General features: G+C 40.9%; 63 protein-coding genes, 1 pseudogene and 1 CRISPR repeat array (2 of these 65 cut by a window edge). Of the genes and pseudogenes, 36 read left to right on the forward strand and 28 right to left on the reverse strand.

All coding sequences use genetic code 11. The annotated features are described in order from the left end of the window. The 13 genes from ACZQK9_RS02015 to ACZQK9_RS02075 all read left to right on the forward strand — a co-directional run. On the forward strand, window positions 1–81 hold the 3' portion of the coding sequence (locus ACZQK9_RS02015) for a TIGR03960 family B12-binding radical SAM protein (RefSeq protein WP_216506698.1). The gene continues 1791 nt to the left of window position 1, outside the view; only the last 81 of its 1872 coding nucleotides appear in the window; its start codon lies off the left edge, out of view; its stop codon occupies window positions 79–81. Next, window positions 56–760, forward strand: a complete 705-nt coding sequence (locus tag ACZQK9_RS02020; protein ID WP_483269521.1) for a TIGR03936 family radical SAM-associated protein — start codon at window positions 56–58, stop codon at window positions 758–760. The genes ACZQK9_RS02015 and ACZQK9_RS02020 overlap by 26 nt, the downstream gene beginning before the upstream one ends. A gap of 40 nt (window positions 761–800) precedes the next feature. Beyond that, on the forward strand, window positions 801–1979 hold the full coding sequence (locus ACZQK9_RS02025; protein WP_483269441.1) for a ribonuclease E/G: 1179 nt from the start codon (window positions 801–803) through the stop codon (window positions 1977–1979). Window positions 1980–2128: 149 nt separating this feature from the next. Continuing rightward, complete coding sequence (gene rplU / locus ACZQK9_RS02030) at window positions 2129–2434, forward strand: 50S ribosomal protein L21 (RefSeq protein ID WP_021985561.1); 306 nt, start codon at window positions 2129–2131, stop codon at window positions 2432–2434. Window positions 2435–2442: 8 nt separating this feature from the next. Further along, window positions 2443–2769 (forward strand): ribosomal-processing cysteine protease Prp, encoded by a 327-nt coding sequence (locus tag ACZQK9_RS02035; protein WP_483269442.1) that lies wholly within the window; start codon window positions 2443–2445, stop codon window positions 2767–2769. Between the two features lie 5 nt (window positions 2770–2774). Next, the gene (gene rpmA, locus ACZQK9_RS02040; RefSeq protein WP_117780163.1) at window positions 2775–3065 is read left to right on the forward strand and encodes a 50S ribosomal protein L27; all 291 of its coding nucleotides are present in this window, start codon (window positions 2775–2777) and stop codon (window positions 3063–3065) included. A gap of 90 nt (window positions 3066–3155) precedes the next feature. Next, on the forward strand, window positions 3156–4448 hold the full coding sequence (gene obgE / locus ACZQK9_RS02045; RefSeq protein ID WP_483269443.1) for a GTPase ObgE: 1293 nt from the start codon (window positions 3156–3158) through the stop codon (window positions 4446–4448). An 18-nt stretch (window positions 4449–4466) separates the two neighbouring features. Continuing rightward, window positions 4467–4757 (forward strand): YhbY family RNA-binding protein, encoded by a 291-nt coding sequence (locus ACZQK9_RS02050; RefSeq protein WP_021985557.1) that lies wholly within the window; start codon window positions 4467–4469, stop codon window positions 4755–4757. A 10-nt stretch (window positions 4758–4767) separates the two neighbouring features. Continuing rightward, window positions 4768–5406: a nicotinate (nicotinamide) nucleotide adenylyltransferase gene (gene nadD, locus ACZQK9_RS02055; RefSeq protein ID WP_483269444.1), complete on the forward strand. Its 639-nt coding sequence runs from the start codon at window positions 4768–4770 to the stop codon at window positions 5404–5406. A 2-nt stretch (window positions 5407–5408) separates the two neighbouring features. Then, the gene (yqeK, locus tag ACZQK9_RS02060) at window positions 5409–5987 is read left to right on the forward strand and encodes a bis(5'-nucleosyl)-tetraphosphatase (symmetrical) YqeK (RefSeq protein ID WP_483269445.1); all 579 of its coding nucleotides are present in this window, start codon (window positions 5409–5411) and stop codon (window positions 5985–5987) included. Between the two features lie 11 nt (window positions 5988–5998). Continuing rightward, on the forward strand, window positions 5999–6346 hold the full coding sequence (rsfS, locus tag ACZQK9_RS02065; protein WP_178016751.1) for a ribosome silencing factor: 348 nt from the start codon (window positions 5999–6001) through the stop codon (window positions 6344–6346). A gap of 1 nt (window position 6347) precedes the next feature. Next, complete coding sequence (locus ACZQK9_RS02070) at window positions 6348–7538, forward strand: HD-GYP domain-containing protein (protein ID WP_253292146.1); 1191 nt, start codon at window positions 6348–6350, stop codon at window positions 7536–7538. Window positions 7539–7558: 20 nt separating this feature from the next. Next, window positions 7559–7888, forward strand: a complete 330-nt coding sequence (locus tag ACZQK9_RS02075) for a hypothetical protein (RefSeq protein ID WP_178016753.1) — start codon at window positions 7559–7561, stop codon at window positions 7886–7888. A gap of 88 nt (window positions 7889–7976) precedes the next feature. Here the strand turns inward: ACZQK9_RS02075 and lexA are convergent, their stop codons facing one another. Further along, window positions 7977–8603, reverse strand: a complete 627-nt coding sequence (lexA, locus tag ACZQK9_RS02080; RefSeq protein WP_178016754.1) for a transcriptional repressor LexA — start codon at window positions 8601–8603, stop codon at window positions 7977–7979. Window positions 8604–8807: 204 nt separating this feature from the next. Between lexA and hisZ the strand changes: the two genes are divergently transcribed. The 22 genes and pseudogenes from hisZ (at window position 8808) to ACZQK9_RS02190 (ending at window position 27803) form a co-directional block, all read left to right on the forward strand. Further along, complete coding sequence (gene hisZ / locus ACZQK9_RS02085; protein WP_216506684.1) at window positions 8808–10016, forward strand: ATP phosphoribosyltransferase regulatory subunit; 1209 nt, start codon at window positions 8808–8810, stop codon at window positions 10014–10016. A 9-nt stretch (window positions 10017–10025) separates the two neighbouring features. Further along, window positions 10026–10664, forward strand: a complete 639-nt coding sequence (gene hisG / locus ACZQK9_RS02090) for an ATP phosphoribosyltransferase (RefSeq protein WP_178016756.1) — start codon at window positions 10026–10028, stop codon at window positions 10662–10664. Between the two features lie 32 nt (window positions 10665–10696). Next, complete coding sequence (hisD, locus tag ACZQK9_RS02095) at window positions 10697–11989, forward strand: histidinol dehydrogenase (protein ID WP_483269446.1); 1293 nt, start codon at window positions 10697–10699, stop codon at window positions 11987–11989. A 15-nt stretch (window positions 11990–12004) separates the two neighbouring features. After that, entirely contained in the window at window positions 12005–12598 is a 594-nt protein-coding gene (hisB, locus tag ACZQK9_RS02100) for an imidazoleglycerol-phosphate dehydratase HisB (protein ID WP_216506680.1), read from the forward strand. Window positions 12599–12624: 26 nt separating this feature from the next. Continuing rightward, a complete protein-coding gene (hisI, locus tag ACZQK9_RS02105; protein ID WP_483269447.1) occupies window positions 12625–12993 on the forward strand; it encodes a phosphoribosyl-AMP cyclohydrolase in 369 nt (122 codons plus the stop codon). 14 nt (window positions 12994–13007) lie between these two features. Beyond that, window positions 13008–13142 carry a hypothetical protein gene (locus tag ACZQK9_RS02110; RefSeq protein WP_256445816.1) on the forward strand — a complete coding sequence of 45 codons (135 nt, stop codon included), beginning with the start codon at window positions 13008–13010 and terminating at the stop codon, window positions 13140–13142. A 1-nt stretch (window position 13143) separates the two neighbouring features. After that, on the forward strand, window positions 13144–15783 hold the full coding sequence (alaS, locus tag ACZQK9_RS02115) for an alanine--tRNA ligase (protein ID WP_483269448.1): 2640 nt from the start codon (window positions 13144–13146) through the stop codon (window positions 15781–15783). 31 nt (window positions 15784–15814) lie between these two features. Further along, a pseudogene (gene clpP / locus ACZQK9_RS02120) lies at window positions 15815–16417 on the forward strand (ATP-dependent Clp endopeptidase proteolytic subunit ClpP); the annotation flags it as partial. Window positions 16418–16577: 160 nt separating this feature from the next. After that, window positions 16578–16754: a 30S ribosomal protein S21 gene (gene rpsU / locus ACZQK9_RS02125; RefSeq protein WP_021985542.1), complete on the forward strand. Its 177-nt coding sequence runs from the start codon at window positions 16578–16580 to the stop codon at window positions 16752–16754. A gap of 136 nt (window positions 16755–16890) precedes the next feature. Then, on the forward strand, window positions 16891–17115 hold the full coding sequence (locus ACZQK9_RS02130) for a YabP/YqfC family sporulation protein (RefSeq protein WP_178016761.1): 225 nt from the start codon (window positions 16891–16893) through the stop codon (window positions 17113–17115). Next, window positions 17108–18322, forward strand: a complete 1215-nt coding sequence (locus ACZQK9_RS02135; RefSeq protein ID WP_483269449.1) for a sporulation protein YqfD — start codon at window positions 17108–17110, stop codon at window positions 18320–18322. The genes ACZQK9_RS02130 and ACZQK9_RS02135 overlap by 8 nt, the downstream gene beginning before the upstream one ends. A 16-nt stretch (window positions 18323–18338) precedes the next feature. Next, a complete protein-coding gene (locus tag ACZQK9_RS02140) occupies window positions 18339–19358 on the forward strand; it encodes a PhoH family protein (protein ID WP_483269450.1) in 1020 nt (339 codons plus the stop codon). A gap of 51 nt (window positions 19359–19409) precedes the next feature. Then, window positions 19410–19922, forward strand: coding sequence for an rRNA maturation RNase YbeY (gene ybeY, locus ACZQK9_RS02145; protein ID WP_483269451.1), 513 nt, complete (start codon window positions 19410–19412; stop codon window positions 19920–19922). Then, window positions 19909–20994: a DUF3048 domain-containing protein gene (locus ACZQK9_RS02150; RefSeq protein ID WP_483269452.1), complete on the forward strand. Its 1086-nt coding sequence runs from the start codon at window positions 19909–19911 to the stop codon at window positions 20992–20994. Before ybeY ends, ACZQK9_RS02150 begins: the two co-directional genes overlap by 14 nt. A 43-nt stretch (window positions 20995–21037) precedes the next feature. After that, window positions 21038–21394, forward strand: a complete 357-nt coding sequence (locus tag ACZQK9_RS02155; protein WP_178016766.1) for a hypothetical protein — start codon at window positions 21038–21040, stop codon at window positions 21392–21394. Window positions 21395–21438: 44 nt separating this feature from the next. Then, complete coding sequence (locus ACZQK9_RS02160; RefSeq protein WP_483269453.1) at window positions 21439–22656, forward strand: BaiN/RdsA family NAD(P)/FAD-dependent oxidoreductase; 1218 nt, start codon at window positions 21439–21441, stop codon at window positions 22654–22656. After that, on the forward strand, window positions 22643–24295 hold the full coding sequence (locus tag ACZQK9_RS02165) for an NAD(P)/FAD-dependent oxidoreductase (protein ID WP_483269454.1): 1653 nt from the start codon (window positions 22643–22645) through the stop codon (window positions 24293–24295). Before ACZQK9_RS02160 ends, ACZQK9_RS02165 begins: the two co-directional genes overlap by 14 nt. A 97-nt stretch (window positions 24296–24392) precedes the next feature. Beyond that, the gene (proB, locus tag ACZQK9_RS02170) at window positions 24393–25253 is read left to right on the forward strand and encodes a glutamate 5-kinase (protein ID WP_325273652.1); all 861 of its coding nucleotides are present in this window, start codon (window positions 24393–24395) and stop codon (window positions 25251–25253) included. A 22-nt stretch (window positions 25254–25275) separates the two neighbouring features. Next, window positions 25276–25521, forward strand: coding sequence for a DUF896 domain-containing protein (locus ACZQK9_RS02175; protein WP_483269455.1), 246 nt, complete (start codon window positions 25276–25278; stop codon window positions 25519–25521). 17 nt (window positions 25522–25538) lie between these two features. Then, complete coding sequence (locus tag ACZQK9_RS02180; RefSeq protein ID WP_483269456.1) at window positions 25539–26102, forward strand: 5-formyltetrahydrofolate cyclo-ligase; 564 nt, start codon at window positions 25539–25541, stop codon at window positions 26100–26102. Window positions 26103–26179: 77 nt separating this feature from the next. Next, a complete protein-coding gene (locus tag ACZQK9_RS02185; RefSeq protein ID WP_483269457.1) occupies window positions 26180–27103 on the forward strand; it encodes a patatin-like phospholipase family protein in 924 nt (307 codons plus the stop codon). Window positions 27104–27188: 85 nt separating this feature from the next. Beyond that, complete coding sequence (locus ACZQK9_RS02190) at window positions 27189–27803, forward strand: cytidylate kinase-like family protein (protein ID WP_483269458.1); 615 nt, start codon at window positions 27189–27191, stop codon at window positions 27801–27803. Window positions 27804–27885: 82 nt separating this feature from the next. On the opposite strand, the gene ACZQK9_RS02195 is transcribed toward ACZQK9_RS02190, so the two are convergent. Next, on the reverse strand, window positions 27886–28959 hold the full coding sequence (locus ACZQK9_RS02195; RefSeq protein WP_483269459.1) for a tyrosine-type recombinase/integrase: 1074 nt from the start codon (window positions 28957–28959) through the stop codon (window positions 27886–27888). A 339-nt stretch (window positions 28960–29298) separates the two neighbouring features. Between ACZQK9_RS02195 and ACZQK9_RS02200 the strand changes: the two genes are divergently transcribed. Beyond that, window positions 29299–30204 (forward strand): glycoside hydrolase family 17 protein, encoded by a 906-nt coding sequence (locus tag ACZQK9_RS02200; protein ID WP_483269460.1) that lies wholly within the window; start codon window positions 29299–29301, stop codon window positions 30202–30204. Between the two features lie 83 nt (window positions 30205–30287). Here the strand turns inward: ACZQK9_RS02200 and ACZQK9_RS02205 are convergent, their stop codons facing one another. The 26 genes from ACZQK9_RS02205 to ACZQK9_RS02330 all read right to left on the reverse strand — a co-directional run. Then, entirely contained in the window at window positions 30288–30830 is a 543-nt protein-coding gene (locus tag ACZQK9_RS02205; RefSeq protein ID WP_483269461.1) for an HD domain-containing protein, read from the reverse strand. Between the two features lie 29 nt (window positions 30831–30859). Then, entirely contained in the window at window positions 30860–31075 is a 216-nt protein-coding gene (locus ACZQK9_RS02210; RefSeq protein ID WP_483269462.1) for an aspartate dehydrogenase, read from the reverse strand. Window positions 31076–31658: 583 nt separating this feature from the next. Next, window positions 31659–34183: a CRISPR direct-repeat array (repeat unit 30 nt; unit sequence CTTTACATTCCATTCTGGTTAAATCTATAC). Window positions 34184–34363: 180 nt separating this feature from the next. After that, entirely contained in the window at window positions 34364–34642 is a 279-nt protein-coding gene (gene cas2 / locus ACZQK9_RS02215; RefSeq protein ID WP_483269463.1) for a CRISPR-associated endonuclease Cas2, read from the reverse strand. Between the two features lie 17 nt (window positions 34643–34659). Then, the gene (gene cas1b, locus ACZQK9_RS02220) at window positions 34660–35652 is read right to left on the reverse strand and encodes a type I-B CRISPR-associated endonuclease Cas1b (protein WP_483269464.1); all 993 of its coding nucleotides are present in this window, start codon (window positions 35650–35652) and stop codon (window positions 34660–34662) included. A gap of 15 nt (window positions 35653–35667) precedes the next feature. Then, a complete protein-coding gene (locus ACZQK9_RS02225) occupies window positions 35668–36165 on the reverse strand; it encodes a CRISPR-associated protein Cas4 (RefSeq protein WP_483269465.1) in 498 nt (165 codons plus the stop codon). Between the two features lie 16 nt (window positions 36166–36181). Beyond that, the gene (cas3, locus tag ACZQK9_RS02230; protein WP_483269466.1) at window positions 36182–38461 is read right to left on the reverse strand and encodes a CRISPR-associated helicase Cas3'; all 2280 of its coding nucleotides are present in this window, start codon (window positions 38459–38461) and stop codon (window positions 36182–36184) included. Between the two features lie 60 nt (window positions 38462–38521). Then, entirely contained in the window at window positions 38522–39607 is a 1086-nt protein-coding gene (gene cas5 / locus ACZQK9_RS02235) for a CRISPR-associated protein Cas5 (RefSeq protein ID WP_483269467.1), read from the reverse strand. 15 nt (window positions 39608–39622) lie between these two features. Beyond that, a complete protein-coding gene (gene cas7i / locus ACZQK9_RS02240) occupies window positions 39623–40510 on the reverse strand; it encodes a type I-B CRISPR-associated protein Cas7/Cst2/DevR (protein WP_483269468.1) in 888 nt (295 codons plus the stop codon). Window position 40511: 1 nt separating this feature from the next. Then, window positions 40512–41975, reverse strand: coding sequence for a type I CRISPR-associated protein Cas8a1/Csx8 (cas8a1, locus tag ACZQK9_RS02245; protein WP_483269469.1), 1464 nt, complete (start codon window positions 41973–41975; stop codon window positions 40512–40514). A gap of 7 nt (window positions 41976–41982) precedes the next feature. Continuing rightward, a complete protein-coding gene (cas6, locus tag ACZQK9_RS02250) occupies window positions 41983–42717 on the reverse strand; it encodes a CRISPR-associated endoribonuclease Cas6 (protein ID WP_483269470.1) in 735 nt (244 codons plus the stop codon). Window positions 42718–43230: 513 nt separating this feature from the next. Then, entirely contained in the window at window positions 43231–43506 is a 276-nt protein-coding gene (locus ACZQK9_RS02255; RefSeq protein WP_483269471.1) for an acylphosphatase, read from the reverse strand. A 307-nt stretch (window positions 43507–43813) separates the two neighbouring features. Then, entirely contained in the window at window positions 43814–45568 is a 1755-nt protein-coding gene (locus ACZQK9_RS02260) for a 1-deoxy-D-xylulose-5-phosphate synthase (RefSeq protein ID WP_483269472.1), read from the reverse strand. A gap of 202 nt (window positions 45569–45770) precedes the next feature. Beyond that, window positions 45771–46688, reverse strand: a complete 918-nt coding sequence (locus tag ACZQK9_RS02265) for an RluA family pseudouridine synthase (RefSeq protein WP_483269473.1) — start codon at window positions 46686–46688, stop codon at window positions 45771–45773. A gap of 11 nt (window positions 46689–46699) precedes the next feature. Further along, window positions 46700–47302 carry a signal peptidase II gene (gene lspA, locus ACZQK9_RS02270; protein ID WP_483269474.1) on the reverse strand — a complete coding sequence of 201 codons (603 nt, stop codon included), beginning with the start codon at window positions 47300–47302 and terminating at the stop codon, window positions 46700–46702. Continuing rightward, window positions 47292–48395 carry a 3-dehydroquinate synthase gene (gene aroB / locus ACZQK9_RS02275; RefSeq protein WP_178017261.1) on the reverse strand — a complete coding sequence of 368 codons (1104 nt, stop codon included), beginning with the start codon at window positions 48393–48395 and terminating at the stop codon, window positions 47292–47294. Before aroB ends, lspA begins: the two co-directional genes overlap by 11 nt. A gap of 36 nt (window positions 48396–48431) precedes the next feature. Next, window positions 48432–49649, reverse strand: coding sequence for a DivIVA domain-containing protein (locus tag ACZQK9_RS02280; RefSeq protein WP_178017262.1), 1218 nt, complete (start codon window positions 49647–49649; stop codon window positions 48432–48434). Window positions 49650–49670: 21 nt separating this feature from the next. Beyond that, window positions 49671–50300: a cell division protein SepF gene (locus tag ACZQK9_RS02285; protein ID WP_178017263.1), complete on the reverse strand. Its 630-nt coding sequence runs from the start codon at window positions 50298–50300 to the stop codon at window positions 49671–49673. A 17-nt stretch (window positions 50301–50317) separates the two neighbouring features. Continuing rightward, window positions 50318–51010 carry a YggS family pyridoxal phosphate-dependent enzyme gene (locus ACZQK9_RS02290; protein ID WP_216507104.1) on the reverse strand — a complete coding sequence of 231 codons (693 nt, stop codon included), beginning with the start codon at window positions 51008–51010 and terminating at the stop codon, window positions 50318–50320. A 28-nt stretch (window positions 51011–51038) separates the two neighbouring features. Next, window positions 51039–52418, reverse strand: a complete 1380-nt coding sequence (locus ACZQK9_RS02295) for a biotin/lipoyl attachment domain-containing protein (protein ID WP_216507105.1) — start codon at window positions 52416–52418, stop codon at window positions 51039–51041. Window positions 52419–52441: 23 nt separating this feature from the next. Continuing rightward, window positions 52442–52861 (reverse strand): twitching motility protein PilT, encoded by a 420-nt coding sequence (locus ACZQK9_RS02300; RefSeq protein WP_216507106.1) that lies wholly within the window; start codon window positions 52859–52861, stop codon window positions 52442–52444. Window positions 52862–52873: 12 nt separating this feature from the next. Continuing rightward, entirely contained in the window at window positions 52874–53863 is a 990-nt protein-coding gene (locus ACZQK9_RS02305; protein ID WP_483269475.1) for a D-alanyl-D-alanine carboxypeptidase family protein, read from the reverse strand. 7 nt (window positions 53864–53870) lie between these two features. After that, a complete protein-coding gene (locus tag ACZQK9_RS02310) occupies window positions 53871–54269 on the reverse strand; it encodes a methylglyoxal synthase (RefSeq protein WP_178017268.1) in 399 nt (132 codons plus the stop codon). Between the two features lie 34 nt (window positions 54270–54303). Further along, complete coding sequence (locus ACZQK9_RS02315) at window positions 54304–55422, reverse strand: FtsW/RodA/SpoVE family cell cycle protein (protein ID WP_483269476.1); 1119 nt, start codon at window positions 55420–55422, stop codon at window positions 54304–54306. Further along, window positions 55391–56200, reverse strand: coding sequence for a septum site-determining protein MinD (gene minD, locus ACZQK9_RS02320; RefSeq protein WP_216507109.1), 810 nt, complete (start codon window positions 56198–56200; stop codon window positions 55391–55393). The genes ACZQK9_RS02315 and minD overlap by 32 nt, the downstream gene beginning before the upstream one ends. A gap of 15 nt (window positions 56201–56215) precedes the next feature. Continuing rightward, window positions 56216–56698 carry a septum site-determining protein MinC gene (locus tag ACZQK9_RS02325; protein ID WP_483269477.1) on the reverse strand — a complete coding sequence of 161 codons (483 nt, stop codon included), beginning with the start codon at window positions 56696–56698 and terminating at the stop codon, window positions 56216–56218. Window positions 56699–56715: 17 nt separating this feature from the next. Beyond that, a protein-coding gene (locus tag ACZQK9_RS02330) for a penicillin-binding transpeptidase domain-containing protein (RefSeq protein ID WP_483269478.1) crosses the window boundary here: on the reverse strand, window positions 56716–57671 show its 3' portion. Its footprint extends 1885 nt past the window's final position; the window shows 956 of its 2841 coding nt (coding positions 1886–2841); the start codon falls outside the window, past its right edge; the stop codon is at window positions 56716–56718.

A 57671-nucleotide genomic window follows, 5' to 3' on the forward strand; every position in this document is an offset into this window, starting at 1 on the left:
ACCGGCAACTGCCGCATGCAATGTTCTGGTTGTGGATCTGCCACATATGGAGGAGGTGTCTGCTTTGAAGCTAAGAATTAAATATACCAAGCTTGGAAGCCTCCGGTTTATTGGACATCTTGATATTATGCGTTTTTTCCAGAAGGCAATTCGGCGGGCAAAGCTGGATGTCTCATATTCCAAAGGATTTTCACCACATCAGATGATCTCCTTTGCAGCGCCGATGCCGCTTGGTATGACGTCGGAGGGCGAGTATTTTGACGGAGAGTTTGAGAGTGTGACGACGACCGAGGATATGATGGCACGTCTGAATGCGACGATGCCACCGGAGATCCAGGTGTTAGATGTCATTGAGCTTCCGGAAAATGCGAAGCCGTCGATGGCAATCGTGACTGCGTCCGATTATTATATTTATAAAAACGAGGAATGTGAAAACGATACGATGCCGGAGCTTTTACAGGCATTGCCTGCATTTGCGGAAAAAGAAAAGGTTGAGATCGTCAAGAAGACAAAATCCAAAGAGCAACTGACAGATATCCGCCCGCTAATCTACGGGGTCAGGGAATATAAGGATGGCATCTATATGCTGCTTGCATCCGGAAGCAAGGATAATTTAAAGCCGGAGCTTGTCGTGGAGGCAATGTGCGGGGTGGCTGGCGTTCCGTTTAACCGGTACGATTACCGGATTCACCGGCTGGAGACCTACATGGGTGAGAAAGAGAACTTACAGCCGCTTTCTGCAAGTGGAACAAGATTTTGACTGATATGCTGCATGTTACAGCATGTAGATTAGAGTGATTATGAAACAATTTGTTTTTACCGAATTGAATAAACGGAAGCTTGGCATCCTGTTTGAGGACGGAAAGGCGATGGAAATCCGGTGTTACGAGGATGGCAGTATCCTTGGAAATGTTTACCGGGCGAGAGTTTCAAATCTTTCACCGAATATCAATGCGGCGTTCGTGGATATAAAAAAGGGCGAGAGCTGCTATCTGTCGATGGACGATTATCACGGAGAAAAATTAAAGGTTGGTGATCTGGTAACGGTGCAGATTGTGCGCGATAAGATCAAGACGAAACGTTATGCGGTGACAACGGATGTTTCATTGCAGGGAGACTACGCGGTAACAACACTTTTTGCACCGGTCGGCGTTTCTTCTAAGATTGCAGACAGCGTCAGAAAAAAGGAACTAAAAATCTTGATGCAGAAACTGCTTGCCGCAGAGAAAGATGCACAGCTCTATCTGACAGAGGGGAATACGGTAGAGACCGAACGGATAAAAAAACTTGATATCGGCGGAATTATCCGGACGCAGGCAGAGCATGCGGAGGATGCGGTGATTGAACATGAGATCGAAGAGCAGGCGAGACTGCTTTATTCCATCATGAAAAAGTCGGAATATGCGACACAATATACCTGTCTGTATCATACAGAAGTGGAATATATCAAAGATATCCGCCGGCTGCATGCATTGCAGGAGATGGAAATCGTGACAGATATCCCGGAGGTAACCGAGGCAATCCCGGGGATCCCTCTTTATACGGATGAATATTCGCTTACGCTTCGGTATTCGCTTGCAGGTCTGCTTGAGAAGACACTCTCAAAGAGGGCTTATTTAAAGTCCGGGGCATATCTGGTGATCGAACCGACGGAAGCAATGACGGTGATCGATGTCAACAGCGGAAAGTCAATCAAAGGGAAAAATGCGGAAGAACAGTTTTTAAAGATCAATATCGAAGCGGCAAAGGAAATTGCAAGGCAGCTCCGGCTGCGGAATATCTCTGGTATCGTGATGATTGATTTCATTAACATGAAGGAAGAGACTCACAATCAGGAGCTTATAAAGAAGCTGGCAGAATATGTGCGTATGGATCCGGTCCGGACGACTGTGGTGGATATGACGAAGCTTGGACTTGTCGAGCTGACGAGACAAAAAGGAAAACGTGCATTGCACGAGGTATTTTCAGAAATCAAATAGGTTAACATAAAAAATACAAAATATTATATTTTTGTGTTGACAAGCATACAATCAGATGCTAATATATACGAGTGTGCCGCACAGTGGGGTACAAGTCTGCAATCATGCAGCACCGAAACTGGCGAGTAATGATAATAGGAGGAAACCATATGTACGCAATTATAGCAACAGGCGGAAAGCAGTACAAGGTAGCTGAAGGAGATATCATTAAGGTAGAGAAGCTTAATGCTGAGGAAGGCTCAGAGGTATCATTCGACGTAGTTGCAGTGAATACTGACAAAGATGTACTTTGTGGAGATGCTTGCAAGAGCGCTTCTGTAAAGGCAACTGTTCTTGGCGAAGGTAAAGGTAAGAAGGTTGTTGTTTACAAGTACAAGAGAAAGACTGGCTATCATAAGAAGCAGGGTCACAGACAGCCGTTTACTCAGGTTAAGATTGAAGCAATCAACGCTTAATTGAGACTATGATACAGGCAGTGTTTTATATGTATCCGGACAAGACTTACCGTGGGTTTTCGGTAAGTGGACATGCAGGTTATGAGAACGCAGGTAAAGATATTATCTGTGCTTCGGTATCAGCACTTGTTATCAATACAGTGAATGCTGTAGATGCACTCACAGAGAATGCGTGTGCATGTGAGCAGGATTCTTCCGGAAGCATAAAGTTTAAGTTTTCATCGAGTAGCGATGAACAAGGACAATTATTGATCCGGGCCTTGGATATGGGACTTACCAATATCGAAAAGGAATACGGAAAGAAGTATTTGCAAGTACACTACAAGGAGGTGTAACGACTATGTTAAGAATGGATTTACAGTTCTTTGCTCATAAGAAGGGTGTTGGTTCTACTAAGAACGGTAGAGATTCAGAGTCTAAGAGACTTGGCGCCAAGAGAGCAGACGGACAGTTTGTAAAGGCTGGTAATATTTTATTCAGACAGCGTGGAACTAAGATTCATCCTGGTGTAAACGTTGGTATCGGCGGAGACGACACATTATTTGCACTTGTAGATGGTGTTTTACGTTTCGAGAGAAAGGGTAGAGATAAGAAGCAGGCTTCTGTATACCCTGTTGAGTCAGCTGAGTAAGAAAACACTAGAAGAGCCGGGAGTTATATCCCGGCTTTTTCTGGATTTAAGAGTTAATTTGGTAATCGTATTTATGAGGGAGGGCGTCCCATGTTTGCAGATAGAGCGAAAATATTTATAAGATCAGGAAAAGGCGGCGACGGTCATGTGTCATTCCGCCGGGAATTATATGTGCCGGATGGTGGTCCGGACGGCGGCGATGGCGGCGATGGCGGCGATGTTATCTTTGTGGTAGATCCCGGATTAAATACGCTTACGGATTTCCGCCATGTGCGTAAATATGTGGCACAGGATGGAGAAGAAGGCGGAAAAAGAAACTGCCATGGTGCCAACGGAAAGGATATTATACTGAAGGTTCCGGCGGGGACGGTTGTAAAGGATGCAGAAACCGGAAAAGTTATCCTCGATATGTCGAACAAGACAGAGCCTGTGACGCTGTTAAAGGGTGGCAGAGGCGGAAAAGGAAACCGCCAGTATGTGACATCAGTCATGCAGGCACCGAAGTATGCGCAGCCGGGAAAACCGGCGAAGGAGCTCTGGGTAACCTTAGAGCTTAAGATGATCGCGGATGTCGGATTGGTTGGATTCCCGAATGTCGGTAAATCAACATTTCTGTCCCGTGTGACAAATGCAAAACCGAAGATTGCAAACTATCATTTTACAACACTGAATCCGAACCTTGGTGTGGTAGATCTCGGAGAGAAGCAGGGCTTTGTGATTGCAGATATTCCGGGTATTATTGAGGGTGCATCGGAAGGTGTTGGACTTGGAATCGAATTTCTGCGCCACATTGAGCGTACGAAAGTGCTGATCCATATTGTCGATGCGGCATCGACGGAGGGCAGAGATCCAATTGTGGATATCGAGGCAATCAACAAGGAGCTGCGCCAGTACAATGAAGAACTGGCAAGCCGTCCGATGGTCATCGCAGCGAATAAGTGTGATGCGCTGTACGGTGAGGATTACGAGACCGTGATCCAGTTATTGAAGGATGAATATGAACCACAGGGAATTAAGGTATTCCCGATATCAGCAGTATCCGGCAAGGGTGTCGAAGAGCTGCTGTGGTATGTGAATAAATTAGTGAAGGAAGCACCGGATGAGGTAATCGAGTTTGCACCGGAGATGGATGTTGAGTTTATGGATAATCCGGAACTTCCATTCGAGGTGACAAAGTCAGAGGAAGAAGAGCATGTATTTCTGGTGGAAGGACCGCGAATCGAGAAGATGCTTGGTTATACGAATCTGGAGTCTGAGAAGGGCTTTGCGTTCTTCCAGAGATTTTTGAAGGACAATGGAATCTTACAGATGCTTGAAGATCTTGGTATTGAAGAGGGAGACACCGTAAGATTGTATGGCCTGGAGTTTGATTATTATCGTTAAAAGGAAAGAGGAAAGAATATGACAAGTAAGCAGAGAGCTTATCTAAAAAGTCTGGCAATGAATGCCGATACGATCATGAACATTGGAAAGTCAAGTCTGACACCGGAAGTCTGCACAGCAGTCAGTGAGGCGTTAGAAAAGCGCGAGCTGGTAAAAATCGGTGTGTTGAAGAACTGTCTTGATGATCCGAAGGAGATTGCGGCTGTGATGGCAGAGCGTACACACAGTCAGGTCGTACAAGTCATCGGTAAGAAGATTGTATTGTATAAGAAGAGAAAGAAAGATCCGAAGATCGTTCTCCCGGAATAAGATGGAAGATGTGAAATTTGAACAATTTCATACGATTGCGATTCTCGGAGGGACATTTAATCCGGTACATGCCGGTCATGTGGCGATTGCACAGGCAATCTTAAGAACGCGGCCGGAGGTGGAACAGCTTGTCTGTATGCCGAACCATATTCCGGCATACAAGGAGAAAGCTGCAATTGTGGATGGAAGCATGCGGCTGGATATGCTGCGGCTGGCAATGAACCAGCTCCCGAAGGTTTCGGTAAGCGACTTTGAATTAAAGAGAGACGGATACACATATACAGTGGATACATTTACACGGTTAAAACAGATGTATCCGAATCTTACAATTGAATTTGTGATTGGTGACGATTCGCTGTTTCAGTTACACAAGTGGTATGAATTTGAACGATTGGCGGAGCTCTGTGAGATTCTGGTTGTTGCAAGAGGCGGACAGAGGGACATGGTCGAGGCATATATCCGTACCTTTTGTGCAAAGTATCCGGCATTTCGGATATCCTATGTGGAGATGCCACAGGTTCCGGTTTCATCAAGCGAGGTACGTGCACGGATTGCAAAAGGTGAATCTGTACAGGGATTGGTGCCGGATAAGGTATTACGATATATAGAAACACATGCACTTTATAAGCAGGAGGCTGGGAGAAGATAGATATGATGACGAGAGACAAAATGATAACAAGATTGAAGGGAAAGATCAGCGCGACCAGACTGACACATTCCTTTGGTGTCGAGTATACGGCAGCCTGTCTGGCGATGGTGCATGGAGAAGATGTGGAGAAAACACGTGTGGCAGGCCTGTTGCATGACTGTGCGAAGGGACTTCCGACAAAGACAAAACTGGAGAAAGCGAGAAAACATGGACTTCCGGTCAGTAAGTACGAGGAGAAGAATCCGGATATGCTGCATGCGAAGCTTGGCGCGTATTATGCAAGATATAAATACGATGTCGTTGATCAGGTGATTTTAGATGCAATCACGTATCATACAACCGGCCGCCCAAACATGACGCTGATGGATAAGATTATTTTTGTTGCTGATTATATTGAACCAAACCGGAAGATGTTCCCGGAGATGGAAGAAATCCGGAAGGAAGCATTTACCAATCTGGATGCCTGTGTGATCCATATATTAAAGAACACGTTGGATTATCTGAACAGGACAACGACAGAGATGGACTATATGACACAGAAAACGTATGATTTTTATGTGGTGCATAACATGGAACTGTAAGGAGACAGGGGATGAGTGAAAATAAATATCTTCGAACAATAGTAAAGGCACTTGATGATAAAAAAGGAAATGATATCCGCATCATCCGGATATCAGAGATTTCTTCCATGTGCGATTATCTGGTGATAGCTGACGGTTCAAACCGCAATCAGGTGCAGGCTATGTGCAATAATGTGGAACATGCGATGCGGGAAGCCGGTGCTGAGATGAAAAATCGGGAAGGATATGCAAATGGAGGATGGATTTTGCTGGATTATTATGATATAATTATTCATGTATTTTCAGAAAAAGAGAGATCCTTCTATGATTTAGATAATATCTGGAGGGATGGAGAGTTTTTACAACCGGGGGAGTATTAATTTGAATAATAAGGAAAAGCTGATCCAGGATAATTACAGTAAAGTTAATCAGATTTCTGCCAAATGTATGCGCGTGATTGTTGCGATTCTTGCACTTACATTTGTTTATTGTTATTTTGTTACAGATATAGATGAATCTGTATTGATTGTATTCTTTGCGTCTGCAGTTTTTATTGCGTTGATTCCAACTTTGATCATCAATATATTAAAATTTGATCATGCACCTGTGACGAAGCATATCGTCATTATCTGTGTCTGCCTGATCGCAACAATGATGCTGACACTACTGTCAACGTATGCTTATCCGATTATGTTGTTTCCGATCCTCATGGCATCGCTTTATTATAACCAGACGCTGGTGTTGTTTGCATCGCTTCTGATGTCATGCGGTATTGTTGGATCTAATTATTTTGCATATAGGTTTTCTGACATCTTTATTGGATTTCCCTGTGAGTCGTTTGAAGATGCTATGATGTCGTATGTAGTTCCGCAAATTGTTGTTGTATTTGGACTTTCGGTAGCTGCATACTTTATTGTACAGCGGAATTCCATGATGATCAATTCCGCAATCAATATGGCGGTCACGATGCAGGACAACCAGACAGGACTTATATTCTCATTTGCGGAGATCAGTGAGAGTAAATCGAAATTTACCGGAGAACATATCAAGCGCGTGGCGGCGTATATGCGTGTATTGGCGAAAGCATCCGGATTTGATGATGAATATGTGGAAATGGTATCGACGGCATCCATGATGCACGATATCGGCAAGCTTATGATCAGTGAGGAAATCCTTGATAAACCGGATAAGCTGACGGACGAGGAATATCAGATTATGAAGAACCATGTTTTGTATGGTGAAGCACTTTTGGAGAAATGCCCGGGTGAATTGATGCATCTGGCATGTATTCTTGCAAAGGAACATCATGAGCGCTGGGATGGCACCGGATACCTTGGCATGAAGGGCGAAGAGATTGCCTATATCAGCCGTCTGATGGCGGTGTGTGATGTATTTGATGCATTGACCTCCGACAGATACTATAAAAAGGGCTGGTCGTTGGAGGATACATTTGATGAGATCATACGTCTGTCTGGAAAGAGCTTTGATCCGAAGGTAGTCAAATTATTTATCCAGCATTTTGATGAGTTTAAAGAGATACATAACCGTATACCGGATAAGCAAAAATACTAAAGAGAAATGGAGTACCTGCTATGTATAAAATTATGAATGCATACATGAGCAAGGTTCAGCTACAATCGGGACCGGAACTGCAGCAAAAACTTTGTGACATTGTGGATAGTATAAAAGAAATCAAAAGTTTTTCAGTTACTGAACATTTCAAACAATTTGCAATCAATATGAAATTACAGTCATTTTCTGTGGAGAAAGCAGCAACAGTTTTTTATGAACTGCAGGGGAAGATTGCAAGTCCTTATTCGACTTTTTATGTGCGCTTTAACGAGGGCAGATGTGTACGGTATCGGTTTATTACATGCAAAGAAGATAAACAGGGGATTTATTGTGATTTTATATTCAGTTAGCAGTCTGATGAGAAGAAACATATAAAAAGACAGATTCTATAAATATGGAATCTGTCTTTTTATGTAATATGGCTGATATTGACGTTCTCTAAAATGTACGGAATAATCCGATGACTTTGCCAAGAATCTGGAGTTCTCCATCCTGGACGATGATTGGATCCATGGTATCGTTCTCTGGCTGTAGACGGTAGTAACCAGTTTCCTTGTAATAGGTTTTTACGGTTGCGGAATCATCAATCAGGGCAACTACCATCTCTGCATTTCTTGCCGTCTGTGCTTCCTCGCACATCACTAAGTCACCATCAAAGATACCGGCATTGATCATACTGTCACCTTTGACCTTCAGCATAAATGTATTCTTTCCGTTTGCATGCAGATACTCTGGTGGAATTGGGAAGTACCCCTGAATATTCTGCTCAGCAAGAATTGGCTCACCGCAGGTAACAGTACCAACAATCGGCACGTTGACGACTTCCCGCCGGGAGAGATTAAACTCGTCATCTAAGATTTCAATTGCACGTGGCTTGGTTGGATCTTTGCGTATATATCCTTTTTCCTCCAATGATTCCAGATGTGCATGAACGGAAGAGGTAGATTTTAAATGAACTGCCTCGCAGATCTCGCGCACGGCAGGTGGATACCCTTTTTGTAAGATACATTCTTTCAGATAATCGAGAATTTCTTTCTGTTTATCTGTCAGTTTTCGATTTGCCATAACATATCCCCTTTCTTTTGATTAAAAACTATATTCATGATAGCATAGAACACAAAAAAATGCAAACAAATGTTCTGTTTTCTTTTTTGGATGAAAAAACAGCTGAAAAAACATTGGAAAAACTTTGAATTTTCCATAGAAATGCAGTATAATATCCTAGACTTTGTATGTCGTTAGAAATGAGATATAAAAGGAGAGCTGGTTTTGAACGAAAAGTTATTACATACACCCGAGGGTGTCCGGGATATCTATGATGCCGAGTGTAAGAAAAAAAAGAAAGTGATTTCACAGATTCATCATGTGTTAGAACTTTACAGTTATCAGGATATTGATACACCAAGTTTTGAATATTTTGATATTTTCAATATGGACAAGGGGTCTGCATCTTCCAATGAGATGTATAAGTTTTTTGACCGCAATAACAATACTTTAGTACTGCGTCCGGATATCACACCGAGCATTGCCCGCTGTGTGGCAAAATATTATCCGGAAGAACAGCTTCCAATCCGTTTGTGCTATGCGGGAAATACATTTTTAAATACACACCAGCATCAGGGTAAGCTATCTGAGTTTACACAGATTGGTGGAGAATTGATTAATGATGACAGTTCTGCTGCCGATGCTGAGATTATCGCCTGTGTGATTCATTGTCTGCTTGCGACTGGCTTAAAGGAGTTCCAGATTGAGATCGGTGAAGTCGAGTTTTTCAAGGGCATGATCGAGGAGGCTGGCCTGGATGATGAGACAGAACAGCGAATCAAGGAATACATCCATTCAAAGAATTTCTTTGGCTTGACTGAGTTTGTGAACACGCTGGAAATTCCGGAGGAACGCAAGGCTGCACTGAAAAGCTTTGAGAGTCTGTTTGGCGGACAAGATATGCTTGACCATGCAGAAAAGCTTGTAACAAATACGGCATCGTTAGAAGCGATTGCCCGTATGCGCAAGGTATATACTGCACTGACAAGCTATGGTTATGAAAAATATGTAAGTTTTGATTTGTCTATGATCAACCGCTTTAATTATTATACCGGAATCGTGTTCCGCGGTTATACATATGGAACGGGAGATGCAATCGTTAAGGGGGGGCGTTACAACAACCTGATGGAGAAGTTTGGTAAGAAGGCTCCATCCGTTGGATTTGCGATTTATGTCGATGATCTGATGAGTGCAATCGCCCGAAATAAGATCGACGTTGCACTTGATTATTCCAATGTACTTGTCCTGTATAAGGAGAAAGATCAGAAGGAAGCAATCGCATATGCATGTAAATTGCGCACCGAAAATCAGAAGGTAGAGCTTGTCCGGATGTCCAAACGGCATGATCTGCAGGAATATATTGATTATGCGCATAAGATGCATTTTGCAAAATTGTGTTACTTTGAGGCTGCGGACAAGATTACAGAATATTAAGGAGAGACTATGCGTTATTTAACATTTGCACTGGCAAAGGGGCGTCTTGCCAAGAAGACACTTGCGATGTTTGAACAGATGGGCATCACCTGTGAAGAGGCAAAGGACCCGGATACAAGAAAATTGATTTTTACAAATGAGGAGCACAAAATCCGCTTTTTCTTAGCGAAAGCATCGGATGTGCCGACGTATGTGGAGTATGGCGCGGCGGATATCGGTGTTGTAGGAAAGGACACGATTATGGAGGAAGGCCGTAATCTGTATGAGGTTATGGATCTTGGATTTGGTAAGTGCCGGATGTGTGTATGCGGACCGGAATCTGCGCGGGAACTTCTTTCCAAAAACGAAATTATCCGTGTTGCGAGTAAATATCCGAATATTGCAAAGAATTATTTTAGTGAGAAGAAAAACCAGACCGTTGAGATTATTAAGCTGAACGGTTCAGTAGAGCTGGCACCGCTTGTGGATCTGTCTGAAGTAATTGTTGATATCGTGGAGACTGGTTCGACACTGCGGGAAAATGGACTAGAGGTCTTAGAAGAGATCTGTCCGCTTTCTGCGCGCGTAGTTGTCAATCAAGTGAGTCTCAAGATGGAGCATGATAGAATCCGGAAGCTGTTAAATGATTTAAACGAGATAATTCACTAGATAAAAGTGTAGTACATAAGGAGGCTTTTAAGATGCGTATAGTAAAGTTGACAGAAGATACCAAGAAGGACATTTTGACCAATCTCTTAAAGCGTAGTCCGGACAATTACGGAAGCTATGAGGAGACTGTAAAGAATATTGTTTCTGATATTCATGACAGAAGAGATGCGGCATTATTTGAATATACGGAGAAATTCGATCATGCAAAGATCAATGCGGATAATGTCCGTGTGACAGAGGCAGAGATTGAAGAGGCATATACACAGGTAGATGCAAAGCTTTTGGACACGATCCGGAAGGCAATCGTGAATATCCGTACCTATCATGAGAAGCAGAAACAGTACAGCTGGTTTGATTCTGAAAACAACGGTACTCTGCTTGGTCAGAAGGTAACACCACTTGCGAAGGTTGGTGTATATGTACCGGGCGGTAAGGCAGCGTATCCTTCTTCTGTACTTATGAATGTTATCCCTGCCAAGGTTGCAGGCGTTGGCAAAATCGTAATGACAACTCCTTGCAACGCGGAGGGAAAGGTGTATCCGACAACACTGGTTGCAGCAAAGGAAGCCGGTGTGGATGAAGTTTATAAGGCCGGTGGTGCACAGGCAATCGCGGCGCTTGCATATGGAACAGAATCCATTCCAAAGGTAGATAAGATCGTTGGTCCCGGAAATATTTTTGTTGCACTTGCAAAGCGGTGTGTATTCGGACATGTCAGCATTGATTCGGTTGCCGGCCCAAGTGAGATTATGGTGCTTGCCGATGAGACAGCCAATGCAAGATATGTAGCGGCAGATCTGCTGTCCCAGGCAGAACATGATGAGATGGCATCTGCGATTCTTGTTACGACCTCAGAAGATCTTGCCAAGAAGGTCAGCGAGGAAGTGGAAGGATTCGTAAAGAAATTATCCAGAAAGGATATCATTCAGAAATCACTGGATAATTATGGATATATTCTGGTTGCGGATACGATGCAGGATGCAATTGATACGGTAAATGAGATTGCGAGTGAGCATCTGGAGGTTGTGACAGCAAATCCGTTTGATACGATGACACGGATTCAGAATGCGGGAGCAATCTTCCTTGGCAGTTACTCTTCCGAGCCACTTGGTGATTATTTTGCCGGACCAAACCATGTACTTCCAACGAACGGAACCGCAAAGTTCTTTTCGCCGCTTTCTGTAGATGACTTCATTAAGAAGTCCAGCATTATTTACTATTCCAGAGAAGCGTTAGAGGAAGTTCATCAGGATATTATCGATTTTGCAGAGGCTGAATATCTGACGGCACATGCAAATTCAATTAAGGTACGATTTGAGAAATAACAGGGGGTATTGCATATGGCAAATCGTGTAGGTGTTGTATCGAGAAAAACAAATGAGACGGATATCCAGATGGAATTGAATCTGGATGGAAGCGGTTATGCAAAGGTAGATACAGGAATTGGATTTTTTGATCATATGCTTGTGAGCTTTGCAAAACACGGATTTTTTGATCTGAATTGTAAGGTGACCGGGGATTTATTTGTGGACAGCCATCATACGATCGAGGATACCGGAATCGTGCTTGGACAGGCGATTGCAAAAGCGGTCGGAGATAAGCAGGGAATCAAGCGTTTTGGTTCTTTTATGCTTCCGATGGATGAGACATTGGTGCTTTCCGCATTGGATTTGTCCGGACGTCCATATCTGGTGTATGATCTGGAGCTATCGACACCACAGGTTGGATACTTTGATACACAGATGGTGAAGGAATTTTTCTATGCCGTATCATATTCAGCAATGATGAACCTGCATATCAAACAGCTTGCTGGTTCGAATGACCATCATATCATTGAGGCTGCGTTTAAGGCGTTTGCAAAGGCATTAGATGAGGCAACACAGTTTGACAGCCGGCTTTCCGGTCAGGTGCTTTCGACCAAGGGAAGCCTGTAAGGCATAAGCAGGAGGAACAATAGAACATGGATAATAAAAAGATTGGATATAAACCGCTTATCGCTGCCATTCCTTTTTCAGAGTTCAAACTAAATGAATCTGGTTTGATACCGGCAATTGTACAGGATGATGAGACAGGTAATGTGCTGATGCTTGCTTATATGAACGAAGAATCGTATAACAAGACGTTGGAAACCGGATGCATGACATATTTTAGCAGAAGCCGGCAAAGCCTGTGGTTAAAAGGCGAAACAAGTGGACATTATCAATATGTGAAGAGTCTGTATCTGGATTGTGACAACGATACGATTCTGGCACGTGTAGAACAGGTTGGAGCAGCCTGTCATACTGGAAGCCGCACATGTTTTTTTAAAAAAATGTTGAAAGATTCATAATTGGAGGGTAAACTATGGTACATGTATGGAGTGAGTTACTGGTTTATGTGATTAAGTTCCTGTCAATGCTTGTTTGTGCAGGCCTTGGAATTATGGTAGGAAAGAAAATCCGAAAGAATAAAGATGCGAAAAATCAGGAGGAAATTTGACGTGAAAAATTACGGCGTGAATGAATTGCGTAAGATGTTTTTGGAGTTTTTTGAGAGCAAGGGACATTTGAAGATGAACAGCTTTTCGCTGATTCCACACAATGACAACAGTCTGCTTTTGATCAATTCCGGTATGGCACCATTAAAGCCTTATTTTACAGGACAGGAGATTCCACCACGCAGACGTGTGACAACCTGTCAGAAATGTATCCGTACCGGTGATATTGAGAATGTTGGTAAGACAGCAAGACATGGTACATTCTTCGAGATGCTTGGAAACTTTTCATTTGGCGACTATTTCAAACACGATGCAATTCACTGGACATGGGAATTCCTGACAGAGGTTGTCGGTCTGGATAAGAATCGTCTGTACCCGTCTGTTTATCTTGAAGATGATGAGGCGTTTGATATCTGGAACAAGGAAATCGGCGTGGATAAGGATCGTATCTTCCGTTTCGGTAAGGAAGATAACTTCTGGGAGCATGGCGCAGGCCCTTGTGGTCCATGTTCTGAGGTTTATTATGACCGCGGAGAGAAATATGGCTGTGGTAAGCCTGGCTGTACCGTTGGCTGTGACTGTGACCGTTATATGGAGGTATGGAACAACGTATTTACCCAGTTTGATAACGATGGCCACAATAATTATACAGAGCTTGAGCAGAAGAATATTGATACCGGTATGGGACTTGAGCGTCTGGCAGTGGTTGTACAGGATGTAGATTCTATCTTTGATGTAGACACGATCAAGGCACTCCGTGACAAGATATGTTCTATGGCAGGCGTTACATATGAGGAAGATGCGAATACAGATGTCAGCATTCGTGTTATTACCGATCATATCCGTTCGGTTACATTTATGACATCCGATGGTATTCTGCCATCGAATGAAGGCCGTGGCTATGTGCTTCGTCGTCTGCTTCGCCGTGCGGCAAGACATGGCAGACTGCTTGGTATCAAGGGGGCATTCTTAGCAGAGCTTTCCAAGACAGTAATCGAAGTGTCAAAGGATGCTTATCCGGAGCTTGCTGAAAAGCAGGAGCATATTTTCGCAACCTTAAATACAGAGGAAGAAAATTTCAACAAAACAATCGATCAGGGACTTTCTATTCTGAATGGTTATGTAGAAGAAATGAAAGCAAAGGGAGAGAAAACTCTTTCTGGCGAGCATGCGTTTAAACTGTATGATACCTATGGATTTCCTCTTGATCTGACGGTTGAGATTCTGGAAGAGTCCGGATTTTCTGCAGATGAGGAAGGCTTCAAGGCCTGCATGCAGGAACAGCGGGAACGTGCAAGAAAAGCAAGAAAGACAACAAACTATATGGGTGCTGATGCGACAGTTTATGAGCAGATTGATGTCGCAATCACAACGGAGTTTGTTGGTTATGACAGACTGACACATGAATCTGAGATCGTGGCAATTGCAGGTGAGGATGCTGTGGTAAACAGCCTTTCCGAAGGTGATAATGGTTCCATTCTTGTCAAAGAAACACCATTTTATGCAACCATGGGTGGTCAGTGTGGAGATGCCGGTGTGATCGAGACAGAAACTGGTAAGTTTATCGTTAAGGATACGATCAAGGTTGTCGGTGGAAAGATCGCACATATCGGTTATGTGGAAAATGGAGAGATTAATCTTTCAGATATAGCAAAGCTTTCTGTCGATGCAGACAAGCGTCTGCATACATGTATGAACCATTCTGCAACACATTTGCTGCAGAAGGCATTGAAGAAGGTTCTTGGCGGACATGTAGAACAGGCAGGCTCTTATGTAGATCAGGATCGTCTCCGGTTTGACTTTACACATAATCAGGCACTTAGCAAAGAAGAGATTGAGCAGGTAGAAGCTATCGTCAATGAGAAGATTGCCGAGGATCTTCCGGTTGTAACGAAGGTTATGAGTCTGGAGGAAGCAAAGAAAACAGGCGCGATGGCACTCTTTGGCGAGAAGTATGGCGAGACTGTACGAGTCGTCAATATGGGTGATTTCTCCATCGAGCTTTGTGGTGGTACACATGTAGAAAAGACAGGTGTGATTGCAACCTTTAAGATTGTGTCTGAGGCAGGTGTTGCAGCGGGTGTTCGTCGTATTGAGGCACTTACTTCCCGCGGTGCATTTGCATATTATCATAGTCTGGAGAATACATTGAAACAGGCAAGTGCAGCAGCAAAGGCAGAGCCGGCAAATCTGGTAGAGAAGATTGAGGGCATGCTTGCAGAAATCAAGCAGCTGCAGTCTGAGAATGAGAAGCTTAAGGATAAGATGGCAAAGGCTGCTGTCGGAGATGTATTGTCTGATGTAGTTGCAGTTGGTGCTTATAAGGTGCTTCCGGTGTCTGTAAAGGGTGTTGATATGAATGCACTTCGTAATCTCGGTGATGAGATGAAGGCAAAGATTGCATCTGGTGTAGTTATCTTAGCCTCCGATATGGGAGATAAAGTAAACCTGATCGTTATGGCAACGGATGATGCAGTGAAGGCTGGTGCACATGCCGGAAACATCATCAAGAAGATTGCACCGATGGTCGGTGGTGGCGGCGGTGGTCGTCCGAACATGGCACAGGCAGGTGGTAAGAATCCAGCAGGCATCAAGGATGCACTTGCAGAGGGAATCAAGGAAGCAGAAGTACAGCTTTCATAGATTTTAGACATAAACAGAAAGTGAGGAACATAATATGGCATTAGTACCTACCGTCGTAGAGCAGACAAGCAGAGGCGAGCGAGCATACGATATTTATTCAAGATTATTAAAGGAGAGAATTATCTTTCTGGCAGATGAAGTAAACGATACAACCGCAAGTCTGGTTATCGCACAGCTTCTGTTTCTGGAGTCTGAGGATCCTTCCAAGGATATCAGTCTCTATATCAACAGTCCGGGAGGATCTGTATCAGCCGGATTTGGTATCTACGATACAATGAATTATATTAAGTGCGATGTATCAACCATCTGTGTTGGTATGGCAGCCAGCATGGGAGCATTCCTTCTGGCAGGTGGTACAAAGGGGAAGAGAATTGCACTTCCGAATTCAGAAATCATGATTCATCAACCACTGGGTGGTCTTCCGGGACACAATCAGGCAACGGATATGAAGATTGCAACGGATAATATCCTTCGTACAAAGGAACGTTTAAATCGTATTTTAAGTGCGAATACAGGCAAGTCTATGGAAGAAATCGAGCGTGATACCGATCGTAATAACTGGATGACAGCGGATCAGGCACTTGAATATGGCCTGATTGATCACATCTTCTCAAGCAGAGATGAAGTGAAATAAGAAAAAATGTAAATTCGTGACAATAAATTTCAATTTTTGGTTGACGAATTTGATTTATGTGTTATAATCTAACTTGTGCAATTTGGTAAATACCCAAACAGTTGTTTATGAAACGCACAAACACGAGATATTTTACAACTGGAGGGAGGGTGAGAGAAGTATGTCAAACGTAATCGTAAAAGAGAATGAGACTTTAGATAGCGCTCTTCGTAGATTCAAGAGAAACTGTGCGAAAGCCGGTATTCAGCAGGAGATTCGTAAGAGAGAGCATTACGAGAAGCCAAGCGTAAAGCGTAAGAAGAAGTCTGAGGCAGCTAGAAAGCGCAAGTTCAAATAATACAGACGTGATAAGGTGTTACTATATTTATAGTAGCACCTTTTTTAATTACATAAAACCTATGCAGAAACAGATAAAATTCATAAAGAAATTAATCTGTGCATATATTGAAGTGAAACGAATCCGGAGATAAACAATGACACAGGTGCATTTTTATGAACAGACATGTGTACATGTAGATGGATATCGACAGATTGTAAGCTTTGATCCGGAACAGGTACTTCTTCAGTGCAGAAAACATATGCTGGCCATTGAAGGAACGGGACTTCGGATTGCTTCGTTTGATGAAACAGAGATTACGGTGCGTGGAAATATAGAAGCAGTTCGATGGAAGACGGAGGGGGTGGATGCACATGCGTAAATTATCAGATGTATGTGTTGTACATCGCTGTGTCATACATATAACCGGATGGGAAGTGGAACGTTTTTTAAATATCTGTAAACATAACAATGTTGAATTTTCTGATGTAATCCGAGATAAGACAGGCGTTTTTGCAACGATATCATACAAAAAATGGAGACAGATTGAAAAGTTACAGGACAAATGTCAGGTAAGCTGTAGTATTGTAACCGAGACAGGTATGTATCCTTTTGTAAAGAAATATAAAAAACGGATTGCTTTTTTGATCAGTCTGCTTGTATGTGCGGGAATTATATTTTATTCGTCCTTATTTATCTGGCATATTGATGTGGAGGGAACATCTGTATACACAGAAGAAGAAATTGTAACGTATATGAGTGAAAATCTGGTTCCGATTGGTACCAGGCGGGCAGATATATCGATTGTTGATCTGGAGAAAGCACTCCGGATGCAATATGACAAAATTGCCTGGATTACCTGTGAGGTAATTGGTACGCGGCTGGTTGTGCGTTTTGTGGAAACAGTGGAGAAGGAGGAAATAAAAACATATGATACGCCGTGTAATATTGTGGCTGTGAAAGATGGAATGGTAGTGGATCTCCTTGCCAAAAGTGGAACAAAACTTGTGAAGCCGGGTGATGAAGTAAAAAAAGGTGACATTTTGATTACCGGCGTAGTGAATATTTATAACGAATATGAGGAATTGATTGAAACAAATTATGTAGCTGCGGATGGGATTGTCTATGGTCAGACGAAATACCAGTATCAACAGACATTTCCGCTTGATTACACAGAGAAACAACAAGGGAAACAGAAAAAGACAGGAATTTCTGTCCAGCTTGGAACAAATATAAAAACATTGTATCAGCCAAAATCTATGGAGGACTATGAACAGGTATCAACCACACATACCTTTCATATTGGAAATGCTTATTATCTGCCGTTGTCGGTAATGGTGACAAGGTATTACAAACCGGAGTATAAAACAAAGACTTATACAGAGGAAGAAGCCCGGAAGAAGCAGGAACAGCTTCTGCAAAAATATATCGAAGAACTGAAGAAAAAAGGGGTGGAAATACTGGAAAATAATGTTAAAATAGAATGTAAAGCAGGAGAATGTACCGCATCTGGAAGTCTGATCGTGAGGGAGGTCATAGGCGTACCGGAGACCTTTACGATTGCAGAACCAACGATACAGGAAAATTGAGGAATAGGGATAATTTATGAGTGCGTATTATGAGACAATTACAGTTCCGGCAGATCAGATCCAGCTTGTGTTTGGACAGTTTGACCGGAATATTAAGAATTTGGAAAAGGCATATCATGTGGCAGTTGTACTGCGGGACGATAAGCTTCGTATCACGGGATCCGAGGGCAGTGTAAAACGTGCTGTTTCGGTGATTGAACAGCTGGTTGCACTGGCAGACAAAGGAGAAGAAATTACCGATCAGAATGTGAATTATGCGATATCGTTATCTAAGACAGGGGAAGAAGAAGCCGTGTCTACACTTGCTTCAGATTCCAATATTATCTGTCATACAACGAATGGAAAGCCAGTTAAGGCGAAAACATTAGGACAGAAAAAGTACGTGGAAGCAATTGATAAGGATATGATAGTATTCGGGGTTGGTCCGGCAGGTACTGGTAAGACTTATCTGGCAATGGCAAAAGCGATTACCGCATTTAAGAATAATGAGGTAAACCGGATTATTCTGACACGGCCGGCAATCGAAGCAGGAGAAAAGCTTGGTTTTTTACCAGGTGATCTACAGAGCAAGGTGGATCCGTATTTGCGCCCGTTGTATGATGCATTATATGAGATTATGGGTGCAGAAGCATTTTTGAAAAATATGGAAAAAGGTCTGATCGAGGTAGCACCACTTGCCTATATGCGCGGACGAACTCTGGATAATGCATATATTGTTCTGGATGAAGCACAGAATACAACCCCTGCGCAGATGAAGATGTTTCTGACACGTATTGGTTTTGGTTCCAAGGCAATCATAACCGGAGATCTGTCGCAGAAGGATCTGCCAAAAGATGCGCAGTCCGGTTTGGAAGTGGCACTTCGAGTATTACACGATATTGATGAGATATCTGTGATCCGGTTTACGAGTGAGGATGTTGTACGACATCCACTTGTACAGCGCATTGTCAATGCCTATGAGGCATATGAGAACAGACATAATAAACAATATAAAAATAGTATAAAATACCCCATGAAAATCAAAGATAAAACTTGATTATCAACACCAATTGGGATAAAATGTAACAGGCGATAAAGGAGAGATACATTGAGCGTATTTTTTGAGAATGAATTAGATACAGAGATTCCTGCACATTATCAGGATATTGTTGAAGATATCATAGAAGCTTCTCTTGATTTTCTGAAATGTCCATATGAATGTGAGGTGAATGTAATCTTTACAAATCATGCAGGAATACAGGCAATCAACAAAGAATACCGAAATATTGATGCACCAACGGATGTTCTTTCGTTTCCTATGATTGAATATGAGGTTCCGGGGAAATTTGATTTTTGTGAAGACAGTCCACTGGATTATTTTAATCAGGACAGTGGGGAACTGATGCTGGGAGATATTATATTAAATGTGGATCGTATCGCCGAACAGGCAGAAGAATATGGACATACCAGACGACGCGAAGTTGCGTTTCTGACAGCACACAGTATGCTGCATCTTGCAGGGTATGATCATATTGATGATTCAGAACGTCTGCATATGGAAAAACTACAAGAAGAAATATTAACAAAGAAAGGATATACCAGAGAAAATGAAGAAGAATAAGTTTAAGAAGCTGTCCGTATTTGCACTTACAGTAGCTCTTTCTGTATCTTGTCTGACAGGATGTGGAAAAAAAGATGACGATACAACGACAGAGCAGGCAGTTATTACAACGGAAGCCCCAGCTACAATGTCCGATTCGAGCGACATCGAATTTACACCAACCAAAGAAGGCTATGTAATCAATGAGTTTTCTGGCGAGTGGATTGATGAAAGTCTCGAAAATCAGAGACCATTGTGTATTATGATCAATAATATTGTGGATGCTATGCCACAGTCAGGTATTTCACAGGCGGATATCACATATGAGATGCTGGTAGAAGGCGGAATTACCCGTTATATGTGTGTATTTAAGGATTATTCAAACCTCACAAAGCTTGGCCCGGTTCGTAGTGCGAGACATTATTATGTTCAGACAGCAAGTATGTTAGATGGAATTTATGCACATGTAGGATGGTCTGTGTATGCAGAGTCTTGGATTAAGAATTCTGGTGTGAATAATTTAAATGGTCTGTATGATTCTACAACATTTTATCGGGATGAGTCACGTGTAGCACCACATAACTGTTATACAAACAGCGAGAAACTCAAAGAGGGAATTGCTGCTGCCGGATATAGCACAGAGTATACAGGTGAGAAGCCCAAAGCATTTGCATTTAATTATGAAGACACAGCGCTTAACAGTGGGCAGACTGCCAGCAAGGTGACAACTGCATACAACAGCAGCACTACAAGATGGTATGAGTATAATGCAGATGAGAAGTTGTATTATAGATTCCAGTACGGAGATAAGCAGATTGATGATCAGACAAATGAGCAGCTTCGTTATAAGAATCTGATTGTTGAGTTTGTACAGTATTCCGATCTTGGCGGTGGATTGCTGGATATCAACTGGGAGAAGTCAGGAACCGGATACTATATTACAGATGGTGAGTATGAAGCAATTACATGGAGAAAAGATAATGGCGTTGTGAAATACTTTACAGCAGATGGTAAGCAGTTGAAGATGAATCCTGGAAAGACATTTATTACTGTCTTTGATGAGAATCAGCAGGATCAGATTATCTTTGAATAATTAAATAAGAAGATGGAAATAATTTCTTCAAGGAGTTGGTGCCATGAAGAAATTATTTTTATATTTACTTTTATTTTTAGGGATATTTATGTTATGCTTTTTGTTGGCAAATGAATATTTTAAACAACGCATGCAGGAGAAAAACGGACAAAAACTGGATATTGCAGCTGATTCGATTTCTGTTGACACAGAACCATATCAGGGTGGATTTACAGTCGGAATAAAAAATGACTGTGTGATTGTATATGAAGCAGATACGGAACAGGTGTATGAATATACGGAGATTGATGCCGCGTTATTACGGGAACTGCATCCGGAGCTTTACCGGGATTTGCAGGGAAATGTGCACTTTGATTCCCAAAAAGAATTGTATCGGTATCTGGAATCTTTGTCTACCTGATATGTATACAATAAAACGAAACGAACGTGGTAGTGAGGAGAACGATGAAAGAAACATATGATGTATGTGTAGTTGGTGGTGGCGCAGCCGGAATGGCTGCCGCTATCGCAGCTGCAGAAGGCGGAAAAAGCGTCTGTATCGTAGAAAAAAATAAAAAACTTGGGAAAAAATTATATGCGACAGGTAATGGACGCTGCAATGTTGCAAATTCAGATATGACAGCGATACATTATCATTCAGCAGATTCTGATGTTTCGTCGTTCCTGCATACCTGTCTTGGTACGGAACCGAATCGGGAGCTGTTTGCTTTTTTACATTCCATCGGTATATATGAGCGCTGTCTGGATGGATATTATTATCCCCGTTCTATGCAGGCATCTTCGGTTGTATGGGCATTTTCAGACCGGATCAGGGCATTATCTATCGTAACCTATTGTTCTGAATATGTGACAGATATTCGGCGGAGAAGCGATGGATATCATATTATCTGTGGTACAGAACTTGTTGCAGATCAGGTGATCCTATCGTGTGGAGGTCTGTCCTATCCGTCCCTTGGTGGATGTGATGGGGGGATAAAACTGGCGGAAAAGCTTGGTATGAAATGTATCCCGCAAAGACCAGCTCTATGTGCAGTCATAACAGAAGAGGATACGGAAGTGATCAAAGGTGTACGTGTGGCATGCTCTGCACAGATTGCTCATGGAACAGTAACAGACCAGCAGACCGGGGAATTGCAGATTACGGAATACGGTTTGTCTGGTATTATGATATTTAATTTATCTTCGGAGATTGGTAGACGGTTAGAGCAAGGGAAGAGCGTAACAATCAATATTGATTTTTTGCAGGAAATACAGGAAAAGGATTTTTTGCAGAGAAATGAAAGCATACAGCGAAATATTTATGGATATCTAAATTCGTATCTGCCGGAAAAACTGGCGAAGTATATATTGGATGCGTGTGAGCTGTCTCCGAAACAGATGCTGGCGGAGTTATCGGATGCAAGGATGCAGGAGATATATCACAGATGTAAGAAATTTCCGTTTCATGTGCGAGGGGTAAAGGATTATGAACATGCGCAGGTAACTGCGGGTGGAATCAGCCTACAGGAAATTAATCCGGAGACAATGGAATGTCAGGCATATCCGGGATTGTATGTAACCGGAGAAATGCTGGATATCGATGGGGATTGTGGCGGATACAATCTGACATTTGCGATACTTACAGGATTACGGGCAGGGAGAGCGTGCTATGATAAGAATTAATCAGATCAGAATTCCGGTACAGAAGGATGAGGCAACTGCATTAAGAAAAAAAATACAGAAGCTTCTTAAGACAAATCATCCGTATACATATCAGATTGTCCGGAAATCTTTAGATGCCAGAGATAAGGCAAATTTATTGCACATTTATACGGTGGATGTGAAATTTGAAGTTTTTTCTAAAATTCCTCCCAATATAATTAACAATAAAGATATTATGTTAACTAAAGAAAAGAAATATGAATTCCCTTGCCACCGTAGTGACATTTTGCGTGATGATACGGATGAAGCAGTATATCGTCCAATCATCATAGGAGCGGGTCCAGCGGGATATTTTGCTGCATTGCAACTGGCACGTGCCGGATATAGACCGATTGTTTATGAACGTGGAAAATGCGTGGAGGAACGGACGAAGGATGTCGAGGACTTCTGGCAGGGTGAGACACCAATCTGTGCCAATTCCAATGTATCCTTTGGCGAGGGTGGCGCCGGTACCTTCTCGGACGGAAAACTGAATACCGGAATCAAAGACAAGGACGGACGTATACAGGCGGTAATCCAAGATTTTATACGGTTTGGAGCGCCTGAGGAAATCGGTTATCTGAACAAACCACATATTGGAACAGATGTATTGAAACAGGTAATGCAGACGATGCGCAAAGAAATCTGTTCCCTTGGCGGGGAGATTTATTTCTCCCATCAGCTTACCGCAATCACTCATATATCAGATACGCATCTGGCACTCACAATCCTTGATTTGCAGAAGAATCAGACAATGGATATGGAGACAATGGCCTGTATTCTTGCTATTGGTCACAGTGCGCGGGATACATTTGCGATGCTGCAGACTGCAGGTGTTGCCATGGAGGCAAAATCCTTTGCAATGGGACTTCGAATCGAACATTCCCAGGCGATGGTCAATGCAAGCCAGTACGGCATAAGCGAGCAGGCAAAGCTGCTTCCGGCGGCAGATTATAAGATGACATACCGCTCAAGCAAGGGGCGCAGCGTATATAGCTTCTGTATGTGTCCGGGTGGATTCGTTGTCAATGCATCATCCGGAGAGGGGCAGAGCGTGGTAAATGGTATGAGTAACCATGGAAGAGACGAGGAAAATGCGAATTCTGCGATTGTTGTGAACGTGACACCCGAGGATTTTGACGCAGACGGGTTTGCTGAATATGGTGTGCTTGCAGGTGTGGAATTCCAGAAAAAATATGAACGACTGGCATATGAAGCAGGAAATGGCAAAATCCCGGTGCAACGCTTTGAGGATTATAAGGAAAATCGTGTTTCAACAGAATTTGGAAGTGTGAGGCCGAACATTCGTGGCAGCTATCAGTTTGCAAACCTCAATAATTGTTTGCCAGCCTATATAAATGATGCTATAATTGAAGGGATTTTGGATTATGACCGTAAATTAAAAGGTTTTTCATCGGGAGATGCTATGTTGTCGGGAATCGAATCCCGGACATCGTCGCCGGTGCGCATCATACGTGATGCGGCATATCGAAGCGGGTATACGGGCTTGTTTCCATGTGGAGAGGGCGCAGGATATGCAGGTGGTATTACTTCCGCTGCGGTGGATGGAATCAAGGTGGCGGAGGCTGTGGCTGACTATATTAACAGTAAAACAGTATAACTCAGGTAACGATTCATAAGATGGAAAGCAGATAATTATACCGATACATTTATCTGGTCTGGTATGAGAGAAAAAAAGAATAAAAGAGGGAAAAGACGTGGACGAGAAACGAATCAGAGAGACATTGAAGGATAAACAGCGAATCGTATTTAAGATCGGTTCGTCATCTATCATACATGAAGAAACCGGAGGTACGGATTACCGGAAGCTGGAGACATTGGTCCGTATTATCTGTGACCTGAAGAATCAGGGAAAGGATGTGGTGTTAGTATCGTCCGGTGCAATTGGTGTCGGATTTGAGATGCTTGGACTGCGCAACAAGCCGAAGACAGTGTCCCTGAAGCAGGCGTGTGCAGCAATTGGCCAGGGACAGCTTATGATGATTTACCAGAAGCTTTTTATGGAATATAATCATATGGCTGCACAGGTACTTCTGACATTTGATGCGATTACCGATCCGGAACGCCGCAGAAATGCTGAGAATACATTAAATGAGCTGTTACAGCAGGGCGTTATTCCGGTTGTAAATGAGAACGATACGGTGGCAACCGAAGAAATCGAGTTTGGTGACAATGATACGATGTCGGCAATTGTGGCACATCTGATCAAGGCAGATCTTTTAATCCTGCTTACGGATATTGATGGATTCTATACGGATGATCCACACAAAAACCCGGATGCAACAAAACTGACGTTGGTAGAGACGATTGATGATTCGATGAAGAATATGGCCAAAGGTGCCGTGACAAACTATGGTACAGGAGGCATGTCCACGAAGATTGCGGCTGCACGGATCGCAACGGATTCCGGCGCAGATATGGCAATTATGGACGCTAAGAAGCTGACACAGATCTATGATCTGATGGAAGGAAAATCAGTTGGTACTTTGTTTCTGGCACATGAAACTGATGATTTTGATACGGTAGATTTTATTGTGAATAAAGGATACCAGAAATAAGAATAGAAATGGAGAATATCGCATGAACGAAGCAGATATCCAGAGAATTAATGAGTTAGCAAGAAAAAGCAAGACCGTGGAAGGTCTGACGGAAGCAGAGCTTGCGGAACAGGCAGCCCTCCGTAAGGCATATATCGCAAGTGTGAAGCGCAACCTGAAATCACAGCTTGATAATATCGATATCAAGGAAGCCGATGGAAGTATCACGCATGTGAAGGATATACCGAAGAATAAGCGGGGAGAGTATATCCAAATCCGCTTAAAATAGATAAAGGAATGGTTTACATGACAATTTCAGAATCAAAGAAAGCACTTCGGAAGGAGATTCTTGCAAAGCGCAGGAATCTGTCCGAAGCATATCAAAAGCAGGCAGCGAAAGAAATCTATGAGAAGCTCCGTGCGCTTGCTGTGTATAAAGAAGCAACGGTACTGTGTCTCTATGTACCGATTCACAAAGAAGTCGACTTATTTCAATATATCCCAGAATTCCGTGCCGATGGAAAGCAAATCTATCTGCCGCGTGTCAATGGGAACACCATGGATTTTTATGCATATAATGAACAGACTGTGCTTGTCGAGGGCGCATATCATATATTGGAGCCGGACAGTATGGCACAGTTAGAACCGGAGGAGTTTGGCGGGAGCTGTCTGATTGTGATGCCGGGGGCGGTCTTTACGAAAAGCTGTGACCGTATCGGCTATGGCGGCGGGTATTATGACCGGTATCTGGCTGTACATCCGGAATGCCATACGGTAGCTGTCGGTTATGCAGTTCAGATTGTTGATTCCATCAAGACAGAGGAAACGGATATCAAACCTGAGCAAATATTATACAATGATGAACAATAATAATATTATGTAAACTATAAAATCGAAAACATAGAAAATTGGGTAAAATGGAAAAGGGAACGATGGAGGTTATGTATATGGGTGAAAAAAAGGGAATCGGCCTGGTTCTTGCCGGCGGTGGCGGCAAGGGTGCCTATCAGGTTGGGGTATTAAAGGTGCTGCAGGAACAAGGCTTATTGCAGGATGTATCAGTGATTTCAGGCGCATCAATCGGCGCAGTGAATGCAATGTTATATTCGATGGATAATATGGACCGGATGTATCAGGCGTGGAATGAGATTGATATGGATACAGTCTTTGATGTTGATTTGAATATGCTTGCCGAAAATCGTATGTATTTCTCACGGAATGAAATGCTTGCGATGTTTGAGAAATATATTGATATGGAGAAGATCAAAGCGGATTCCCGCGACATCTATGTATCAATCAGCCGTTTAAATGAGGCGCAGCAGCCGGAACAGGTAGAATATCGCAGACTGGAGGATTATGATGCTGATACAATACGGAAGATTCTGCTTGCGTCCACAGCACTTCCCGTCATGTATGAGGCGGTAGAGATCGATGGAAAGAAATACCGGGATGGAGGGCTGCTGGATAATGAACCAATCCAGCCACTCTATGATCTTGGAATCCGCCAGTTTATCGTGATCGGTATGCGGGCTGGAAAGGTTCTTAATACTGATAAATGGCCGGATGCACAATTTATCACAATCTATCCAAGTCATGATCTGGGAGATCTGATCGATGGAACGTTGAATTTTACAGGACGGGCAAAGGAATTCCGTCAGATGCTCGGAGAGAAGGATGCACTTCGGGCTTTAAAAACAAAATTTCAACCGGATGATCTGTATATCCGGATGGAACCGGTGCTGGCGCAGAATGACTATAACGATATCGTGATGCAGCTGCGTGTGAACCATACATATAAAACGATGGAGAATCGTGTAAATTCTAACATAGAAAAGTTCAACAATATAGCTAAAAAGTACGAAAATTTATAAAATATTTTGACAATTTGCACAAAAAAATGTATAATCAGAGTAAGTCAAAAGTGACTTGTACAAGGCGTGTAAAGGGGGCTTATCTATGGCAAAGACAATTATCACGATTGGTAGACAGTTTGGAAGTAATGGTCGTAACATTGGTAGAAAGCTTGCTGAAAAGATTTCCGCGAACTTCTATGATAAGGAATTGATCAATGAGACGGCAAAGGAAAGCGGGTTAAGCGAGGAATTCTTAAAATCGCTGGATGAGAAACCAACGAGAAGTTTTCTGTATTCGCTTGTTTCAGATCCATACAGCTATGGATTTACAAGTGCAGGCTATCAGACAAATCTGAACCAACAGGCATTTCAGGCAACATATGATACGATTAAGAAACTTGCTGATAAAGGACCATCAGTATTTGTAGGTCGTTGTGCAGACTACGCATTGCGTCACAATACGAATCTGGTTCGTATCTTTATACATGCGCCATTGGAGGAACGTATTAAGAACGTTTCCGAGCGTTTTAATCTGACTCCGGATAAAGCAAAGGCGCAGATTGTAAAGGAAGATAAGGCACGTGCATCGTATTATAACTATTACACTTCCAAAAAATGGGGTGCGCTTGAAAGCTATGATATATTTATCAATAGTAGTCTGATGAGTGAAGACGATACTGTCGATTTCATCATTGATTACATAGATAAGATAAGGTAGTATACCATATGAAAGTAATAAAAATATCCTTTATCAGAGATTGGTAAAGGATATTTTTTTACACTTATATTGGCAAGCTATTTTACTTATTATTTGCTGGATTAGACGGATGCTCCCGGAGCTGTACCGTGTTTCTGGCACGACGTTTCCGATAGTCATCCATATCAGCATAGTGTTTCCTCGTTGTATTTACGTCAGAATGGCCCAAGACATCGGCAACCAGATAGATGTCGGAGGTTTCCTGATATAATGCAGTGCCATAGGTGCTACGAAGCTTATGTGGTGTAATATGCTTCAGAGGAACTGCAATCTGGGAATACTTCTTAACCATGTTCTGGATTGTCCGAACATTGATCCGGCTGTGGTGTGAGGAGAGGAACAGCGCATTTTCCGAGCCCTTGGCAGGCGTGAGTTTCTTGCGTTCCTCTATATATTCCTGCAATGGCTCGACTGCCTCGTCGCTGAAATAGACGATTGCTTCCTTGCCACCTTTCCGGGTGACACGGATACAAGTATTCTTAAAATCCACGTCGTTCAGATCCAGACCGACACATTCGGAGATACGGATGCCCGTGGATAACATAAGCGTCATAATTGCCAAGTCACGTACCTTGGATTTCTCGTGGAATTTGAGCTGACGGTCAGTCAGATTGGTGCCATATTCAACCGTATCGAGGAAATTCGCCGTTTCATCCGCATCCATACGTGTAATTGCCTTTTCCGGCAGTTTGGGACGATCCACCTTATCAAATATATTTTCCTGTAGCATATCGTGCTTATACAGGTAATTAAAGAGGACACTCAAGGCGCAGAGCTTGCGCTTGAGCGCGGATTTGCCATTCGTATATATACGACCATTCTTTTCGTATTTCTGGAGATAGTCCAGGTAGTCCTCGATGAAAAATGTATCTATGGACGACAGGACGCCCAGGGAGACATCCTTTGGAGTATCACAAGGATGTTCGGTGTAGACCTCACATATATACTCAAAGAATATTTTGATATCCCGGACATATCCCAATCTGGTTCGTGGAGACGTTGTCTGCTGGATACCTCGGACGAATCGTTTGACGTAGTCCGGAAGATCGTTGCACACATTCCGGATCAAATCCAGATTGTGTTGTTCTTCTTGTTCATGATAAGTAATATCTGCCATAGGATAAAAACCTCCAATTGTTCGTAAAGCGTTGGTTTCTCTATAGTTCTAGGATACCACTACTTTGGTGATTAATCAATAGATAAATTCGTAAAACCTGAGTTTTGCGAATAAATTTATAAACAAACCATATGGAGGGACTTCTACTGTTTCTGACCGTATTCACAATATTTTATGCGGAAACTGGTTGTATTATTCAATTGTAAAAAACAGTTCCATTTATCTGCAAATAACCACAAAACTATGATATTCTTTCTGGGAAAATGTATGTTAAGATACATATGTTTAATAAGGATAACAAAGAAACTATATACAAATTAAAATAAAGGAGAATCACACATGGGAAAAACATTTGAGAAGAAATTACCGTACAAAAAGGCAATCTGTTATTCCGGTTACCGGGAAGGTCAATGTCCGACTGGGGAAATTCCATCGAAGGAACAAATATCCGAAGACCTTCATCTGCTTGTGGCAGACGGCTACGGCTATATCCGTATGTATGAGCCAAATGCGCATGCCGTTACTGCTCTGCAGGTAATCCGTGGGGAGAAGCTTCCGCTTCAGTGTATGATTGGAATTGATTCATTGGCGGAAATTAATTCTGCAGAATGTATCACAGGTCCGCAGACATTCAGTGATGAAGAACTGGCTGCACATGCAGCAAGCAATGATGCACAGCTCAATCGGTTGATTGCGCTTGCAAATGAATATACAGATGAAATCGTGGCTGTCTCTGTCGGAAACGAAAACCGCTTCCCATTTGTAGGACATCTGGTATCTGAGGAACGTCTTGTGGCACATACAAAGAAGCTCCATGCAGCGGTAAAGCAGCCGGTTGCTTTCTGTGAGGTTGATATTGATTGGAAGAATCTGGATGCGATTGCGAATGAGGTGGATGTGATTGGTATTCATACTTATCCATATCATATGGATGTTGCAATTGAGGATGCATTTGCCAAAACGAAGGAAAGCTTCGAATCTGCCTGTGCAATCTACCCGGATAAGCAGGTCTGTTTTACAGAGCTTGGGTGGGCGACGAATACGGCACACGATGATCATGCTGATTACGCGTCGGTTGCAAATCAGAAGCGCTACCTGGAGGAAGTTGCCGATTATCTGAAATCCGAGGGAATCGTTGGTTTCGTCTTTGAAGCATTCGATGAGCTCTGGAAGGATCCGTCCTCTCCGGCTGCCTCTGAGTGTAACTGGGGTATCTACGATATCAACCGGAAGAAAAAATGGTAAAGATTAAATAATCAGAGCCGCTTATCTAATTAAGATAGGCGGCTCTTGCTATTTTTCACAAGGTTGGTGTGTTTATAATATAATTAATGAAGTTTCTGGATAAAAGTCCGATAGATCTGTAAATACTCCTCTTCTACGTCTGCAAATGGTCGGACTGTATAATCTGGTTCATCCTGAACCTGCGGTTTCGGTAAAGGCTGTTTCTCGTGTAACAGATATGTAAGGTCGTACCATAGCATTGCATTATCGATATCCTTCAGAATTTCCTGTTCAGCATTATTTAATGTACTTCCAAGAAATTGTGTGTAAATCATGCAGAGTAATCGATTTTCCAGCCGGTTATATTCCGGCAACGTTTGCTTGAATGGACGTGGAACATCGGACATGTAACATTCACTTGCATCATGAAGTAGACACGCAAGAACCAAACGCGCCGACAGTCCGCGTGCCTGCGCTTCTTTCGCACAGGCAATACAATGCTGTCCGACGGAGAAAAAGGTCTGTACATGCCCATTTCCGCGGCACAAAAGCGACAATGCATGCGCGATATCTTCGATGCAAAGAAGGGATGCATCCGGATTGACCGGATCAAAATGTTTTCCGGTGTAAGTAGTTATGTATGACATAGTGTATCCTTTCGGTTTCCATAGTTATTTCAATAAATCTTCTTAATATCTCCGATTATACCATACATCTCCCGGAAATGCGCAAGATCCGATGCATCTTGTATCAGCATAATATCCTCAAATACTTTAGTGGCATTAGCCTGAAATCCAGCCACCTGCTCTCCTGTGCAGATGCTGCATTTGATGACAGGTGTTTTCTCGGCTGGGTTGTAGGTGGTGTGTGATTTTTTGTGGAAGAGTTTCATGGTGGGCTCCTTTTGTGTTATTATAATTCCAATCTGGTTAAATCTATACCGTCGTTGCCATCCCATAAGTGTGTCCATATAAACCTTTACATTCTATTTTGGTTAAATCTATATCAGTATGAAGATGTTTGTATTCATCTCCCTTACTGCTTTACATTCCATTCTGGTTAAATCTATACCAGAGTGAAACGCCACGATGTAGACCAGTGCAGCTTCTTTACATTCCAATCTGGTTAAATCTATACGCTGATAACGCGGTGTTGATGGTCTTTTTTGTTGCCTTTACATTCCAATCTGGTTAAATCTATACTATAAACTTACACCCCCTATAATCTAAGAAACGAATTTTACATTCCATTTTGGTTAAATCTATACTGAAGCTTGCCTGATTTAGCCGCTTGCTGTACCTCCTTTACATTCCATTTTGGTTAAATCTATACTAGAATATTTATATATGCGCTTGTGGCGTGGTTTGTCTTTACATTCCATTCTGGTTAAATCTATACCGAAGAGATCTTGAACCATGCCATTCTGGTTAAATCTATACTTCGGAGCCTGGGGTTGCAGATCACGCCGGATATGCCTTTACATTCCATTCTGGTTAAATCTATACGCAGGAATCCGGGCATGAGTGGATCCTTGGAAAAACCTTTACATTCCATTCTGGTTAAATCTATACCCATCTGGTCATTAACAGTTGTCCTCTGACTTTAGATCTTTACATTCCATTCTGGTTAAATCTATACGACATACGGCGAGCCGATTCAATTCATTAGCCGAACTTTACATTCCATTCTGGTTAAATCTATACTATATGATCGTTGCATCCGTAATTGCCGGATTTATTGCTTTACATTCCATTCTGGTTAAATCTATACCGTTGTCCGTCCTGTTGCGTCCCCAACATCGCCAACGCTTTACATTCCATTCTGGTTAAATCTATACATTATTGAGCAACGCAACAATTTTACTTGCGGTGGTCTTTACATTCCATTCTGGTTAAATCTATACGGAATTGGCTTTATTTTCGCTTTCGTCCTTCTTCCGCCTTTACATTCCATTCTGGTTAAATCTATACTCTTTTTTATCTCTATCTTGCGTAGTGTATGTTGACTTTACATTCCATTCTGGTTAAATCTATACAAATTATTACTTTATTGGCAACTTTCATATTAATGCTTTACATTCCATTCTGGTTAAATCTATACAGGTTTTGGTTTACTTCGCAAAATTTTTTCAACCGACTTTACATTCCATTCTGGTTAAATCTATACAGGTTTTGGTTTACTTCGCAAAATTTTTTCAACCGACTTTACATTCCATTCTGGTTAAATCTATACACTCCATCAACACTACCAAACGAAGGTCTAAAGGTCTTTACATTCCATTCTGGTTAAATCTATACGGAAATAGCAACGATGACTGATGCGGCGATGGTACCCTTTACATTCCATTCTGGTTAAATCTATACGCTCCATAGAAGCTTCAAACGGTGTTTCTTCTTCACTTTACATTCCATTCTGGTTAAATCTATACAGATTTTCCAGCCCTTATATTTATCATTGTTTGAGCCTTTACATTCCATTCTGGTTAAATCTATACTTTTCATTGGATCCACGCTCACAGGATGAATACGCACTTTACATTCCATTCTGGTTAAATCTATACGAATATTTATTTTTTCTAATAAATGTCGGTTGTAACTTTACATTCCATTCTGGTTAAATCTATACAAATGTCATATTTACATTGGATGATACGATTCCGGCTTTACATTCCATTCTGGTTAAATCTATACACGTGCGGCACTTGCCGAGGGTATAATATTATAGAACTTTACATTCCATTCTGGTTAAATCTATACGATATAGTCCGTGACATCTTCACAATGGATTTGGACTTTACATTCCATTCTGGTTAAATCTATACGAATATCGCCGTGGAATATCTTACCTGTAAATATCTTTACATTCCATTCTGGTTAAATCTATACCTCTGCTGTTCTCGTCTGTCTCAAGACCTATCTCTGCTTTACATTCCATTCTGGTTAAATCTATACTTAAATTGCCTGTTTTTGTATCATCTTCATCATATCCTTTACATTCCATTCTGGTTAAATCTATACCCGCTGATCATGCTTGAATAATTGATACCAGTTATCTTTACATTCCATTCTGGTTAAATCTATACATTAACATAACTTGTACTTATTTTACAGTTATGATACTTTACATTCCATTCTGGTTAAATCTATACGATACGGGGGTTAAACGGTTACTTCTGACAATCATCTTTACATTCCATTCTGGTTAAATCTATACTCGCATCTGTTTATATATTGTTAACTCTTCAAACCACTTTACATTCCATTCTGGTTAAATCTATACTTTCAAGTTCAAGAAGTACAACGAGTATCGGCAGTTCTTTACATTCCATTCTGGTTAAATCTATACCCACATACCAACTAACTTCTTTTCCTTTAACTGTCTTTACATTCCATTCTGGTTAAATCTATACTCTCAATTTCTTCATTTGTCAAATAGAAAATACTATCTTTACATTCCATTCTGGTTAAATCTATACTATCCTTCCTTGTCTAACTATGCACGACTGTAAGTACTTTACATTCCATTCTGGTTAAATCTATACGTAATAACGCCAAGCAATGCGCCGGTGAACTTCTCGCTTTACATTCCATTCTGGTTAAATCTATACTAAAAAGATCTTGTACAATGCTGGCTTTTATCATGTCTTTACATTCCATTCTGGTTAAATCTATACTATCCTTCCTTGTCGTACCATACATGTTTGTAAATACTTTACATTCCATTCTGGTTAAATCTATACCAATAAGTCAATTTTATGGTTTTTGCAAAACCACCTTTACATTCCATTCTGGTTAAATCTATACAAGATAGTTACGACGTTGCAGTCACAGAAGATGAACCTTTACATTCCATTCTGGTTAAATCTATACTGGGACTTGCTAACGAAGGATACCGGGTACTGATGGCTTTACATTCCATTCTGGTTAAATCTATACCCAAGTACCGAAACAGCTTTTATGACATTCGATCCCTTTACATTCCATTCTGGTTAAATCTATACTCGTATAATCACAGAACCTTAATATCAGCGGCTAAAACATCATCTTTTTGTCGACCTCGATATTATACATATTTAGTATATCAAATAAATCTAATAAATACAGACCTATTTGTATATTAACTAAGTAATTACGTATTTTGTCGATGTGCAATACTTTTTTCGAAATTGCAGGTCGACAAATCAAATAAAACGGGATGTTTTATCATCATTAAGACCAATAAATTCCTTTTTCAGCCATCGCTCATCACGGGAGGAAAAGAGAATAACGGAGTCCACATCTTTGCGGATAAATTGTTTCAATTCATTCTTCAGAGCTGTTATTTTAGGCGTACTGATATTGCCCTCAAACACCGAATGCTGGATATGCGTCAGATATTTTTTGCATATCTTAAATACTTTCGGAAGAATCCTTTTGCCTTCCTCATCCGTGACAATATCATAAACAAGAATAACATACATGAGTAATCGCTCCTTTCCTACCACCATATTTCAAATCCGGTGTACTCTTTCTCTCTGGTCAAATGTTTGATCAGCTTGAAAACTTCAAGCCGCATTAAATATTGATAAGATACATACTTGTTCAGATCTCGATGCTTGATGGTTGTCTGCAGACGAGTATCTAACTCTTCTACAATCGTTTGAATAGCCGATTTTTTGAGCTGTAAACCATTAAGCTCATTTACAAAGCTTTGCTCAGTTATTTGGTTTCGATTTAGTAACGAAAAGATTAACCGATCACCAATCAAAGGCTTGAATATTTCTGAAATATCCAATGCAAGGGAAAATCGTTTCGCACCCGGTTCATGTAAATAGCTAATCGTTGGATTCATTTGCGTTTTATAGATTTCTGTTAAAACTTTTGTATATATCAGTGAATTGACAAATGAAATCAAGCTGTTGATCATATTATCTGGTGGGTGCATCACCCGTTTGTTGAAATCAATATTCTGGTCAATGATGGTATTCCAAGCCTGATAATATGTTTTCCTGATATTTCCCTCAATTCCCATCAGTTCGGTAATGGATTCTGATTTCGGTATGTATTTTCTGTATTCAACGATCTGATCCATGTAAGGCTGTACATTTTTGCCGCGTCCATTGTAATATCTGAGATTTCGAAAGATGTTGTAGGAAGCAGAATTGATAAACGCTTGTGCAATGAATAGTCGTTTTTCAGGATTTAAGTAATGCTCTACCTGTTGTGTTAATAATTTACCTGCAAGTTTCTGCTCTTTTGGATAGAAGCTGCCAATATAGTACTGATAATAGTTAAAAAAATGAACGGAAATCCCCATTTTAGAAAGCAAATTTAATAGGCTGATATTCAGATTCATTTCCGAAAAAATGTAAATATCCGAAATATTCTCAATTGGAAGATCACGTTTGTTTCCATCTTCTGATATAAAACGTAATGTATTATCTTTTCTGGCAAGGCTTCCATTCGTAAAAATATAATAGGTTTCTTCCATGTATATCCCCTTTCGTTAAATATAGCAAAGGTCATGATAAGCACATTTTTTGCATATCGTAGTTTCTTCTTTCGGTGGTGTTTGTTCGGAAGCTGCATAATCTAATATATCAGTTAAGACTTTTTCTATAATAGGAAAATCCTCATCATTCAGTTCTACAATGATACTTTGTTTTAAGAGTGGATAATCAATTTTGGCACTGATATCGGTCACTCCACGTTGATGCAGATAATATAAATAATATTTTACCTGCATGATACTTGCTTCTTCAATGCTTTTGCTCTTCTTAATCTCGTGTAATACATGATTGCCGCGCAGGAAATCAATATTGATTACGCCGTTGATCATGATGTGTTTGTTGTCTCGATCGTAAGAAAATGTATCAAGTAGCTTTCCGAGTTCCACATTTTCATTTCCGGCTTCCATTCTTATTTCATGGAGATAATACCATAATTTTTTTTTACATACATAATAGTAGTAAATCATGATTCCACTTATTTCTTCCTTAGTCATAGAATCTCCTTTCCTATTATATAAAATTGCTCCGAGAATTTTGAATCTGCTCTGGATGCCGGATATTTATAAATCCCATTAAATGATCATAATCGCAATGTACGATCGGAATAGAGGTATAGCGATTAATTTTAAAATATTTATGAATGCAATCGTTATTTTTCTTGTTTAAGAAATAACTAGGAATAGATACAATATAATTTCGAATATCAGCCATAGCATTCAGTCGTTCTTCCAAAGTATATTTCCCTGATTGGATGATATGATTTGCCTGTTCAAACACATGAGTATTAGATTTATAGACATCATATGGAATAATATCTATATTATTAATATCACGTATAGGAATTTGATTTTTTTCGTTTAGATATAATTTACTTAATTCATTGTACATATTTTCGTAGTTGCGGGCATATCCGGATTGATTTAAGCGTTCATATGATAAATATTTGTTAATCAGATTTTGTTTTTCACTTTCATTTAATACACCAGACACAGTATCGATTGCTTCCTTGGAATATTGGTAAATATCTATATCGACAAAATCATGATCTAAGGCAGAATCTTGCAATTGCGTATATACAAAGCAATTTACATGTTCAATGGATTTTAACTCTTTTCTGTTTACTCGACCAAATCTCTGGAATAAAGAAAACAGATCCAATAATTCTGTGAATAGATAATCAAAATCAATGTCTAAGCTTGCTTCGACAACAGAGGTTGCAATCCATATTTCGTGCGCGTTTGTGGCTGTTTGTCCTGTTCGCAGAATCTCCGCTTCTTTTTTTGCACGATCTTGATTGATAAATCGACTGTGAAGCAAATGAATATTATCAATTCCAGCAGAGCTCAGTTCCATATATAACCTTTGAGCTGTTTTTATACAATTGCAGATAACAAGAATTTTACAGCTCTCTTCCATTCTCTTTTCATCCCAAAATCTTAAAATATCATCAGCATTTAAGGTAGAGTCTATAACTTTCACATTATGTCTGGGCTTTACTGTATCAATAAAGCTATTACATGCTACATCTTCTCCCATAACTTCCTCCAGTTTCTTTCTTGCATATGGAGGCAACGTTGCGGTCAGAACTGCTACTTTTCCACCGAATTCTATGATCTTTTTGACGCCCAGAACCAGATATGCAAGCAGATCCGGTGAGTACATCTGAATTTCATCAATGATGATTTTGGAATATGAATATGTACTAAGCTTTAATTCATATCCATAATACTTTAGTACAAAATCAAATATCTGATCCAACGTTGAAATGGTAATTGGAAGCGATAATTGCTTACTTGCAGTCACATAAGTAAGCACATTATCAATATCTGTGTTGTCATCTTTATTTGTAAGATAATAGGTTTGTGTATCAGAATGTAGTAAGGCAAGCCGAGAATCGAGGTTGTGATTTTGCAATATAGTTTTTCCAATTCGTTCATACATGGCATTGATTGCTGTTTTTAATGGAAGAACAAAGATACATTTATTGTTTCCAGCCCACAATAATCCTGCCTCTGTCTTTCCACTTCCGGTAGGCGCAGTTACAATGACATTTTTATCGGAATTTTCCTGCATAAATATCTGTAATTCATTCCAGGATGCAGATTGTCCCCAAGTGTGTAATAAATCGTTCAGAGAACCTGTAAGAAAATCGTTCTTATATTCACATGGAAGATGCGCACTTGCACTGTAGTCGCACTTGTGAAGCAATCCTTTCATAAGTGTCATTTTATTGTACAAATTTACTTTATCGATAGGGATGGATTGCATTGTATTATCTTCCTGCAATTGAATAAATTTATTTATAATGGTAAGTGCTTTTCGGTTTATGCTATTAGGTAAAACATCTTTATATTCCTCATGAAATGCATCTATTAATTGATTCGAATGCGATAATATATAGGCAAAGGATGAATTATCATAATGGTTATCATGATGGTATAAAACAGCATATAAAACGGAAATAAAATCTTCCGAATTACCGAAATCGTGGTCGTCGATAAATAACGCTGATAAAAGATTATGCTGTACCTCTGAATCAGGATCAAAGCGGATGCTTTTATTATGTAGGCGCGTCTGCATATGTTCATTCACCTTACCATAATCATGTTTTTCACAGGCATAATGTAGAAGATTGTATAAATCGTCAGAGATGTAACCAAGCTGAACAAGCCGGTCTGCCTCTTTCAGAACACACGTAGTGTGTTCTGATATGGTTTCTGCCACTCCATTTGTATCTGGAGATTTAGCCCAATAAGTATTCAGCAAATTTTGAAAATCGTTGTTGTCCATAAATGCATTACCTCCTGTCAGATTTTGATTCAAATTCCAATTTGGTTAAATTATTAATTACTATACAAGTGCTACAATATTTGAATTATCATCTGCATATATTCCGCTGACTGCATCAAATATGTTGAATTTTGAGATATAGCATACTAATTTTTTATTAAAGATACGTTTATTGTCTGCAAGTACATAATCTTTATTGAGTAAAAAATTAGTTCCACAGCCGGGGATTCCGTTTTGTCCATTCAAATTGATACTATCTGAATCAATAGCTTCTGAAAGGGCATTTGAAGGAATATACATATGCATGTCGCATGTGTAGTTATCATCAATTTCCTTTAATTCTGTATAACTGCACTCTTCTACATTTACAAAATCTTCGCTTCTACCAATTGATGTAAGATCATCGATGTGATCATAGATACAGGCAAGGGTATCATCATCTGCGTGAATATGTAAAATCAATGTGATTCCATAAAGTGTCTCGTATGTTTTCGGTGCAGTAGTCAGAGTACGAAAAAGAGATATAGGATATTTGTAATGTTCTCTCTCATACGTTTCTACATTCCTTTTAACATTCTTCTCTATGGTTTTCCACTTGACTTCCTGTTTTGATAGCGCCTGAATCTTTGTCTGCTCAGTAGAAGGATTCAGATCCTTTTTCAAATCGCTTAAATACTGCCGGTGCTTTTTTACATGCTCAAGAAAAGGTTTTAATTTATCCTTTTTGTAAGCTCCTATCTTATCTGCCAGATCTTTGAGTGCACGGTATTCGTCTAAATATTCGGGATGATATACGTCGATATATTCTCCCTTGCGAAAATCGTTACCCTGCGATTTTTTTGCAGCAGCGACCTCCACATATCCATTTGATACAGTTTGACTGTTGCACATCTTGATAAGGATACCTCTGTCATTTTGCAGCGAATTTAATATGCAATGATCAAGATAGACTTCTTTCTGCATGCTCTGATAATCCCCTTGGATACTTATATCCATAGGATGATAAGAGGTAAATCCACAAGCCTTATGAATCGCCCCAATAACGGTTGAATAAGGAGGCAATGGATATGTCATACGGTTATCAACGGTCTCTTCTCTTCGGTAATTCGCAGAAGTTTGTGTGAGCTTGATGCGTAGTGCTTTCATAAAAAATCCCCCTTACTATGCGTAATAAGAGTTAACCTGATCTTTAAGCTGCTTAAAGAAATCATCAGTCTGCATAGCGTTTAATTCTCTGACAATGTCATTCTCATTTGCAAAGATACCGCATTTCAAAACGCCAGAATGGAAGTCTCCCTTCTCACTGTGCAGTTTTTCTTTGATGCCATCTTCCAGAATCAGGGATGCGTTCTTTACATTGACCACATTTTCGAAGAAATGTGTTTTTCTGTAGGATAAGCCGCCAATCACAAATAATGGTTCAGCATTATCAAGATTTCCCTTTACGACCAAAGAAAGGTTGGCAATTGCATCTAAGATAGCATTTACACGAAATGCCTTTTCTGAATTATCAGCTTCTGCGTGGAAATTCTCGTCAACGCCGATCTTATCCAAATCAATTGTGATGCTATAAACCTTCAATGATTTGTCGTATTCATACTGATATGGCATGAGTCCTGTTTCTGCTGCATCATTCTGAATGCTGAGATTGTTGTTTTTGGCATGCGTGCTCGCCAGATATAAGTTATTATGGAAACGTAACTCATTGATGAAGGAATCAACCGCAATGGCGTCTGTCAAATAGAAGGAACTGTTCCGAACATAAGTCAATCCCTGTGTAGACATATAACCGCCTTCTAAGGCACGGCAATTGGAAGCATTTAATTCTTCCGTAACTTTCTTCTGCATTACCTTGTCCAAAGATGTCTCCAAGTCATCATACAATCCGGCTTGTACGCAGATTGCATTTTTCAGACTTTCTCTGCTACGCATAGCATATTCTTTTTGATTCTTATAGATTTTCTGGATACTGGATGCATTACCAAGTCCCTCACCATAATTACTTGTCATGTTGGCAACAATTGTTAATGTTAAAGCATTTTTCTTCATATTAGTTTTCCTCCTTTTCTTTCTTGGTGTATGGAATCATAGCATTTGTAAAACTGATTGCGATATCTGACCAATTGTCAGAGTTGTCAAGAATATCATAAATAGTAGATATTTCACCGTCTGTATAACCAGATAACTGAAGCATAATTTCGAGAACACGCTCACGATCGTGGGAAACCGTAGCATTTATCAATTTGTTCTTATAACTTTTCGCTTTGTTCTCTCCATTTTTCTCTTTGATTGTTTTTCCAATATAATACCCTGCCTTTTTTGCTCGCTCAATTGTATCCTGCATAGTTTGGTTCACTCCTTTCCATTCCATATTGATTTGTACCAATGGTTGTATAATCTGAATCGTTCTGCTCTCTGTATCCATACGACTAAGCAATAATAGCTGTTCGAGAAGCTTGTCTAAATATGTATAATTTAAGCAACAGCGTATAAGCTCCTCCTCAACATTCAACCAATAATTGTAGTTGTATTTATGTACATAGCGTAAATTATAGTTGTCGTATATTTTTTTCAATCTCTGCAATGCCTGCTTTCGAATCAGCATTGTATCAAAAGATTCCTGTTCTCGATCTTTGCATATAATCTCCACGTCGCAATTCAAGAAATCGTCTGAGTGTAACATTGCCTTAATCAGTTTTGTCTGGTCTCCATCACGAACCACTCGGTTGTTGATAATCTGATCTTCTACATCCATCTTTTCTTTTAATTGATTATTACATTTGACAAGTGCGTCAATGGAAGTATTGCTGTTTACGAAGAATCCTATTTTCGTATAAGTAAATGCAAATGGTATAAAATCAAATTCGCATATATCGCTTGCAATAAATGTAGAAGTATCAAAATAGTATGAAGCCGCTTTACTTTTTCTACCTTCATCAAGATCATAGCTAAGCAAACGACAATGTGGATTCGTGTCAGACATCAATTTATTTGTGTTTGCAAAATTTCGATACATCGTTGTTTTATAACGAAAGGTTTCTTTGATTAGTTCCAGTCGATGTTCGTCAATTAAATTGAGTATGGTGTCAGTGTTTGTCCCATCGAATTTTATGCCCTTAAATAACTTCTTCATAACTGTATTCGAAGAAGTCCCACTTAGGTAAGAATTAATATCATTTATGTTATCTTGTGAAAACTCTTTGATGTGTGTTAACAACCATTCTACATTTCGGTGCTGAAATTCTCTATCATACCAGTTTTCGCAAAATAGTAAGTATCGTTCTTCTGTCAGATCTGTGCTGTTATATTGAATCCCCTGTATGTAGCCGCATATATCGGAATATACAGCATATCGATCTTTATCCTCATCATTTGTATATGTATATAGCTTCTTGCCTTCCGTCTCTTCAATGAAATCAAAAAAACGAATTAAACCAACGATTGCTGCGGAATAGCGCCATTCGGTTGGAAGAAGCAATGTGTCATATAACGGATGTTCTATTGTTACTTTCATAGTCTGGTTACACCTCCTCCTGAGCGATTATTTTTGCAACTCCAAAGCCACTGGATCGACGGGAACCAATTCCTGCTTTCAACAGATAGTCCAAAGCCGCAGAATTTCCAGTTAATTCAAAATCCCCGATAGAACACTCAATGTTGATTCCATAATGCTTCACAACGATGCTTCTGGCGTTTATTGGTGTCATTGATACCTGAGATAAGCTCTCTGAGAATCCGGCATGCTGTAACTCATATGAAATTACTCTCTGGCATTCAGTCAGAAACTGGTCTCCGGCTCTACAGGAATAGTACCAGTCTTTGTTTGTTTCAGGATTATGACTCCGAATACATAATGGTTCGCTCATTTTAACCAATAATTTATTGCCTCGAACGACATCTTCTTTTAATTGGGCTATTCGAGTTAAGGTCATTTGATTATCCATCGGCAAAGGATATGCTTTTCCCTTTTGTGCCGCAAATGCTGAATACAGAATAAATCCGGTTCTCGTATCCGGGCTGGAAAATACAATTGACATTTTCGGGCTTGTAACCTCAATATGATCCGATGTGTAGTTCGGCTGGTCGAAGATAGTTGAAAAGCAAAAAGCCTTTTCTTTGGCTGGTCCATAGAAGTCAGAAAAGTATTTACCATCATTTGCATTTGACAAACAATGCTTTATGAACGACAGAAAACTTCTTCTATAGTCTATGGGTAAGACGCAGCTTTTTAATTTGAATGATAATTGAAACTTCATTTTAGCTCCTCCTTTCATGTAGTTTATGCTATAGGTATAGCATATATTTTTTTAAAGTCAATATTTAACCATGAATATAATTTATGTAAAACGATTTGACATTAAAATAAAATCTAGATATAATTCATATGTTTATTCATATTGGAATGTTAATTGAATATAATTTATTTAACATTTTTTAATTTAACCATATTGGAAATGTAATTTTATAGCGTGATAAATATCCGTTGGATTTGCTAGCTATATCCTCTTTTTGAGTATAATACACTATCAACTGTACATAAAAACGGACTTGTAATCACTTTTTGGATTTTATTTAAGAAAATTTCAGATTTTTATAAAATATCCCCAATAATAATCCCCCATCAATATAAAATAATTTTACTACAAATATTTACAAGAAACAACAAAAATATCCATGGAACACAATAAGTTCATAAATACAATAAAGCCGCATATCCATAACAGATACGCGGCTGCTTGCGTGTTGTTGAAATTATCTTTGAATGCGGATTAATCAATCCCAAACTTTCGCTCCTCTTCCACCACATCCAGCTTCTTAACATCCATCCCGGTGATCTGGACAAATCGGCGTCCGGCGAGGAATGCCACCAGCTCGTCGATGGCTGCTTGTGATCCCTGCACTTCCATCTCGACATCTCCGTTATAGAGGTTCTTTACCCAACCGGTAAGCTGGAGCTGGTTGGCTTTGTGTTCGGAATAATACCGGAAGCCGACACCCTGCACGCTTCCGTGAAATATGATATGTTTTCTGACGATATCTGCCATGTTGTTCTCCATTTTTTATTATATGTGTTTTTCTTGCTTGCTTTCATTCTGGAAACACACAAAATGTGTTTTTTCACTTATTTCTTCTCTCGAAAACACACTATTCGTTTCGGGATGTATTGATAAGCTTCCTAAGTGTGTTTTTTTGCTCGCTTTACACTTTGAAAACACACGAAATGTGTTTTCCTCTTCATAACCAATAATTATTTAATTATAAGACATTTTTCTTGCTGGTGCAATGAAATAAGAAAGAGATAATCATTCCCATAGAAATAATTATCTCTTTCCGCGTGTATCGTTATTTACATTACAGACACTTCTTCACATCATCCACAATCTGTTCCACGGTCAGATGATTGTCCTTTAATACGTCATTTACATCATAACGGTCGAGGAATTCCTTCTTGATACCGAAGTTCAATACCTTCATATCAGAAGCTCCGTAGAACCAGGTAATCTTCTCGCCGAAACCACCGTCTAATATACCGTCTTCGAGCGTGATAACCACCTCGTGATTAGCCTTTAAGTCTTCGAGCATAGCCTCATCAAGACCGGTAATGTAATACGGATTGATAATCGTTGCTTCGATGCCGGTTGCTTCTTTCAGTGCTTTGGCTGCGTCTATACCGAGTCCGTAGAACGAACCAAGCCCGATGATAGCGACCTTGCTGCCCTGCTTCGTGATCTCATACTTGTTCAGCTTTGAGAAGTCTTTTGTGACAGCCTTACCGTCGGAGACAAATGCACCTCCCGGTACGCGGATGGCAACCGGATGCTCTGTCTGGGCGATACTCCAGTCTAACATGGCAAGGTACTCTTCCTTTGTCGTTGGTGCGAGGTAGACAAGTTCCGGGATATTTGCCATCATAGGGATATCATAGATGCCAAGGTGTGTGACGTCGTTCATACCATAAATGGATGCTGAAAATGTCAGGATCGTTGCCGGATTGCCGTTTACACACAGATCCTGTGCCAGCTGGTCATAGGTTCTCTGGATAAATGTGCTGTATACGCCGTAGACCGGTTTGCCACCGCTTTTCGCAATACCGGAGGCGAGTGCCACAGCTGTTTCCTCGGCGATTCCGACATCCACGAATTGTCTGCCCGCTTCCTTTCGCTTATCTTCCGTGAAGCCCATTACCGTCGGTGTGGCAGATGTGATGGTCACAACACTTGGATCTTCTTTCATTTTCTTCATCAGGTAGTCACAGGTAACGCTGGAATAATCCTCACCACCAAAATCTGCGATTACCTCGCCGGTCTCGATATCAAACGGCAGATGCCAGTGCCACTCTTCCTTGTGTGTTTCGGCGAGCTTGTAGCCTTTTCCTTTCAGGGTACGAATGTGTACCACAACTGGTTTTACGCTGTCCTTGACGCTCTCAAACGCCTTGATTAACGCCTGAATATCATTCCCCTCATGAACATACACATAGTCAAGTTCCATCGCCTTAAAAAGGTTACATTCTGCCTGTCCGTTTGTCTCACGCAGGAGCTTTAAGTTCTGGTAGAGACCACCGTGATTTTCTGCGATCGACATATCGTTATCGTTCACAACGATGATCAGGTTGCTCTGCAGCTCGGATGCAAAATCAAGTCCTTCTAATGCTTCACCACCGCTCAAGGATCCATCGCCGATGATTGCAATCACATTTCCGCTCTCGCCTCGCACATCACGCCCCTTTGCAAGACCACATGCTAAGCTGATAGAGGTAGATGTATGACCAATCACAAAATGGTCATGGTCACTTTCTTCCGGGTTGCTGTAGCCGGATACATCGTCGTAATGATCTTCGTAGAGATACGCGTCCTTTCTGCCAGTAAGCATCTTGTGTGGGTAGGTCTGATGAGATACGTCAAACACGAATTTATCCTTCGGAGATTCAAATACATAGTGCAAAGCAATCGTTGCTTCTACCATACCGAAGTTTGGACCGAAATGTCCGCCGTGGATGCTGGCACGCTTCAAAAGTGCCTGACGCATCTCAGCAGCTAAGCTTGTAAGTTCGTCGTTTGAAAGCTTCTTCACATCCTCTGGACCGTTGATTTTCTCAATGTACATAACGTTTGTTCCTCCTGAAATTTTCTTATTATTATCTCTTAAAAAAGGATGAATACTATCGTTATTCATCCTATCTGTATTTACTATACAACCTAAACTTAGCTTTAGGTCAAGAAAAATTTTTTATAAATTATAAATCGTTACCGGATAATTGTGTTCATAAAAATCCCTACTTATATCCTATAAGCGTCAAAAAGTCCGTTTATCGAAGCCGCTTCAAAATCTCCTGAAAATAATTCGGAAGTTCTGCATGCCATTCCATGTATTCTCCGGTGATTGGGTGGTCGAATCCGAGTACCCCTGCATGTAATACCTGTCCCTGTGTTGCAAAAGGCTTCTGTTTTGGTCCATACACCTCATCCCCAAGCAATGGATGATTGATGCTTGCCATATGGACACGGATCTGGTGTGTCCGTCCGGTTTCAAGCTCGCATTCCACAAGGGAGAAGTTCTGCTTTAACCGTTCAATCACACGGTAATGTGTGACAGCATGTCTGCCGTTTGGATCGATGGCCATCTTCTTGCGGTCGGTTTTGTGTCTTGCGATTGGTTTGTCGATCGTTCCCTCATCTGTGGCAAACTGATTGTAGACGATCGCTGTGTAGACACGGTGAATGTCATGTACTTTGAATTTATCAGATAGTACCCGGTGTGCCTGGTCGCTTTTGCAGGCAACCAAAAGGCCTGTCGTATCCATATCGATCCGATGGACAATTCCCGGACGTAATACCCCGTTGATCGAGGATAAGGAATCCTTGCAATGATACATCAGGGCGTTAACAAGCGTTCCGCTTGTATGCCCCGGTGCCGGATGTACGACCATGCCCTTCGGTTTGTTGACGACGATGATATCATCGTCCTCATAGACGATATCGAGTGGAATATCCTCCGGCTCAATATCTAATTCTTCTGCGTCCGGGATCTCGACAGCAATCGCATCGCCGGCCCGGAGCTTGTAATTGGATTTGACGGATCTGCCATTTACGGTTATGAAATTGTCATCTAACAGCTTCTGGATATACGAACGCGACTGGTCAGGTATCTGTTCGGTCAGATATTTGTCCAGCCGCGTACCGATGTCTGCGGAAACTGCGCCGACTGTATAATTGTAAGTTTCCATATTGTAATATCTTAATCTTTGTTCGTTTTTGATTCTTTAGAATTGAAGTCTGCTTCTATCGCGGTATCATTTCCGGTTTCCTGTTTCTGACTCATTGTTTTCCGCTCTGATTTTGAGAATAATGCATCAATCTCATGTTCATGATAGTAAAATGCACACAGTAAAATCAACACGATCATGCTGACTGTCACATAGATATCCGCGACATTAAAAATCGGAAAATTGATCAAACGGAAATCAAAAAAATCCACCACATAACGTAAGGAAATGCGGTCAATCATATTTCCAATCGCACCGGATACAAGGAATACAAGGCAGACACGAATCGGTGTGAAGCGCTTGTTCTGCGGAATCTTTGCATAGAAGCATGCGCAGACAAGCAATACAAGAACGGTCAGAATCAGAAATATTGTTCTGCCGTTTTTGAACATCCCCCATGCGATACCGGTATTCTGAATATATGTCAAATGAAATACATTTTTGATCAGCGGGTGCGATTCATATAATGCAAAGGAGGTGCGCACGATGAATTTCGTGATCTGGTCGAGTGCAACAAGTAAACCGATACAAAGGATCGGCATAATATAGATTTTAATTTTATGTTTAGTATTCATCCTGATATCTTTCCTGTAATTCTTTGAGTGCCAGAAGCATATCCTCTTCACTTACATCCATATCGATATAGGCGTGTCCGATAGTCTCTAACAAGATAAATTTGATCTTGCCGCCAACAGCTTTTTTGTCGTTTTTTGTATAGGATACGATTGTATCAAAATCTGCATCGGCTGGCAATTTTGGCACATGGTATGGTTTCATGCTGTGTAGGATATCCCGCAGCTCTGCCTGTGTAATATTCCCCTTTTTGTAGGAAATGATACTGGCAAGTGCACATCCGATCAGTACACATTCGCCATGCAGAAATTCAAAATTCATATATTTTTCAATGGCATGTCCCAGGGTGTGTCCAAAATTTAACAGCGCACGTTCCCCCTTCTCAGTCGGATCATTTTCAACAACATTTTTCTTTACGACGTTGCTTTCATAGATCATTTCTCCGATGGTAGGAAGGTCAAGCGATGCAATCTGCGCTTCGTTTTCCTTCAGCCATGTAAAATAATTGGCATTCTTGATTAGGCCATGCTTGATGATTTCTCCCATACCTGAACAAAACTGGCGGTTTGATAATGTCTTTAACACAGACAGGTTCATATACACCAGTTTGGGCATATGAAAGGCACCAACCATGTTCTTGTAGGAATCGAAATCTACACCGGTTTTTCCTCCGATGCTGGAATCCACCTGTGACAACAGGCTGGTTGGAATCTGGATAAAGTCGATACCACGCAGATAGGTGGCTGCCGCATATCCGGTCAAATCGCCGACCACACCGCCACCGAGGGCAATCAGTACATCGTTTCGATCAAATTTCTCTTTGATCAGGTGAGTGTACAGATCTCTTACTATATTTAAGTTTTTACTTTCCTCTCCTTCCGGAAATACAAAGGATGTTGTATATGTGCAGGCATCTTTGATAGAAAGCAATATAGCATCCATATATAAGGATGCTACATGACTTTCGGATACCACACAGATCTTACGGTTACTGTAGCCAAGTTCCCTTACCATATGAGGAAGCGCATCAAAGCTTTCTTCGTATACAATGTCATAGATTGGCTTATCATCAAGATGGACAGTTAAATTCTTCATGGTAACTCTTCTTTCTGTAGGTATATAAATATTCGATTAAATAAATTCAAAACCATCATCATCGGTTTCGGTATCTTCATCTTCACCTTCTCCGATCAATGCAGGTCCGGTGTTCTTTTTTGATTCTACTTCGCCTTCGATACTTTCTGCATGTTCTTCTGAATCTACATCATCGTTGGACTCTGATGAATGAGAAATCGTAGGAATCTCATCAATATCTGTCTCCTTTGGAGCAGGCTCCGGTTTTACTTCCGGTTCTGGTTTTCTCTCTGGTGTAGAAGCAGGTTCCGGTGTTGGCTCTGGCTTTGCTTCTGGTTTAGGAGTGCGTTCTGGCTCTGGACGTGCTTCACGCTTTGGCTCCGGTGCATGTTTTGATTCTGAATCCGGCTTTGGTGCTTTGGCAGCCTGAGCAGCGGCTTCCTTTGCTTTCTGAACAGCCGCGGCAGCCTCAGAGCTTCCTACGGTTGCGCGTTTCATTTTCTTTCGATCTTCCGCAGAATTTGCAACCTTCAAAGATGATTTTTTCTCTTCTGAACCTTTTTCCTTTGCATCAAATGGATTATAATCCTTCTGATCCTTTGGCTTAAACGGATCAACAAAATTCTGTCCTGCACTTAATGATTGTGTATAGACAGCACTTGTGCTGGTTGTATCACCACTGCCAAATGCACCATTAAAGTTACCCAATGTAGATTCATCCCGCAACTGAGGATCTCCGGTGTAGGCACCAAACCCGTCACCTGCAGAGGCAGAAGCCTGTTTTTCCTCGCCACCCATAAGTGTCCATGCACGATCATCAATCATAGAGGATGGATCAAAATCCTGCTCGCCCAAAAACTCAAATTGTTTTTTGAGTAAGGAACAGAAATTAGATTTATAAGCGGTGTATTTGGCTTCTAATAATGCAATCTCATCTTCCAGACGATCCAAACGTATTTCTGCATCAGATACAATGTTTTTTGCCTGAATTTTGGCATCTCGAATAATCTCCTTTGCTTCTTTTGTTGCATTAGAGATTGTCTCTACTGTATCTTTTTCAGCACGTTTCAAGCTCTTTTCAAGATGTGATTCTTTGGAACGATAATTCTGTAATGTATCGTTTAATATGGAGACCTTCTCTTTTAACTCCGCATTTGAACGATACAAGGATTCATAGCTTTCTGAAACACTGTCAAAAAATGTGTTTACATCTTTCTTGTCGTAACCCAATCCGACATGGAATTTCTTCTGTTGAATATCAACTGGTGTAAGCAACTTTTCAACCCCCCTATTCGTTTAGTATTGTACGTATGGTGTCAGGGCATCCTGACCAACCAGTTCCTCTCTCAAATCCCCGGATACTTCGATATCCTGTGGTGTTGCAATAAATATGTTGGAGGATACCACATTCAAAGAGCCTCCCATTGCATAGCAGGCACCACCAACATAATCGATGATACGCTGTGCGACTGCGACATCCAATCCCTCAATATTTATTACAATTGTTTTGTTTGCACGCAGAAAATCAATGACAGACTGTGCTTCATCGGTTTCCTGAGGCTTAATAACAAATACTTCGCTTCGATTTCGGAAATCAGCACTCCGGCTATATGATTGTCTCTGCGAATCTTTGAAATCAACCAGTTTTCCGCTTGAAGAACTGCTGGCTGTACTACGATGGGAAGATGCGGATTGCTGCGTTGCTGCTTCATATTTGGAAGTAGAGACAGAACGTCCGTTAGACTTTCCAAAAGATGATTTTGCCTTAGCTGTTCTGGATGGCTTTACATCTTCGTAATCATCATCGTCATCGTCGTCATAATCATCATCGTCAAACAGATCATCTTCAAATTCATCTTCATCATCATCTATATTTTTGACTTTGAAAAAATCAAGAAAACTCTTTTTACCTGCATCCTTTGCCATAACCTTATTCTCCTTAATTAAATATTATAATTTCGCGCACCGAAAATGGCAGTTCCGACACGAATCATAGTCGCGCCCTCCTCGACGGCGATTTCATAATCATTGGTCATACCCATTGATAAAACGTTCATATCAATATTATCAATGCATTTGGATTTTATGTCAAGCGATAATTGGTGCATTTCACGGAAATAACCGCGATTTTCTTCTGGATTTTCCACAAACGGAGCGATTGTCATCAGTCCTTTGACGCGAATATGTGGCATGTCCTTGATTGCGTCAATCAGGGAGTAAACTTCATCCTCGCGGATACCAAATTTTGTTTCTTCCTGTGCGATATTTATTTCAAGAAGCACGTTTACAATAACGTCTTTTTTGGCGGCTTCCTTTTCAATTTCTTTTGCAAGATGTACAGAGTCCACACTGTGAATCATACATGCTTTATCAACAATGTATTTCACTTTATTTGTCTGAAGGTGACCGATTAAGTGCCAGTGAACCGGTTTGGATACATGCTCGTATTTGTCGACCATTTCCTGTACTTTATTTTCACCAAATTCCATGACTCCGTGTGATAACAGTTCCTCCACATCGGACAATGGTTTTGTTTTGCTGACGGCAATAATTGTAACATCCTGAAAATTACGTCCGGAACGCTCACATGCTTTTTTTACATTCTCTACTACTTGCTCATAATTCTCGTATAGCATTTGTAATCAAGACCTTTCTTAATGATTATTAATATATAAGCTGATTCTCTGTGACACTCTGTGCATCCAGCACGATATTATCGTAAGCTTTCAGCTCTTCGCCACTTTTAATCAGAACAAATTCATCGATTGTTTTAATAACAGTTACCTGTCGGAATTCTGCAATACCTTGATTTGCAAAATACACGCCGGTTAAAGGATAATATTCCAATAGGGAGGCAGCAATCGTTGCGTTGGAAGTAATGTTGACCAATATATCAGAGTCTTCAAACCCTTCCGGGTCAATATAAGCATATTTGTCATCTGTCTTATAGATTTTTGGCTGCATCTGTTGAATCGTCTTGTTGCCGTTATCGTCTGTTCTCTGTAGATTCAGCCGGTTTTCATTATTTTGATTGCTTCCTGCGGACAGATAACTAAGTGGAATCCGGTATACCTGCTTTTCTATAAGTGCGGAATTAGGAATCTTCAGTCCGGTTTCATCCGATTGTATTAATTCTATTGTGACAAAGCGTTCAGATAAATAATTGGACATATATTTATCAATTGCAATGTTGATATAGGATCCGTCAGAGCCTTCAACAATTGTAAACGGCATCGTAATTGTGAAGTTGGAATTATTGATACGGAACTTGACATAGGATTGTCCGTCTAATTCTGCCAGCTGATCCTGTGAGATCGGGGCAACAATATTCCATTGTTCCGATGGAATAATCTTTACAATTGGAGTCCCCGCGTCCGCATAATCCCCGGATTTCATCGCCTTTTTTTCATATCCGGCTTTGTCAAAATCAGATGCTTTGATATTTTCAGATATCTGATAGCCCTCATAGCCGTCAATATAATAGGTCACCAAACCACTGTCGGGAGCATTGATGGACGAAAGGCTGTAACCAGAAGTACCAGCCTGCTGCATCAGAACCTCATTTGTTAACTCAAAGACTTTGTTGTTCGCACTGGTTTCAAAGCTATAAGCATTATAAAATGTAACATCGCTGTAGGATAACTTATAGGAAGATATCAGGGAACGAATGTTTGCATAGTCGTTGCTCGTCAGAAGAGAATTGTAATTGTCATCGGAATGATTGTCGGTATTGTAGATATCTCCTGTTTCATCAATGGTACACACCGTGGAATTCTTTTTTACCTTTTCTCCATCTGTAATATAATAACAGATGTATCCGGAACTTTGTGTGTTGACAATCACTTCGTCGCGAATGGCAAGTCCCTGTAAGGTAATGTCATTGCTGACATCTCCCTTGCTGACCTGGTAGATCGTGACGGATTCTTTGCTGAGTGATGTTATGACACTGATAACGACATACAGCAAAACAGCTGCAATAACTATAGTTGCAGCGTTTGCACGTATCTCTTTATTCAGTTGTATGATATGGTTTGGCTGTTTCATATCCTCACCTGTCTGTTTGTATTTTAGAGTTTACAGACTACATTTTCTGCATATTCTGCTGGAAGCATGGATTCTTCAACTGCCGTGCTGATCACAAATGTAACATTGTACTTCTCTGAAATCCTGTCAATTTCTTTGAGGGCAGCACCAAGTGCATCTGCTTCAATATTGCACATCATCATGAAGTTGTCCAAAAAGATATGGGTTAGATTATGGTTGGAAGAAATCAGTCCCTGAATAAAGCCCATAAAAGCATCTGGGGATTGAATATCATATTCGTGCAGATTTACGAGCCGGATTATGTTCGAAAGTTCATACATATGTTTGTTACTCTTATCAATGTAAATGATAGAACCGCTTGTACGTTTGCTTTCGTTGTTCGCTCTTTCCACCATTTTTCTGGTCTTTCCGTTTCCTTTTGCTCCAATAATTAATTCCAGCATGACATGTCCTCCTTAGTCTGTTAAACATAATAAACGTATAATTGAATCATATAAGTCCGCTTTGGAATTGCCTGCTGAGGCAACGACAACATAATCTTTCCCATCTTTTTTCAAATACATGGCCAGACAGTTACCAGCTCCATCTGTTGTTCCTGTCTTCCAGGATTCCAGTTGAAAAGGAGCAGGTAAAGAGGCATCACCGGTAACGAATAAATTCGTTGCGGTGCTCTCTGTATCAATAGCCGATCCGTTTGAATCATAAAATGTGTATGTATATGTGTCAAAACCATCAATATCACGAAGAATCTGATGGCTATGGACTTCTTTTATAATCAGGTACATGTCATAAGCCGTAGAATAATGATTTGGATTGTCCAAACCATGCGGGTTCATGAAATGCGTATTGGTTGCACCAAGCTGCATTGCCTTTTCATTCATACGATCACAGAAGCTTTGTACATCCCCTGCAACATATTCTGCGAGATACAAGGCGTAATAGTTGTTAGATTCCAGCATCAGACCATATAACAGATCTTTTACAGAAATGCTGTATCCGCGATGAAGTTGGCTTGGAGCAACGTCCTCGGCTGTCAGATCATAATTTTGTGTGATCGTAACCATATCATCCAGAGAAATGGAACCTGCTTCAACTGCATCTGCAACTACGATGGCAGTCATCATTTTGGTCATACTCGCCGGATACATTCGCTGATGTACATTCTTAGCGGCAAGTACGGATTGATCAGTTTCGTTAATAAAAAGTACATAATAATTGTCCGGAAACAAATCAGACTGTGTACTGTCATCCCGATATACAATCGTATCTTTCTGTTGGAAATCCACATTGTCCGACTGGTGAACCAGATCATCCACAATATAAGTCACGGAATCCGCATCCGGATACGCAGCTTTTACATGGTTGTTCACAATACAGACAATGGAGATAAACAATGTCAGGATTACAAATAGTATTAAATTTCTCGTTAAATATTTACTTTGCATAGCTTCATTAGTGCTTAAATAATTCTCTCCAGTCCAAATCACCATGATCCAATGCTTTGATCAATAATTCTGCTGTCGCAAGATTGGTTGCAAGTGGAATGTTGTGGATATCGCATAAGGAAAAAATATTGTTAATATCGACATCATGACTTTTTTTCGTCTGTGGATCACGTAAAAAAATCATCATATCCAAGTCATTACTTTCAATCATGGCGCCAAGCTGCTGCTCTCCTCCGGTATGACCGGCAAGAAACTTGTGGACAGTAAGATTGGTAACCTCTTCAATCATACGTCCGGTTGTTCCGGTTGCATAGAGCTCATGATGAGACATTATCCCCCGATAAGCGATACAGAAATTCTGCATTAATTTTTTTTTCGCATCATGTGCGATTAAACCGATGTTCATGTACGGTTCTCCTTAAGTAACATTATAGTCTTCTCTAGTAGCTTGTTTTTTGCATACTGACATTGAGAACAACTCCGATTCCAATCGAGATACTGAGCAGGGAACTAAGTCCATAGCTGATAAATGGAAGTGGAAGTCCTGTGTTTGGTATAACGCCGGTTGCAACACCAACATTGATAAAGGTTTGATATGCGATCAAACATCCCATTCCGGCAGCAATCAGCATCCCTTTCGTGTCTTTTGCATTTCTGGCTACATGTATACATTGTAACACTATTAACAGTAAAATTGCAATAATTATTACACTTCCAACAAAACCAAGTTCTTCTCCGATGACAGAAAAGATGAAATCTGTCTGTTGCTCTGAAATGAAATTGGCATCCTTAACGGTTGCGATTGTTGATGTATTTAATCCTTTTCCGGTAAGCTGTCCGGAGCCGATTGCCATAACAGAATTATTCTGCTGTGTATAATCGGAGCCATATTGTCCAGGGTAGATAAACTGCAGGATACGGTTTACCTGGTAATCGCGCAATAAATGCTGGTTCGGACGCTGGATATACCATAGGAAGCTGCCTGCAAGCGGAATAAATACAAGCAATGCGATTCCGATGATTTTATAGCTTAATCCTGACAGATATAACATTGTAACAAGAACCATAGCCAGACACAGCGTCGTGGACAAATCCGGTTCTACCGCGATAAGTGCCAGTGATAATCCAATCAGGAGTACAAACAGACAAAGTCCTTTGAATGTGTTGATCTGCTTATCTTCTTTCATTTTATCCAGAAAGGTTGCTGTAAATAAGATCATAAGGATCTTGGAAAACTCAGATGGTTGGAACTGGATACCCCCGCTTCCACCGATCATGATCCATCGTTTTGCATAATTGACTTCTACACCAAAAAATATGACCAAAAGCAATATGACGGCGTTTATAATGAAAAATACACGGTAAAATCGGCATATAAAATCATAGTTGATGAAAGAAACAACAACCATAATAATAATGCCTAATACAACACCGATACACTGTTTTAAGGTAAAAGAACTATCGGCACTGTTAATCATAACAACACCGCAGATCATGGCAACAATAACAGTGATCAGTAATTTGAAATTATAGTCTTTGAGACTGAATCTTGTGAACATCTTTATCCTTCTTCTTTAACCAGCCGAACAAGCGGCTTCTTTTTTCTTCTTTTGCGAGGTCCTGTCCGCAAATGCGCATCGCAATCTGATCATAGGCACGTCCGGCAACACAGTTTTTTGTTGCAATCGGTGTTCCGCGATTACTAGCAATGACAATATTTTCGTCGTCATAGACGCTTCCGATATGGTTTATTCCAAGAATCTCTACGACATCATCTACAGACATCATCTCCCCGCGTTTGACCATATCTTGTCGTATACGATTTACGACAAGATCGATCCGGGGAATTTCGTTTGCATTTAAGATTCCGATGATCCGGTCTGCATCCCGTATGGCGGAAACCTCCGGGGTGGTCACAACAATGGCACGTTTTGCTGCTGCAATCGCGTTTTTGAACCCCTGTTCAATGCCTGCCGGACAATCAATAATTATGTAATCATAATCTGGTTTGAGTTGGTTGATGAGCTTGACCATCTGCTCCGGTGAGACTGCACTTTTGTCACGTGTCTGGGCTGCCGGAAGCAGGGAAAGTGTATCACACTGTTTGTCACGGATGATTGCCTGCTGATGGCGGCAATTTCCTTCTACAACATCCACCAGATTATAGACGATTCGATTTTCAAGCCCCATGACAACATCCAGATTCCGAAGTCCGATATCGGTATCAATCAACAGTACTTCAAATCCGTGTTTTGCAAGGGCATATCCGATATTTGCGGTCGTTGTAGTCTTTCCAACTCCGCCTTTCCCTGATGTAACAACAATCACTTCGCTCATGATAAATCCTCCAGTCTATTTCAGGCTATATACGAATGTATCAGGTTTTCCCTTGTATCCGGATATTGCAACACCATGTAATGCACCGATGATGATAATATTTCCTTCAGATTCTACACTGGCACCTGATTCTACATCTCCGACAATCACAATGCTGGCGGCTGCCTGGATGGATTGCCCGTTCTTTAAGCTGCCTATATAAAATAGACCATTTTTATCGGAGTGAATGGTTTTCTTTTTTGAATGTTCCGTCGGACGATGCATTCGCCCGATGCATATTCCTTTTTCGCTGAGTGTATCGATGATTTGCTGTTTTTCGTCCTCTGTCAGATTTTTTCCTTCAAAGGTAACGCTAATCGGTTTGATGTTCGAGTAATATCTTCCGGTTGTTTGAAGCTTGTCTGCCAGACAGGTAACCACCTGGCTGATTGTTGCATCCGGCGATATAATCAGTCGAATTCCCGCTTTGTTACCTTTCATCATAACGGGACTAATCATACTCCACCTCTCTTTGATTAATCTTGGGACGGTGTTGCGCTGCCACTCATCTCGGCACCGACCAATTTATCTGGATCATACATATATGCGTAAATAAATCCAGCTAATTCTCTTGCATTGGCAGAGGAATAACCATTTTGAATAACACAGGTGACCGATACTTCCGGACTCTCATATGGTGCATAGGAAATAAATAATGCATGGTCTGGTTTTACTTCACTTTCCTGTGCGGTTCCAGTCTTACCAGCAACGTGTACATTAATGCGGTTGATCAGTTCTCCGGAGCCAGCAGAATATGCAACTACGTTGCGCATACCCTGATGGACAGCGTCCCAGGTTGAACTGGCAAGTTTCACTTCATTCTTCACTTCTGCATGATTATCTAAGATCGTATTCCCCTCATAGTCGGTTACTTTATCAATCAATGTAAGATTGTAACAGGTTCCGCTGTTTGCAATAGTTGTTACATAGCGGGATAACTGTACAGGTGCATATGTGTTTTTAGCCTGACCGATTGCACTACGAACGGCATCATTATCAGATATATGGGGTTCGATTTCTGGGAGCTCTACACCGGAGGTGTCTCCCAGTCCGAACAGTTCAGAGTACTTTTTGAGACGCTCTACGCCATAAGCATCGTTATAAGTGCCATCTTTCATTGCCAGGTCATATCCAAGATTGTAAAAGAACAGGTTGCAGGAATGCTGAATACCACCAACGACATTCAAACCGCCATGAGCACTGTTTCCCCAACATTTTGGCGAAGGAGTAATCTTCTCAAAAAGGCCATTACAATAGTAGATGGAACCTGTATCAATAACACCTTCGGTAAGGCCTGCAATTGCTGCAAGTGGCTTATATGTGGAACCAGGGGCTGTTCGTTGCTGGCTGGCGCGGTTGTATAACGGTGTTGTTTTATCCGCTAACAGTTTGTTGTAATATGCAGTGTCTACTTCGTTTGTCAGATAGTTGT

The sequence above is a fragment of the Wujia sp. genome (assembly GCF_056872695.1).

Bases quoted from the DNA above. Each gene is read 5' to 3' on its own strand.
- cas6 (WP_483269470.1), bottom strand. From the start codon at position 42,717: ATGAAGTTTCAATTATCATTCAAATTAAAAAGCTGCGTCTTACCCATA.
- hisG (WP_178016756.1), top strand. From the start codon at position 10,026: ATGCGTTATTTAACATTTGCACTGGCAAAGGGGCGTCTTGCCAAGAAG.
- hisI (WP_483269447.1), top strand. From the start codon at position 12,625: ATGGATAATAAAAAGATTGGATATAAACCGCTTATCGCTGCCATTCCT.
- rsfS (WP_178016751.1), top strand. From the start codon at position 5,999: ATGAGTGAAAATAAATATCTTCGAACAATAGTAAAGGCACTTGATGAT.
- ACZQK9_RS02255 (WP_483269471.1), bottom strand. From the start codon at position 43,506: ATGGCAGATATCGTCAGAAAACATATCATATTTCACGGAAGCGTGCAG.
- ACZQK9_RS02035 (WP_483269442.1), top strand. From the start codon at position 2,443: ATGATACAGGCAGTGTTTTATATGTATCCGGACAAGACTTACCGTGGG.
- ACZQK9_RS02155 (WP_178016766.1), top strand. From the start codon at position 21,038: ATGAAGAAATTATTTTTATATTTACTTTTATTTTTAGGGATATTTATG.
- ACZQK9_RS02190 (WP_483269458.1), top strand. From the start codon at position 27,189: ATGGCAAAGACAATTATCACGATTGGTAGACAGTTTGGAAGTAATGGT.
- lexA (WP_178016754.1), bottom strand. From the start codon at position 8,603: ATGGCAAATCGAAAACTGACAGATAAACAGAAAGAAATTCTCGATTAT.
- cas7i (WP_483269468.1), bottom strand. From the start codon at position 40,510: ATGAAGAAAAATGCTTTAACATTAACAATTGTTGCCAACATGACAAGT.
- ACZQK9_RS02150 (WP_483269452.1), top strand. From the start codon at position 19,909: ATGAAGAAGAATAAGTTTAAGAAGCTGTCCGTATTTGCACTTACAGTA.
- rpsU (WP_021985542.1), top strand. From the start codon at position 16,578: ATGTCAAACGTAATCGTAAAAGAGAATGAGACTTTAGATAGCGCTCTT.
- ACZQK9_RS02210 (WP_483269462.1), bottom strand. From the start codon at position 31,075: ATGAAACTCTTCCACAAAAAATCACACACCACCTACAACCCAGCCGAG.
- ACZQK9_RS02160 (WP_483269453.1), top strand. From the start codon at position 21,439: ATGAAAGAAACATATGATGTATGTGTAGTTGGTGGTGGCGCAGCCGGA.
- ACZQK9_RS02180 (WP_483269456.1), top strand. From the start codon at position 25,539: ATGACAATTTCAGAATCAAAGAAAGCACTTCGGAAGGAGATTCTTGCA.
- ACZQK9_RS02165 (WP_483269454.1), top strand. From the start codon at position 22,643: ATGATAAGAATTAATCAGATCAGAATTCCGGTACAGAAGGATGAGGCA.
- ACZQK9_RS02310 (WP_178017268.1), bottom strand. From the start codon at position 54,269: ATGAACATCGGTTTAATCGCACATGATGCGAAAAAAAAATTAATGCAG.
- ACZQK9_RS02295 (WP_216507105.1), bottom strand. From the start codon at position 52,418: ATGAAACAGCCAAACCATATCATACAACTGAATAAAGAGATACGTGCA.
- obgE (WP_483269443.1), top strand. From the start codon at position 3,156: ATGTTTGCAGATAGAGCGAAAATATTTATAAGATCAGGAAAAGGCGGC.
- ACZQK9_RS02110 (WP_256445816.1), top strand. From the start codon at position 13,008: ATGGTACATGTATGGAGTGAGTTACTGGTTTATGTGATTAAGTTCCTG.
- ACZQK9_RS02315 (WP_483269476.1), bottom strand. From the start codon at position 55,422: ATGTTCACAAGATTCAGTCTCAAAGACTATAATTTCAAATTACTGATC.
- ACZQK9_RS02205 (WP_483269461.1), bottom strand. From the start codon at position 30,830: ATGTCATACATAACTACTTACACCGGAAAACATTTTGATCCGGTCAAT.
- ACZQK9_RS02075 (WP_178016753.1), top strand. From the start codon at position 7,559: ATGTATAAAATTATGAATGCATACATGAGCAAGGTTCAGCTACAATCG.
- ACZQK9_RS02290 (WP_216507104.1), bottom strand. From the start codon at position 51,010: ATGCTATACGAGAATTATGAGCAAGTAGTAGAGAATGTAAAAAAAGCA.
- minD (WP_216507109.1), bottom strand. From the start codon at position 56,200: ATGAGCGAAGTGATTGTTGTTACATCAGGGAAAGGCGGAGTTGGAAAG.
- lspA (WP_483269474.1), bottom strand. From the start codon at position 47,302: ATGAATACTAAACATAAAATTAAAATCTATATTATGCCGATCCTTTGT.
- yqeK (WP_483269445.1), top strand. From the start codon at position 5,409: ATGATGACGAGAGACAAAATGATAACAAGATTGAAGGGAAAGATCAGC.
- ACZQK9_RS02265 (WP_483269473.1), bottom strand. From the start codon at position 46,688: ATGGAAACTTACAATTATACAGTCGGCGCAGTTTCCGCAGACATCGGT.
- rpmA (WP_117780163.1), top strand. From the start codon at position 2,775: ATGTTAAGAATGGATTTACAGTTCTTTGCTCATAAGAAGGGTGTTGGT.
- ACZQK9_RS02135 (WP_483269449.1), top strand. From the start codon at position 17,108: ATGCGTAAATTATCAGATGTATGTGTTGTACATCGCTGTGTCATACAT.
- ACZQK9_RS02185 (WP_483269457.1), top strand. From the start codon at position 26,180: ATGGGTGAAAAAAAGGGAATCGGCCTGGTTCTTGCCGGCGGTGGCGGC.
- cas8a1 (WP_483269469.1), bottom strand. From the start codon at position 41,975: ATGAAAGTAACAATAGAACATCCGTTATATGACACATTGCTTCTTCCA.
- cas1b (WP_483269464.1), bottom strand. From the start codon at position 35,652: ATGGAAGAAACCTATTATATTTTTACGAATGGAAGCCTTGCCAGAAAA.
- cas2 (WP_483269463.1), bottom strand. From the start codon at position 34,642: ATGTATGTTATTCTTGTTTATGATATTGTCACGGATGAGGAAGGCAAA.
- cas5 (WP_483269467.1), bottom strand. From the start codon at position 39,607: ATGAAAGCACTACGCATCAAGCTCACACAAACTTCTGCGAATTACCGA.
- ACZQK9_RS02325 (WP_483269477.1), bottom strand. From the start codon at position 56,698: ATGATTAGTCCCGTTATGATGAAAGGTAACAAAGCGGGAATTCGACTG.
- ACZQK9_RS02200 (WP_483269460.1), top strand. From the start codon at position 29,299: ATGGGAAAAACATTTGAGAAGAAATTACCGTACAAAAAGGCAATCTGT.
- cas3 (WP_483269466.1), bottom strand. From the start codon at position 38,461: ATGGACAACAACGATTTTCAAAATTTGCTGAATACTTATTGGGCTAAA.
- ACZQK9_RS02050 (WP_021985557.1), top strand. From the start codon at position 4,467: ATGACAAGTAAGCAGAGAGCTTATCTAAAAAGTCTGGCAATGAATGCC.
- ACZQK9_RS02300 (WP_216507106.1), bottom strand. From the start codon at position 52,861: ATGCTGGAATTAATTATTGGAGCAAAAGGAAACGGAAAGACCAGAAAA.
- aroB (WP_178017261.1), bottom strand. From the start codon at position 48,395: ATGAAGAATTTAACTGTCCATCTTGATGATAAGCCAATCTATGACATT.
- ACZQK9_RS02260 (WP_483269472.1), bottom strand. From the start codon at position 45,568: ATGTACATTGAGAAAATCAACGGTCCAGAGGATGTGAAGAAGCTTTCA.
- ACZQK9_RS02225 (WP_483269465.1), bottom strand. From the start codon at position 36,165: ATGACTAAGGAAGAAATAAGTGGAATCATGATTTACTACTATTATGTA.
- ACZQK9_RS02285 (WP_178017263.1), bottom strand. From the start codon at position 50,300: ATGGCAAAGGATGCAGGTAAAAAGAGTTTTCTTGATTTTTTCAAAGTC.
- rplU (WP_021985561.1), top strand. From the start codon at position 2,129: ATGTACGCAATTATAGCAACAGGCGGAAAGCAGTACAAGGTAGCTGAA.
- ACZQK9_RS02305 (WP_483269475.1), bottom strand. From the start codon at position 53,863: ATGCAAAGTAAATATTTAACGAGAAATTTAATACTATTTGTAATCCTG.
- ACZQK9_RS02025 (WP_483269441.1), top strand. From the start codon at position 801: ATGAAACAATTTGTTTTTACCGAATTGAATAAACGGAAGCTTGGCATC.
- hisD (WP_483269446.1), top strand. From the start codon at position 10,697: ATGCGTATAGTAAAGTTGACAGAAGATACCAAGAAGGACATTTTGACC.
- ACZQK9_RS02140 (WP_483269450.1), top strand. From the start codon at position 18,339: ATGAGTGCGTATTATGAGACAATTACAGTTCCGGCAGATCAGATCCAG.
- hisB (WP_216506680.1), top strand. From the start codon at position 12,005: ATGGCAAATCGTGTAGGTGTTGTATCGAGAAAAACAAATGAGACGGAT.
- ACZQK9_RS02195 (WP_483269459.1), bottom strand. From the start codon at position 28,959: ATGGCAGATATTACTTATCATGAACAAGAAGAACAACACAATCTGGAT.
- ACZQK9_RS02175 (WP_483269455.1), top strand. From the start codon at position 25,276: ATGAACGAAGCAGATATCCAGAGAATTAATGAGTTAGCAAGAAAAAGC.
- ACZQK9_RS02130 (WP_178016761.1), top strand. From the start codon at position 16,891: ATGACACAGGTGCATTTTTATGAACAGACATGTGTACATGTAGATGGA.